Origin of the sequence: Streptomyces sp. NPDC005576 (assembly GCF_042871745.1) — a bacterium.
In the GTDB taxonomy this organism is placed as follows: domain Bacteria; phylum Actinomycetota; class Actinomycetes; order Streptomycetales; family Streptomycetaceae; genus Streptomyces.
On record NZ_JBIAJC010000004.1, the window covers coordinates 13,631 to 69,694 of the forward strand.

A 56,064-nucleotide genomic window follows, 5' to 3' on the forward strand; every position below is an offset into this window, starting at 1 on the left:
CCGGGTTTGTGGTTAACACCCCCCCCCCTCCCTTGGGCCGGGGGGTTTGGGTGTTTATCGCCCCCCGGGGGGGGGCGAGTCCCCCGGGGGGGGGGGGGGGGGGGGCCCCCGGGGCGGCCCCGGGCCCCCCCCCACGCCCGAGGGCGGTGGCACCGGCGGTCCGTGCGGACCGGGGTGCCACCGCCCTCGTGGGGATGCGGGGAGTGGCGGGGATCAGGCGGCCGAGTCGGCCGTCCACTGGGCCCAGCTCATGTTCCAGCCGTTGAGACCGTTGTCCGGGGCGATGGTCTTGTCCGGGGAGTTCTTCACGACGACCACGTCGCCGACGAGCGAGTGGTTGTAGAACCACGCGGCGGGCTGGTCGGCGTCGCCGGCGCCCTTGACGTCCTGGAGACCGACGCAGCCGTGGCTGGTGTTGGCCGAGCCGAAGATGCTGGAGCTGCCCCAGTAGTTGCCGTGCACGAAGGTGCCGGAGCTGGACAGGCGCATGGCGTGCGGGACGTCCTTGATGTCGTACTCACCCTTGCCGTCGTCGTCGGTGAAGCCGACCGTGGCGCCGTCCATGCGGGTCTCCTTGTACTTCTCGGAGATCACCATCTGGCCGTTGTACGTGGGGTTGTCGGGGGAACCGGCGGAGATCGGGATCGTCTTGATCGTCTTCCCGTCCTGGGTGACCGTCATGGTGTGCGCGGCCGCGTCGACGGTGGAGACCTGGTTGCGGCCCACCTTGAAGGTGACCGTCTTCTGCTGCACGCCGAAGACGCCGTCGGCGCCCTCGACACCGTCCAGCGCGAGCTTCAGCGTGACGGTGGAGCCGCCCGTCCAGTAGTCCTGGGGGCGGAGGTCCAGACGCTGCGAGTTGAACCAGTGGCCGACGACTTCCTGGCCGCTGCTCGACGTGACGGTGATGCCGGCCTGGACGGCCGCCTTGTCGGTGATCGCCTTGTTGAAGTTGATCGAGACCGGCATGCCGACGCCGACGGTGGAGCCGTCCTCGGGGGTGAAGTTCCCGATGAAGCTGTTGTCGGGCGAGACGGTCGTGAAGGAGCCGTTCTCGTGCGCCACGCGGCCCTTGGAGTCCTTCGCCGACGCGTTGACCTTGTAGGTGGTCGAGCGCTCCAGCTGCGCGGCGGGCTTCCAGCTCTTCCCGTCCGCGGCGAGCTTGCCCTCCACGGAGTCGCCGTCGGCGGTCGTCATGGCGACGGTGGTCAGCGTCCCCTTGGCGACGGTGACCTTGGCCGCGTTGTTGATGCTGGCGTTGGTGGAGCCGTTCTTCGGCTCGATCGATATCTGGGCCTCGGACACGTCCTGGGCCGCGGCCTCGTCGACCTGGGCCTGGGACTTCTGAGAACTGCCGGCACTCGAGGGGCTCGAATCGTCGCCGCCGCTGCACGCCGAGAGCACCAGCACGCCGCCGAGCAGTGCGGACGCGGCCATGAGGCCCCTGCGCCGCTTGCTGTCCGTGATCACACGCTTCTCCATCGTTGCCAATTCCCCAAAATCCCCGTAACGGCGCCCGCCAGATGCGGATTCCCGTCAATGTTCCAGAACCCCGGTCGGTGGCGATCCGTTCCACATCCGCGGGGGATGTGGGGAACACCACTCATCGACGCGTCCACGGCGGCCTTTGGTTCCCGCCTCCGTGCGACCGGCCCGGCGCGGGTCCGGTCCGGGCCGTCGGGCGGCCCGGACCGGGTGCCCTCACGGGTCGGACCGGTCGCCGCGCACGGCCGTCCGCGCGGTCTTCGCTTCCCGCCTCCGCCTCCTCGGCTCGGCCCGCGGGCTACTTCCTCCCGGCGGCCCCGGCGGCCCCGCTGTCGTCACTGGCCCCGCCTTCCTCGTCGTCGTCGGCGTCGTCGTCGTTATCGGATTCGTACGCGTACGCGTCGTACTCGTCGTCGTCATCGGCGTCGGGATCGTGCTCGACGGCCTCACTGCTCCACGATGCCTGCACGAGCTCGACGCCCGGCACGGCGCCGACCAGGTCGAACGGGTCGATCAGCGAAGCGAGTGCCTCTGCGGCATCTGCCCGGACCAGGGCCTCGGCATGCCTGCGTTCCTGTTCCGTCCCGTGGTCGTCGGGGTCGGGGAGGGCGTCCTCGTACTCGGCGGCGACCGATTCCAGGGCAGTGCCCGTCAACGCTTCCAGGTCGGTGATCTCCACGACCAGCTCCACCTGGAGGCGGATGAACGCGGGCTGCGGCGCGCCCTCCTCCGCCGCCTCCCGGGTGTCCCGTGCCAGGCCCCGTGCCATGTTCTCGGTGTGCTCGTTACTCTCCGTGCTCTCGGTGCTCTCGGTGCTCTCGGTGTGCTCTGCGGCGTTCTCCGATGTGCTCATGGGCCGGAGCGTAGGGCTCCGGCTGTCGCGCGCTCCGGCGACCCGCTGCGGACGGTGCGCCCACGGGGCGGTGCGCGCGGCAGAGGGCCGGACGCGCCGGGGCGGCGCGGTGCTCCTTGATGAAGGTCGTACCATCGGCCCACGGGGGTCAACTCAAGGTCGTCGTCAGGGGATCGAATCTGTGACCATCACTCGTCGCACACTGCTGACCGTCTCCGCCGCGGGCATCGTGCTCGGCGCGCTCTGCTTTGTACCGTCGGCGAAGAACACGCACGACACGTCCTCGCACACCGCGGCGGCGAGAACCGCCGCCACCACCCCGGTGCAGCGTGAGAACGAGTCGTACGGCTCGTCGAGCCGGTCGTTCGCCCAGGGGGGCAACGGCTCCGGCGCGGGCACCACGCCGTACTTGATCGGCGGCACCGTCCTGCTGGGTCTGGGCGCGGGATACGTCGCCCGCTCGGACCGCAGGACCTCCTCGCCCGCCTGACAGCCACCGCCCGGCCCGCCCGCCCCCTCTGCGGAGCCGGCGGGCCGGGTGCGTCAGCCCAGCGGTCCGGTGACCCGCTCGACGGCCCGGACCAGCCCGCCGCTCCGGACGAACGCGTCCGCGGCGGCCAGGTCCGGGGCGAGGAAACGGTCCGGCCCCGGCCCCTCGGCGCCCGCCTCGCGCAGCGCCTCCACTGCGGCGCGGGAGGCGGGCGCGGGGAACAGTCCTCCGGCGGCGCGCAGTTCGACACCGCGTGCCGCCGCGTACAGCTCGACCGCGACGATCCGGGTGAGGTTGTCCACGGCGGTACGGAGCTTCCGCGCGGCCGACCAGCCCATCGAGACGTGGTCCTCCTGCATCGCCGAGGAGGGGATCGAGTCGGCGGACGCGGGCACGGCCAGCCGCTTCATCTCGCTGACCAGGGCGGCCTGGGTGTACTGCGCGATCATGAGACCGGAGTCGACCCCGGCGTCGTCGGCGAGGAACGGCGGCAGCCCGTGCGAGCGGTTCTTGTCCAGCAGCCGGTCGGTACGGCGTTCGCAGATGGAGCCCAGGTCGGCGGCGACGATCGCCAGGAAGTCGAGGACGTACGCGACCGGGGCGCCGTGGAAGTTGCCGTTGGACTCCACCCGGCCGTCCGGCAGCACCACCGGGTTGTCGACGGCTGCGGCGAGCTCCCGGTCGGCGACCGTGGCCGCGTACGCCAGGGTGTCCCGGCCCGCCCCGTTGACCTGGGGCGCGCAGCGTACCGAGTAGGCGTCCTGGACCCGCGGCGCGTCGTCCTGGTGGTGGCCGGTGAGGCCGGACCCCTCCAGCACCCGCAGCATGTTGGCGGCGCTGACGCCCTGCCCGGGGTGCGGGCGGATGGCGTGCAGCTCGGGGGCGAGGACCTTCTCGGTGCCCAGCAGCGCCTCCAGGGAGAGCGCGGCGGTGATGTCGGCGCCGGTGTAGAGGGCGCGCAGGTCGGCGAGGGCCATCACCAGCATGCCGAGCATGCCGTCGGTGCCGTTGAGGAGGGCGAGGCCCTCCTTCTCGCGCAGTTCGACCGGGGTGATGCCGTGCTCGGCGAGCAGTTCGGCGGCGGGGCGCACGGTTCCGTCCGGTCCCTCTGCCTCCCCCTCGCCCATCAGCGCGAGGGCACAGTGCGACAGCGGGGCCAGGTCGCCGGAGCAGCCGAGCGAGCCGAACTCGTGGACGACCGGGGTGATGCCGGCGTTGAGGAGGTCGGCCATGGTCTGCGCGACCTCGGGGCGTACGCCGGTGTGGCCGGAGGCCACCGTCTTGAGCCGGAGGAACATCAGGGCGCGCACCACCTCCCGCTCCACGTGCGGGCCCATGCCTGCGGCGTGCGAGCGGACGATGTTGCGCTGGAGGCGTCCGCGGAGCTCCGGGCTGATGTGGCGGGTGGCGAGGGCGCCGAAACCGGTGGAGACGCCGTAGACGGGTTCGGGCCGGGCGGCGAGCGCGTCGACGGTCCTGCGGGCGGCGGCGAGGGCGTCCAGGGCTTCCGGGGACAGGACCACGCGCGCGCCCTCGCGGGCCACGGCCAGGACGTCCTCGGCGGTGGTGCCGGAGGTTCCCAGCACGACAGTGTGCATATCCATATTCAGAACCCTACGTACTGAAACTGGCCATGTCACCAGGGTCGGGACACCGGTCGAGGTACCGGGCGGGACAGGGGCGCGTCATCCGCGGGTCATCGGTGCCCACGGGCAGGGCCCCTTACCGCCCCGCCCGGGTCCTCAGGGTCGGTTGCCCCGGAGCCTGCGGCGGTCGTGGGCCGGGGTCGGCGGTGAGTCGGCCAGCCGCATCACCTCGCCGTCCCGCCCGGCCACCACCGGGCCCACCGCGCGACCGGCCTTCGCGCGGTACTGCGCGGCGTCCGCGAGCCGGAAGAGGCGCCGCGCCGAGCGCACCGGCCCGATCGGGTCGCCGGTCGAGGCGACCCCGCAGGCCACTCCGTCGCCCAGCTCCAGCGCGGCGGCGCGCTCGCAGAGTTCGGTGGCGACCCGGACCACCTCGTCCGCCCCGGGGCCCACCGAGATCAGGCAGAACTCGTCACCGCCGAGCCGGGCGGCGAGCGCGCCCGGCAGTATGGCCCCGCACAGCGAGAGCACGGAGCCGAAACGTTCCAGCAGGCGGTCGCCGACGGCGTGGCCGAGGGTGTCGTTGACCGATTTGAGCCCGTTCAGGTCGCAGACCACGAGGCTGACCACGGCGTCCTCGGCCCGGTGCAGCTCCACCGCCTCGTCCAGCCGGATGTCCACGGCCCTGCGGTTGGCGAGGCCGGTCAGCGGGTCGGTGAAGGCGAGCTTGCGCACCTCCTCCAGCCGCTCGGTCTGCGCGATGCCCGCCGCGACCACGGCGGCGAGCACCGTCGCGAAGTCGGCGTCGTCCCGGTCGAAGACGGGTGCCCCCGCCGGGCGGGCCACGTACAGCTCGCCCCAGGCCCGGCCGTGCAGCACGATCGGCGCCACCACGCAGCACCCCCGGCCACGCCGCTGGAGCGCGGCGACCCGCTGGTGGCAGAACGGGCGGGCGCCCCGGGCCGGCGCACCGGTGGGCCGCCCCTGCACGGTCTCCACCCAGGCGTCGGGTTCACCGCCGCCCGCCCAGCGCTCGTGCAGGAACTCGGTGATCTCCGGGAACTGGTGGACGGGGTAGGCCTCCTCCTCGGGGAACTCCTCCTCCCCCTCGGCCCGCTCCCCGGCGTTCACCAGGACCCTGAGCCTGCCCCGGTCGCGCTCCCACACGGAGAGCGCGGCGAAGGAGCCGCCCAGCGCGTCGCAGGCGCCCACCGCCGCGGCCCGCCACGACTCCTTCGCGGTGTAGGCCGCCGCCATCGTCTGCGCCAGCGAAACCACCGCCCGCAGTCGCACATCGTCACCACCCATCTCACCAGCTTATGTACGTATCGGCTGGTGTGATCGCGCGGCGAGTCCGAGCAGGGACGACGGCTCGCGGGCTCCCCCGGCTCCCCCGTCACCTCGGGTCACCCCAGGCCGGGCCACCGCGGCTTCCGCTTCTCGTTGAACGCGGCGACGCCCTCCGCCCGGTCGCCGGAGAAGGCCACCGTCCGCCAGGCCGCGTCCTCCACCTCCAGCCCCGTCCGCAGGTCCAGCCCGTGGCCGAGCCGGAGCGCCCGCTTCGCGGCCCGCAGGCCGACCGGGGAGTTGGCCGCGATCCGGCCGGCGAGCGCCAGTGCGGCGTCCCGGTCCGTACCCTCCTCCACCAGCTCGTCCACCAGCCCCAGGGCGTGGGCCTCCACCGCCTCCACCCGGCGCGCGGTGAAGATCAGCTCGGCCGCCCGGGCCGCGCCGACCCGGCGGGGCAGCAGCTGGGTACCGCCGCCGCCCGGGATCACTCCGACCGACACCTCGGGCAGCCCCACCACGGCGGTGCGGTCGGCCACGATCACGTCGCAGGAGAGCGCCAGCTCGAAACCGCCGCCGAGGGCGTAGCCGTGCACGGCGGCCACGGTCGGCATGGGCAGCTCCAGCACCCCGCCGTACGCGGCGCGCGAGACGGGCCGCTGCCGGCCCATGTCGGCGTCGGTGTAGGAGTTCCGCTCCTTGAGGTCCGCGCCCACGCAGAAGGCGCGCGGGTGGCTGGAGGCGAGGACGGTGACCCGTACGTCCGGGTCCGCGCCGAGCGCCTCGCAGGCGGCGGCGATGGACCGGCCCAGTTCGGAGGAGACCGCGTTCATGGCCTTCGGGCGGTCGAGCACCAGCTCCGCGACGTGCGCGGGCTCCGTGTGGTGCCGTACGACGACGAACTCCCCGAACCGCTGCTCGGACGTGACACTCATGGTTCCATCCCTCCGGTGGTGACGTTCCGGGGGAGCTTAAGGGCTGTCCAGCGCTGTGTTGCGGGAAACCCGGAGTCGGCTCAGCGACCGCCCGCGCGCGGGCCGCGCCGGGTGAGCATCCACGGTTCGACCACGCCGAGTCCGCGGACCGGCCGCTGCCACATGGGCTGGAGCTGGAAGCGGTAGGCGGGCGGTGCGGGCTCGTCGGCGGGCTTCCGCCCCTCCTTCTCGGCGAGCCGGGCCCGCTCGGCCGCGGCGGCGGCCTCCTCGGCAGCCCGGGCCTCGGACTCGGGGGAGTCGCCCGTACGGATCAGCTCCTCGGCGAACGCCCCGTCCACCAGGACGGCGTCCTTCGGAGCTATCGACGTGAGCCGGCTGGCCAGGTTCACCGTCGTGCCGAAGACATCGCCCATCCGGGTGGTGACGGTGCCGAAGGCGATGCCCACACGCAGGGCGGGCATGGTGGCGTCGGCGGACATCGCCTCGATGAGCCGGAGCGCGATCTCGGCGGCCGTACCCGCGTCGTCGGCGGCGAAGAGCACTTCGTCACCGAGGGTCTTCACCAGTCGGCCGCCGTGCGCGGCCACCAGGTCGGCGGCGGTCGTCTCGAAGGCCTCGACCAGCTCGCCGAGCTCCTCCTCCTCCAGCCGCCGGGTGAGCCGGGTGAACCCGACCAGGTCCGCGAAGCCCACCGCGAGCCGCCGGTCGACCATCTCCTCGTCGTCCTGCGCCTGTACGACCCGCCCGGTGGAGGCCGCCAGCTGGCGGCGCCACACGTAGACGAGGAACTCCTGGAGCTCCGGCAGCAGCAGTTCGACCAGGGGGTAGGTGACCTCGGTCCGGGTCATCCCGGGCTCCGGGGGCTCGGTGAGGCCCTCCAGGAAGGAGTCGATCTGCCATTCGGCGAGGCGGGCGGTGGTCTGGCCGGTGGAGCGGGCCACCTGGATGGCCATCGGCTCGCTGAGCAGGCCGGCCTCGACCAGGCCGGCGAGGCGGCGCAGCGCCAGCACGTCGGCTTCGGTGAGCGCCTTGGCCTGCCCGATGTCGGCGAAGCCCATGGCCCGCCAGAAGCGCGAGGCGAGGTCCATGGAGACGCCGGCCGTACGGGCCGCCTGGAAGGGGGTGTACTGGCGCTCGGCGCCGAGGATCAGCTGTTCCAGCCGGATCGCCAGCGGATCGTCGGTCGGTTCGGCCGTGTGATCGACCTCGTGATGGGGCGTGGCATGGACCGAGGGGTCCGACGAGGGCCTCGCGCCCGCGCCCGAACCCGTGTCACCGACGGTCACCAGCCGCCTCCTGCCCGTTCCCTGCGCACTGCCCTGCCGATCTGTCGCTGGATCGCCTCAACGATACGGCAGGTGTGCCCTGGCTCACGTCGTCGTCGGCGCGGTCCGGGTGCGTCGGACGTGACGACTCACGCTTTCGCACTCCGGCGCGCACCGCGTTCACCCGTCGGGGCGGCGCGTGTTCACTCTCCGTACGCCGCCCCGCGCACACCTGCCCACTGCTGGAACATTCACACGAACCGACCACAAAGCGACCACGGAGCGACCACGAACCGATCGCGGAAGGACTGCCGACCGCAGGCGGAACCACCCGCCGGCCCCTCCCGCCGTCAGACCAGCCCGCCCGCGGCGCCGCGCAGATGCACGATGTCGCCCGCCGACACCGGCTGCTGGAGCCCGTCGTCGGTGGCGAGGATCAGCCGGCCGTCGCCGTCGACCGCGACGGCCTGTCCGACCACCGAGCGGTCGCCCGGCAGCTCGGCCCGTACGCTCCGGTCGAGCGTGGCGCAGCCGGCCGCGTACGCCGCCTGGAGCCCGCTGCGGGCCGCGTCGCCGCCTGCCGCCCGCCACTCGCCGTACCAGTGCTCCAGCGAGCGCAGGACGCCCCGCAGCAGGGTCTCGCGGTCGAGCGAGACGGCTCCGGCGAGGGCGAGGGACCCGGCGGTGGGGGCGGGGAGTTCGCCGGCGCGGAGCGAGACGTTGATGCCGAGGCCGACGACGACGCCGTCCCCGGCGCGTTCGGCGAGGATGCCGCCGGTCTTGCGCTCGGCGCCGTCCACGCTCACCAGCAGGTCGTTGGGCCACTTCAGCGCCATGTCCACCCCGGCGGCCCGGGCCAGTCCCGTCGCGGCGGCGACCCCGGTGAGCAGCGGCAGCCACCCCCAGCGCTCCACGGGTACCTCGGTGGGCGCGAGGTACACGGAGAGGAAGAGCCCGGAGCGCGGCGGCGCGGTCCACACCCGGTCGAGTCGGCCGCGACCGGCGTTCTGCACCTCGGCGACGAGCACCGCCCCCTCGGCGAGCGGGTTCCCCGAGGCGGCTCCGGCGACTCGGGCCGCGAGGTCCGTGTTGGTGGAGCCTGTCTCCTCCACCACGTCGAGCGAGGTCCACAGCGCGCCCGGACGCAGCAGTCCGCGGCGGAGCGCGGCGGTGTTCAGGGGCGGCCGGTCCAGGTCCGACCAGCGGTTCGACTGCGCATCCGGTGGTGTCATGCAAGCCACCCTAGGTGTGGCAAAGGACGCACTGCCGATCCGTGGGCCCGCCGATACGCTACGAAGCAGTAGCTGTACAGGAACGAGGGCTTCCGTGGGTGCGTGCCGGGCCCGTCTCCGCGGACCGAGCCCCCGTCATGGACCGTGACCAGGCAGGGAGCCGCCACCCGATGTCCGAGCCGCAGAGCGAGATCCACACCACCGCGGGCAAGATCGCGGACCTGCAGCGCCGTATCGACGAAGCCACGCACGCGGGTTCCGAGCGCGCGGTCGAGAAGCAGCACGCGAAGGGCAAACTCACCGCGCGGGAGCGGGTGGACCTGCTCCTCGACGAGGGTTCCTTCGTGGAGTTGGACGAGTTCGCCCGTCACCGCTCCACCAACTTCGGGATCGAGAAGAACCGCCCGTACGGGGACGGGGTGGTGACCGGGTACGGCACGGTCGACGGCCGTCCGGTGTGCGTGTACTCCCAGGACTTCACGATCTTCGGCGGTTCGCTGGGCGAGGTATACGGCGAGAAGATCGTCAAGGTCATGGACTTCGCGCTGAAGACCGGCTGCCCGGTCATCGGCATCAACGACGGCGGAGGCGCCCGCATCCAGGAAGGAGTGGCCGCGCTCGGGCTGTTCGCCGAGATCTTCCGGCGCAATGTGCACGCCTCCGGGGTGGTGCCGCAGATCTCGCTGATCGTCGGCCCCTGTGCGGGCGGCGCGGTCTACTCCCCCGCGATCACCGACTTCACGGTCATGGTCGACCAGACCTCGCACATGTTCATCACGGGGCCCGACGTCATCAAGACGGTCACCGGCGAGGACGTCGGCTTCGAGGAGCTGGGCGGGGCGCGCACCCACAACACCACCTCCGGTGTGGCACACCACCTCGCGGGCGACGAGAAGGACGCCATCGAGTACGTCAAGTCCCTTCTGTCGTACCTTCCTTCGAACAACCTCTCGGAGCCGCCGGCCTTCCCGGAGGAGGCCGACCTGGAGACGACCGACGAGGACCGCGAGCTCGACACGCTGATCCCGGACTCGGCGAACCAGCCGTACGACATGCACACCGCCATCGAGCACGTGCTGGACGACGCCGAATTCCTGGAGACCCAGGCGCTGTTCGCGCCGAACATCATCACGGGCTTCGGCCGCGTGGAGGGCCGTCCGGTCGGGATCGTCGCCAACCAGCCGATGCAGTTCGCCGGTTGCCTGGACATCGACGCCAGCGAGAAGGCCGCGCGTTTCGTCCGCACCTGTGACGCGTTCAACGTGCCGGTGCTGACCTTCGTGGACGTGCCGGGCTTCCTGCCGGGCGTGGACCAGGAGTACGGCGGCATCATCCGCCGGGGCGCCAAGCTGATCTACGCGTACGCGGAGGCGACCGTCCCGCTGATCACGGTCATCACCCGCAAGGCGTTCGGCGGGGCGTACGACGTCATGGGCTCCAAGCACCTGGGCGCCGACGTCAACCTCGCCTGGCCGACCGCCCAGATCGCCGTCATGGGCGCGCAGGGCGCGGTCAACATCCTGCACCGCCGTACGATCGCCGCCGCCGAGGACCCCGAGGCGACCCGCGCGCAGCTGATGGCGGAGTACGAGGACGCACTGCTCAACCCGTACGTCGCGGCCGAGCGCGGTTACGTCGACGCGGTGATCATGCCCTCCGACACCCGCAAGCACGTCGTGAGGGCGCTCCGGCAGCTGCGCACCAAGCGCGAGTCCCTGCCGCCGAAGAAGCACGGCAACATCCCGCTCTAGTGCCGCGCCCGGCAATGTTTGCCCCATGAGGAGCGGTGGTCGGTGCGTGCCAACGCAGCGAGTGCGCGTGCCGACCACCGCGACGGGGCAGAGCTTGCCGGGCACGGTACTGGACAGGGACACGAGCGTGCAGACGTACGAGGACGGATTGGAGCCCGCCATGATCAGGGTCGTACGGGGCAACCCGACCCCAGAGGAACTCGCCGCCGCTCTGGCGGTGGTCCGGGCGCGCGCCGCTTCGGCGGCGGTGGTACCGGACACCGGAACCCCGCCGCCCGCGCAGTGGTCCGACCCGGCGCGGATCGCCCGCGCCGCGCGGGCCCTGCCGGGGCCGACGGCATGGGCCCGCACCTACTGGCCCGTCTGAGCGGCGCGGACACCCGGTCGCCGAGGGTGACCGGACCGGGGCGGACGGGTGGTTGAGTACCCGTACTCAGGCAGAAGGGCGGCGGGCGGAGCAGGATCGGAAGCATGCTGTGGTCCGACCCCGACAACCGCCCGCCGAAGGAACTGCGCGACGCCCAGGAGATGCTGCGGCGCGCGGGGTTCCTCCTGGCGCTGGCCATGGTGATCGCGATGTTCGTCGTCGGGCTGCGCTGAGGCCGCGGTCCGTACGCACCCCGCTCCCGGCCCTGCTCTTCCGCGCCCGGGTCCTACGATGGCTCGCATGACTGCTCAGCGCCGGCTCGTGCTCGCCTCCGCCTCCCCCGCCCGTCTCGGCCTGTTGCGGCAGGCGGGCTTCGCCCCCGACAAGATCGTCAGCGGGGTGGACGAGGACGCACTCTCGGCACCGACCCCCGGAGAGCTGGCGCTCGTCCTGGCGCGGGCGAAGGCCACTGCCGTGGCGGCGCTCCCGGAGGCGGCCGGCGCCCTGGTGGTGGGGTGCGATTCGGTGCTCGACCTGGACGGGGAGGCACTGGGCAAGCCCGCCGACGCCGAGGAGGCCACCGCCCGCTGGCAGGCGATGCGGAGCCGCGCGGGAGTACTGCGGACCGGGCACAGCGTGATCGACACGGCGAGCGGGCGCACGGCGTCCGCGACCGCGTCCACGGTCGTCCGCTTCGGCGATCCCACCGACGCCGAGATCGCCGCCTACGTCGCCACGGGCGAACCGCTCCATGTCGCGGGGGCGTTCACCCTGGACGGCCTCTCGGGCCCGTTCGTCGACTCCATCGAGGGCGACCACTCCAACGTGATCGGGCTGTCGTTGCCGCTGCTGCGCCGACTCCTCGGAGAACTGGGCGTCTCGGTCACGGAGTTGTGGGACTGATCACCGGCGGCGCCGGGGTTCCTCCGGTCTCGGTCGCCCGGCGCCCGGGGCCGTACCCGATCAGGGTGCCGACGAGCAGCGCCAGCGCGACCATCAGGCAGGCGAAGGCGTACCAGCCGACCAGGCCCACCGCCAGGGCGCCCAGCACCCCGTGCGCGACGGCGGTGACGATGAGCGCGATGCGGCCCACCCGGCCCGGGGCGCGGTCGCGCACGGCGGCGGTCAGCGCGATCAGCGCGACGATCACCAGCAGGGCCGCCGAGACGCCGCCCATCACCCAGGCGCCGGCGCTCATGGCGCCGGGCTCCAGGCCCGCCAGGGACATGTTCTGATTCTCCGCCACCGTCGCGAGGACCGTGTTGACGATCGCCACGCCGACGGCCTCCGCGAGGAGAACGAGCGCGGCCAGGACGGCCACCGGTCTGCGCACCACGGCGCCACCCCCTGTTACCCATAGTTACAACCGACACCGCGGACCCTACTAACCGGTAATCATCAGGACAAGAGCTCTCACACGTCCGGCGGGGTTCGGCCGTGCGGCAAGGGAATTCATCACCCGTTCGTGGGGACCCGACAAAGAAAAGCCACCGGTCGTTGCGCCTACGGACAGAGACCTGGACCACACCTCGTGGCTACTGTGCGGTTGAGGATCGCGGCGTACCGTGGTCCGACAAGGGATTTTGCGACTCCGGAAGCCTTGAAATCACGCTCCGTGCGGGCAAGCTCACCCATGGGGACGGGTCGTACGGCCGTGTTGGTAGTCCCTAAACTCAGCTTGTTCCTAGGAGGGAGTCATCGTGCGCAAGGTGCTCATCGCCAACCGTGGCGAAATCGCTGTCCGCGTCGCTCGGGCCTGCCGGGACGCCGGGATCGCCAGCGTCGCCGTCTACGCCGATCCGGACCGGGACGCTCTGCACGTCCGCGCCGCCGACGAGGCGTTCGCGCTGGGCGGTGACACCCCGGCGTCCAGCTATCTGGACATCGCCAAGGTGCTGCGCGCCGCCGCCGACTCGGGCGCCGACGCCATCCACCCGGGGTACGGATTCCTGTCCGAGAACGCGGAGTTCGCCCAGGCGGTGCTGGACGCCGGACTGACCTGGATCGGCCCGCCGCCGCAGGCGATCCGCGACCTCGGTGACAAGGTCGCCGCCCGGCACATCGCGCAGCGCGCCGGTGCCCCGCTCGTCGCCGGCACCCCGGACCCGGTCTCCGGCTCCGACGAGGTCGTGGCGTTCGCGCGGGAGCACGGCCTGCCCATCGCCATCAAGGCCGCCTTCGGCGGCGGCGGGCGTGGCCTGAAGGTCGCCCGCACCCTCGAAGAGGTCCCCGAGCTGTACGACTCGGCCGTCCGCGAGGCGGTCGCGGCGTTCGGCCGGGGCGAGTGCTTCGTCGAGCGCTACCTCGACAAGCCGCGCCACGTCGAGACCCAGTGCCTCGCCGACCAGCACGGCAACGTCGTCGTCGTCTCCACCCGCGACTGCTCGCTCCAGCGCCGCCACCAGAAGCTGGTCGAGGAGGCCCCGGCCCCCTTCCTCTCCGAGGAGCAGAACGCCCAGCTGTACGCCGCGTCGAAGGCGATCCTGAAGGAGGCCGGCTACGTCGGCGCCGGCACGGTCGAGTTCCTCGTCGGCACCGACGGCACGATCTCCTTCCTGGAGGTCAACACCCGCCTCCAGGTGGAGCACCCGGTCACCGAGGAGGTCACCGGCCTCGACCTGGTCCGCGAGATGTTCCGGATCGCCGACGGCGAGGAGCTGGGGTACGGCGACCCGGCCGTGCGCGGTCACTCCTTCGAGTTCCGCATCAACGGCGAGGACCCGGGCCGTGGCTTCCTGCCCGCCCCGGGCACCGTCACCACCTTCGACGCCCCGACCGGCCCCGGTGTCCGGCTCGACGCGGGTGTCGAGTCCGGCAGCGTCATCGGCCCCGCCTGGGACTCGCTCCTGGCCAAGCTGATCGTCACCGGTGCCACCCGTGAGCAGGCGCTCCAGCGCGCCGCCCGCGCGCTCGGCGAGTTCACCGTGGAGGGCATGGCGACGGCCATCCCGTTCCACCGCGCGGTCGTGGTGGACCCGGCGTTCACCTCGAACCCGTTCCGCATCCACACCCGCTGGATCGAGACCGAGTTCGTCAACGAGATCAAGCCCTTCACCTCTCCCGCCGAGGCGGACGAGGACGAGGGCAACCGGGAGATCGTCGTCGTCGAGGTCGGCGGCCGGCGCCTGGAGGTCTCGCTCCCCTCGTCCCTCGGCATGAGCCTCGCCCGTACGGGCCTGGCGGCCGGTGCGAAGCCGAAGCGCCGCGCGGCGAAGAAGGCAGGCTCCGCCGCCTCGGGCGACACCCTCGCCTCCCCCATGCAGGGCACCATCGTCAAGGTGGCCGTGGAAGAGGGCCAGGAGGTGAAGGAGGGCGACCTCATCGTCGTCCTGGAGGCCATGAAGATGGAGCAGCCCCTCAACGCGCACCGCTCCGGCACGATCAAGGGCCTGGCCGCCGAGGTCGGCGGTTCGCTCTCCTCCGGTGCCGCGATCTGCGAGATCAAGGACTGACGGCACCACCGGCGCCCGGACCGCCCCGGCACCTCCCGGAAGCGCCCCGGGAGTCCTTGCGGAAGCGGTCCGGCACCTCCCGGAAGGCTTCCGGAAACCGACAGGCCCCACCCGGCCCGTACGCCCACCGCGTACGCACCGGGCGGGGCCTGTCCGCGTACGGGGTGCGCCATCCCCGCGCGGAAACGGCCATCACGACGGTCGCCGGAGCGTTCGTCGGAACGGTCGCCGAGCGGTCAGGGGCGGTTCCGGGACGGTCCGGGGGCGGGTGCGGCGGAGCGCGGTGGCATCCTGGAGCCGAGGAGACCCGGGAGGACGACCCCACCATGGCCAGCGTGACGCCGCCCCGTACGACCCCGAGCACGGCACCCGCACCGAGCGCGGCCGGTCCGCGTCCGGACCCCGTCCGGCCCGACCCCGACCGGCCGGACGGCGGCCCTTCGGCGCCCGTACCCGGGCGGCCGATGCGGGCGGACGCCCGCCGCAACCGCGACCGGCTGGTCGGTGAGGCCCGTACCCTCTTCGCCGAACAGGGCACCGACGCCTCGCTGGAGGATCTCGCGCGGCGCGCGGAGGTCGGGATCGGCACGCTCTACCGGCACTTCCCCACCCGGCACGCGCTGATGAACGCGGTCTTCCAGGACGCCCTGGCGGACCTGATCGCCCACTCGTACGCTCTGGCGCGGGCCGAACAGCCGTGCCGGGCCCTGGTGGAGTGGCTCGGCGCGATCGTCCGGCACGCGGGCGAGTACCGGGGACTGGCGCAGGCACTGCTGTCGGCCTCGCGGGACGACACCTCGGCCCTGGCGCCCTGCCATGTACCGCTGCGCGAGGCGGGGGCCCGCCTGCTGGCCCGGGCGCAGCGGAGCGGTTCGGTGCGGACGGACGTGTCGATCGGAGATCTGATGCAGCTGACGAACGCCATCGCGCTGGCGGCGGAGCAGAACCCGGAGGACCCGGAACTGCCCGACCGGCTGCTCCTGCTGACGCTGCAAGGGCTCAAGGGCAGGGCGGACACGGCGCCGGGCAGCGCCTGAGGGCTGTCCCACGCAGAGCGGTGGTGCTCCTCAGCGGCGGCGCAGGTCCGCCACCCGGGCGCGGTCGGGCCCTGCGTCGGCCATGACCGCAGCGCTCCGCAACTGCTGCCCGAGGCCGCCGTTCTGCGTACGGCGCTGCCCCGGCAGCGGCATCTCGCGCCGCTGTCTGCCGCCGGGCGGCACACCCTCCGATGCGGACGGGCCACAGGCGCCGGAGTCGGCGTCACCGCCCGCGAGGGTGATCTCCACGCCTTGGTCGGCCAGGGCCTGGATCTCTGCGGCGGCCCGCTCGTCGTGCAACGGGGGTTCGTCCGTGACCAGCCGGGTGACGAGTTCCGTCGGCACCGTCTGGAACATGGTGTCGGCGCCCAGCTTGGTGTGGTCGGCGAGGACGACCACCTCGGCGGCGGCCTGCACCAGTGCCCGGTCGACGCTGGCCGAGAGCATGTTGGACGTGGAGAGCCCGCGCTCGGCGGTCAGCCCGCTCCCGGAGAGGAAGGCCCGGGAGACCCGCAGCCCCTGGAGGGACTGCTCGGCACCGCTGCCGACCAGGGCGTAGTTGCTTCCGCGCAGGGTGCCCCCGGTCATCACGACCTCCACGCGGTTGGCGTGGGCCAGGGCCTGGGCGACCAGCAGGGAGTTGGTCACGACGGTCAGGCCGGGCACCCTCGCGAGCCGGCGGGCCAGCTCCTGCGTGGTCGTGCCGGCGCCGACGACGATGGCTTCGCCCTCACCGACCAGGCCGGCCGCCACGTCGGCGATGGCCGTCTTCTCCGCGGACGAGAGATGGGATTTCTGCGGAAAGCCGGACTCCCGCGTAAAACCGCCCGGCAAGACCGCACCGCCGTGCCGGCGGTCGAGGAGTCCTTCTGCCTCCAGCGCCCGCACGTCCCGCCGTACGGTCACTTCGGAGGTCTGGACGACGCGGGCGAGCTCACGGAGCGATACCGCCCCGTTGGCCCGCACCATTTCGAGGATCAATTGACGACGTTCTGCAGCGAACACAGAACTGACAGTAACGTGACCCACGCGCGTTTTCAGCGTATTGGGCCGAATTGCAGAAGTTGGCAACAGAGTGGGTCACCAAGTGATATAAGCGGAACCGATGTTGTCAGACTCGCCTGCGGAGTCGCCGTCAGTTGCCGCCGAATTGACTGGAACGTGCACACAACTGGTCGAAGAGCGGTCGACGCGATCCGCCGCTCCCGATCAACAGGCCCCGCAGTAGCGGCGGTTGCCGCGGTGCGGGGCCTGACAGGAGCGGACGCCGCCGACGGACGCCGCCTAGATCTCGCCGTCGAGCTTCCGGGTGTGCAGCTGACGCGCCACCTCGGCGATCGAACCCGACAGAGACGGGTACACGGTGAACGCGTTCGCGATCTGTTCCACCGTCAAGTTGTTGTCGACCGCGACCGAAATCGGATGAATCAGTTCGCTGGCGCGCGGCGCGACGACGCAGCCGCCGACCACGATGCCGGTGCCGGGGCGGCAGAAGATCTTGACGAAGCCGTCGCGGATGCCGAGCATCTTGGCGCGCGGGTTGCGCAGCAGCGGGAGTTTGACGACCCGGGCCTCGATCTTGCCGGCGTCCACGTCGGCCTGGGTGTAGCCGACGGTGGCGATCTCCGGGTCGGTGAAGACGTTGGAGGAGACGGTCTTCAGGTTCAGCGGGGCCACCGCGTCGCCGAGGAAGTGGTACATCGCGATCCGGCCCTGCATCGCGGCGACCGAGGCCAGCGCGAAGACGCCCGTGACGTCACCGGCGGCGTAGACGCCGGGGGCGCTGGTACGGGAGACCTTGTCGGTCTTGATGTGGCCGGACTCCTTGAGGTGGACGCCGGCCTCCTCCAGGCCCATGCCCTCGGTGTTCGGGATCGCGCCGACCGCCATCAGGCAGTGCGTGCCGGAGATGACGCGGCCGTCCGCGAGGGTGACCTCGACCCGGTCGCCGACGCGCTTGGCGGCCTCGGCGCGGGAGCGGGCCATGACGTTCATGCCGCGGCGGCGGAACACGTCCTCCAGCACGGCAGCGGCGTCGGGGTCCTCGCCCGGCAGCACCCGGTCGCGGGAGGAGACGAGGGTGACCCGGGAGCCGAGCGCCTGGTAGGCGCCGGCGAACTCGGCGCCGGTGACGCCGGAGCCCACCACGATGAGCTCCTCGGGGAGCTCGTCGAGGTCGTAGACCTGGGTCCAGTTGAGGATGCGCTCGCCGTCGGGCTGGGCGTCCGGGATCTCGCGGGGGTGACCGCCGGTGGCGATCAGCACCGCGTCGGCGGTGAGCCGCTCCTCGCTGCCGTCGGCGGCGGTCACCACGACCTGGCGGGAGCCGTCGGCGGCCTGGAGGCCCTCCAGCCGGCCGCGTCCGCGCACCACCCGCGCGCCGGACCGGGTGACGGAGGCGGTGATGTCGTGGGACTGGGCGAGCGCGAGGCGCTTGACCCGCCGGTTCACCTTGCCGAGGTCGACGCCCACCACGCGGGCGGCCTGCTCCAGGTGCGGGGTGTCGTCGGCGACGATGATGCCCAGCTCCTCGTAGGAGGAGTCGAAGGTCGTCATCACCTCGGCGGTGGCGATCAGGGTCTTGGAGGGGACGCAGTCGGTGAGTACGGAGGCTCCGCCGAGACCGTCGCAGTCCACGACCGTGACCTCCGCCCCGAGCTGGGTACCGACCAGTGCCGCCTCGTAGCCGCCGGGGCCGCCGCCGATGATTACGATCCTGGTCACGAAATGTCCGCCTCGCGTGGTGTCATCCCACGGCCGTCTGCCGTCCCGGCCGGGGGTCCGGGGGATCGCCCCGGGGGAATGCAGTACGCCCCCCATTGTCCCGCACCCGCCAAGCCGCTTCGCCCCGGGGCCCTCCATCCGGGCACCGGAGCCGTCCTCGCAGCTCGCGCGGGGTGGGGCGGGCCCCGGCCCGCCGGCTGCGGCCGTTCCCTCTCCCGGGCTGTTCCTCCCCGGAGTTCGGCACGTCGCTCCGCATCTCCCGTACCCTCGGACTCATGTCGCTCTACGCCGCGTACGCCGGCAACCTCGACGCGCGGCTGATGACGCGCCGCGCACCGCATTCCCCACTGCGCGGTACGGGCTGGCTCAACGGCTGGCGGCTGACCTTCGGCGGGGAGCAGATGGGCTGGGAAGGGGCGCTGGCGACGGTCGTCGAGGCGCCGCGCTCCCAGGTGTTCGTCGCCCTGTACGACGTGGCGCCGATGGACGAGGACTCCCTGGACCGCTGGGAGGGTGTCGGTCTCGACATCTACCGGCGGATGCGGGTGCGCGTGCACACCCTGGACGGCGAGGAGCCGGCCTGGATGTACGTGCTCAACGGCTACGAGGGCGGCCTGCCCTCCGCCCGCTACCTCGGCGAGGTGGCCGACGCCGCGGAGTCCGCCGGGGCCCCCCACGACTACGTCATGGAACTGCGCAAGCGCCCCTGCTGACCCGGTGGACACCTGGGTCCATCAGGGCCTCTCGCGCCCCGCTCGCACCTTTCCGCACCCCGGCTCACACCCTCCTCTTCGTAGGAAATGACGAAAGGTCGGAACAGACTCCGTGCAGGTCCATCTACGCGCGTAGGGATTCAGCGGTTACCCTCGTCCGGTGAACGCATCTCTTATTCCGGACCACATCCAGGACGACCCGCACGCGGTGGCCGCCGAGGCCGCTGCCAGGCTGCGGGAGCTGACCGGCGCCGAGACCCACGACGTGGTCCTCGTGATGGGGTCCGGGTGGGGGTCGGCGGGCGATGCGCTGGGGACCCCGGACGCCGAGTTCCCGGTGACGTACCTGCCCGGCTTCCCGCCCCCGGCGGTGGAGGGGCACGGCGGCACGGTCCGCTCGTACCGCATCGGCGAGAAGCGCGTGCTGGTCTTCCTCGGCCGCACCCACTTCTACGAGGGACGGGGCGTCGCCTCCGTCGCCCACGGCGTCCGTACGGCCGTGGCCGCGGGGTGCCGGACGGTCGTGCTGACCAACGGCTGCGGCGGCCTGCGCGAGGGCATGCGCCCCGGCCAGCCGGTGCTGATCGGCGACCACATCAACCTCACCGCCACCTCCCCGATCATCGGCGCCAACTTCGTCGACCTGACCGACCTGTACTCCCCCCGGCTGCGGGCGCTCTGCCAGGAGATCGACCCCTCCCTCGAGGAGGGCGTGTACGTGCAGTTCCCCGGCCCGCACTACGAGACCCCGGCCGAAATCGGCATGGTCCGCGCGATGGGCGGCGACCTGGTGGGCATGTCCACCGTGCTGGAGGCCATCGCCGCGCGCGAGGCCGGCGCGGAGGTGCTCGGCATCTCGCTGGTGACCAACCTCGCCGCCGGCCTCTCCGGCGAGCCGCTCAACCACGAAGAGGTCCTCCAGGCCGGCCGGGACTCGGCCGCGCGCATGGGCGACCTGCTGGCCCGCGTGCTCGAACGCATCTGACGGGCCGGTCCGGCGGCGGCCGTGTCCTCGCGGGTCGGACCGCCGCGATCCTGACCGCCGCCGCCCGGACCGCGGCCGCACCGCCGGACCGGTCCCGGTGCCACCACTGGCACACCAGCCCCACTCGCACCACCACCCCCACTCGCACCACCCGGCACCCCGCGCACCACCTGGCACCCTCCGTCATCCCCGAAAGGTGGACCCCCGTGCACGACGACGACCTCCTCGAACGGGCCAGGGCCTGGCAGGCCGAGGACCCCGACCCCGAGACTCGGGACGAGTTGGGGCGGCTCATCGACTCCGACGAGCCCGAAGCCCGCGCCGAGCTGGCCGCGCGCTTCGCCGGCACCCTCCAGTTCGGCACCGCCGGTTTGCGCGGGGAGCTGGGCGCCGGTCCGATGCGGATGAACCGGGCCGTCGTGATCCGGGCCGCCGCGGGTCTCGCCGCGTACCTCAAGGGCCAGGGACACGCGGACGGGCTCGTCGTCGTCGGCTACGACGCCCGCTACCGCTCGGCCGACTTCGCCCGGGACACCGCCGCCGTGATGACCGGGGCGGGACTCCGTGCCGCCGTCCTGCCGCGCCCGCTGCCCACCCCCGTGCTGGCGTACGCCATACGGCACCTGGGAGCCGTCGCGGGCGTCGAGGTCACCGCGAGCCACAACCCGCCGCGCGACAACGGCTACAAGGTCTACCTCGGCGACGGCTCGCAGATCGTGCCCCCGGCCGACGCCGAGATCGCCGCCGCCATCGCGGCGGTCGGCCCGCTCGCCGGAGTGAACCGTCCCGAGGACGGCTGGGAGATCCTCGGCGAGGAGGTCCTGGACGCCTATCTGGCGCGTACCGACGCCGTCCTCTCCGCCGGCTCCCCGCGTACCGCCCGGACCGTCTACACGGCGCTGCACGGCGTCGGCACCTCCGTGCTGACCGCCGCGTTCGAGCGGGCCGGGTTCCCCGCGCCGGTGCTCGTCGCCGAGCAGGCCGAGCCCGACCCCGCGTTCCCCACCGTCGCGTTCCCGAACCCGGAGGAGCCGGGCGCGATGGACCTCTCCTTCGCGACCGCGCGCCGCAGCGACCCCGACCTGATCATCGCCAACGACCCGGACGCGGACCGCTGCGCCGTCGCGGTCCCGGACCCGGCCTCCGAGGGCGGCTGGCGGATGCTGCGCGGAGACGAGGTCGGCGCGCTGCTCGCCGCGCACCTCGTGGACCGGGGCGCCGAGGGCGTACTCGCCGCCTCGATCGTCTCCTCCTCCCTGCTCGGCCGGATCGCCGAACGGGCCGGTCTCGGGTACGAGGAGACGCTGACCGGCTTCAAGTGGATCGCCCGCGTGGACGGACTGCGCTACGGCTACGAGGAGGCGCTCGGTTACTGCGTCGACCCCGACGGCGTACGCGACAAGGACGGCATCACCGCCGCGCTGGTCGTCGCCGAGCTGGCCTCGGTGCTCAAGGAGCGCGGCCGGACCCTGCTCGATCTGCTGGACGACCTGGCCCTCGCGCACGGCCTGCACGCGACCGACCAGCTCTCGGTCCGGGTGGAGGACGTCTCGGTCATCGCCGACGCCATGCGGCGGCTCCGCGAGGCCCCGCCGGCCGAGCTGGCCGGGCTGGCCGTCACCTCGGCCGAGGACCTGGCGAAGGGGTCGGCCGCACTCCCGCCCACGGACGGCCTGCGCTACCGGCTGGACGGCGCCCGGGTGATCGTCCGCCCGAGCGGGACCGAGCCGAAGCTGAAGTGCTACCTGGAGGTCGTCGTACCGGTCGCCTCGGCGGACGGGCTGCCGGCCGCGCGGGCCCGGGCGGCGGAGCTGCTGGCCGGGATCAGGCGGGACCTCTCCGCCGCGGCCGGCATCTGATCCGCCGCCCCCTCTGCGACCCTCCGCACGCGGGAAACGCCGGAAAGCAGGAAGCGGGCCGGTACCTCCACGGGGAGGTACCGGCCCGCTCGCGTACGCCGCCGTGCGCCGGGCATCGGTGCGCCCGGCCACGGGTGCGCCCGGGCATCGGTGCGCCGGTGCGTCAGGCCGCGAAGCTCACCACGAGGGCGATCGCGCCCACGACGGCGGGAATCATGATCTCCCAGGCCCAGCGCACGGAGGGGGTCACCGCCGGGGCGCCCGGCACCGGCTTGCCCTGCGCCTCGGCCGCCGCCCTCAGCTCGGAGTCGGCCTCGGCGAGCTGCCGCAGATCCGAGACCGCCTGGTCCGCCCTCGCGAGTCGGACCGGGCCCTTGACGCCGCCGTCCTCGGCGCCGCCGCGCGTGGCGGCCGGCGTCTGGCGCAGCGCCCGCTTCCGGTCGCGCAGCGAAACCGGCAGCGCCCAGACCTGGTACTTCGTGCCGCCCGTGGTGTGCAGCTCGGTCGAGTAGGCGGCGCGGATGCTCGCCACCTCCGACCACGGCAGCACGATCGTGCGGAACGGGTTGCGGATCATGACACGACGCGCTCCGGCCATCACGACGGGCCGCAGGGCGAGGCCGACGACCAGCGGGACCAGGAACACTCCTGCGGCGAGTGCCTGCCACGGTGCGCGGCCCGCCCCGGTGAAGATCGCGTCGACCACCAGCCAGATGATCAGCAGGAGCAGAAGGACGCCGGCCACCAGTGCGGCACCGGACCGGTAGGTCCGGTCGGCGTAGGTGGGTTCGTCGGGGGGCGTGGAGCTCGTCATGGCCCGATTGTGCCTGACGCCGGGTGCGGGACGCGGGGCGGTGGGGTCGCGCCCCCGGCGTGCGGGACCCCCGAGCGGAGCGTGTGACGGGCCGCACCCCCCTGTACAGGCTGCTACGCGCGTAGATATGCTCCTCTGGTGACCATGCCCACCACTGCACCCGCATTCTCCGGCGCGACCGCGTCCGACGGTGCGTTGCGCCGCTTCCTGCACGGGCTGCCCGGCGTCGACGCCGTCGGCCTGGAAGCGCGCGCCGCCTCGCTCGGCACCCGGTCGATCAAGACGACGGCCAAGGCGTACGCCATCGATCTCGCCATCTCGATGATCGACCTGACGACGCTGGAAGGCGCGGACACCCCGGGCAAGGTCCGGGCTCTGTGCGCCAAGGCCCTGCATCCCGACCCGACCGACCGGACGGCCCCGCGCACCGCCGCGGTCTGCGTCTACCCCGACATGGCGGCGACCGCCGTCGCCGCGCTGGCCGGCTCCGAGGTGAAGGTGGCGTCCGTGGCGACCGCCTTCCCGGCCGGCCGTGCGGCGCTCCCCGTCAAGCTCGCGGACGTCCGCGACGCGGTGGCGGCCGGGGCCGACGAGATCGACATGGTGATCGACCGGGGCGCGTTCCTCGCCGGCCACTACCTCAAGGTGTACGAGGAGATCACGGCCGTGAAGGCCGAGTGCGGCAGCGCCCGCCTCAAGGTCATCTTCGAGACCGGCGAGCTCTCCACGTACGACAACATCCGCCGCGCCTCCTGGCTCGGGATGCTGGCCGGTGCCGACTTCATCAAGACGTCCACCGGCAAGGTCGCGACCAACGCCACCCCCGCGAACACCCTGCTGATGCTGGAGGCCGTCCGCGACTTCCGGCAGCAGACCGGCGTCCAGATCGGGGTGAAGCCCGCGGGCGGCATCCGTACGACCAAGGACGCGGTGAAGTTCCTGGTCCTGGTCAACGAGACCGCGGGCGAGGACTGGCTGGACAACCACTGGTTCCGCTTCGGCGCGTCCGGCCTCCTGAACGACCTGCTGATGCAGCGCCAGAAGCTCAGCACCGGCCGTTACTCCGGCCCCGATTACGTGACGGTGGACTGATCCCCATGGCATCTGCATTCGAGTACGCGCCCGCCCCCGAGTCGCGGTCGGTCGTCGACATCGCCCCGTCGTACGGGCTGTTCATCGACGGCGAGTTCACCGAGGCCGCCGACGGCAAGGTCTTCAAGACCGTCTCGCCGAGCAGCGAGGAGGTCCTCTCCGAGGTCGCCCGCGCGGGCGAGGCGGACGTCGACCGCGCCGTCCAGGCGGCCCGGCGGGCGTTCGTGAAGTGGTCGGCGCTGCCGGGCTCCGAGCGCGCCAAGTACCTCTTCCGGATCGCCCGGATCATCCAGGAGCGCAGCCGTGAGCTGGCGGTCCTGGAGACGCTGGACAACGGCAAGCCGATCCGCGAGACGCGCGACGCGGACCTCCCGCTGGTCGCGGCGCACTTCTTCTACTACGCCGGCTGGGCCGACAAGCTCGGCCACGCCGGTTTCGGCCCGGACCCCCGCCCGCTGGGCGTGGCCGGTCAGGTCATCCCGTGGAACTTCCCGCTGCTGATGCTGGCGTGGAAGATCGCCCCGGCGCTCGCGGCCGGCAACACGGTGGTCCTCAAGCCCGCCGAGACGACCCCGCTCTCGGCCCTGTTCTTCGCGGACATCTGCCGTCAGGCCGGTCTGCCGAAGGGCGTCGTCAACATCCTGACCGGGTACGGCGACGCGGGCGCGGCCCTCGTCGCGCACCCGGACGTGAACAAGGTCGCCTTCACCGGTTCGACCGCCGTGGGCAAGGCCATCGCCCGGCAGGTCGCGGGTACGGACAAGAAGGTCACCCTTGAGCTGGGCGGCAAGGGCGCCAACATCGTCTTCGACGACGCCCCGGTCGACCAGGCGGTCGAGGGGATCGTCACCGGCATCTTCTTCAACCAGGGCCAGGTCTGCTGCGCGGGCTCCCGCCTCCTGGTGCAGGAGTCGGTGCACGACGAGGTGCTGGACGCGCTGAAGCGGCGGCTGACCACGCTGCGCCTCGGCGACCCGCTGGACAAGAACACCGACATCGGCGCGATCAACTCCGCGGAGCAGCTCTCCCGGATCACCTCGCTGGTGGAGACGGGCGAGGCGGAGGGCGCCGAGCGCTGGAGCGCTCCGTGCGAACTGCCGTCGTCGGGTTACTGGTTCGCGCCGACGCTCTTCACCGGTGTCACCCAGGCCCACACGGTCGCCCGGGACGAGATCTTCGGCCCGGTGCTCTCGGTGCTGACCTTCCGTACCCCGGACGAGGCCGTCGCAAAGGCGAACAACACCCAGTACGGCCTGTCGGCGGGCATCTGGACGGAGAAGGGCTCCCGCATCCTCGCGGTGGCGAACAAGCTCCGGGCGGGCGTCGTCTGGGCCAACACGTTCAACAAGTTCGACCCCACCTCGCCGTTCGGCGGGTACAAGGAGTCGGGCTACGGCCGCGAGGGCGGCCGTCACGGTCTGGAGGCGTACCTCGATGTCTGAGCACGAATCGGCCAACGGCTCCGCCGGGCGGCGCCTCGGCGTCTTCAAGACCTACAAGCTGTACGTCGGGGGCAAGTTCCCCCGCTCCGAGAGCGGCCGGGTGTACGAGGTGACCGACTCCAAGGGCACATGGCTGGCGAACGCACCGCAGTCGTCCCGCAAGGACGCGCGGGACGCGGTCGTCGCCGCCCGCAAGGCCTTCGGCGGCTGGTCCGGCGCGACCGCGTACAACCGCGGCCAGGTCCTCTACCGCGTCGCCGAGATGCTGGAGGGCCGCCGGGAACAGTTCGTCCGGGAAGTGGCGAGCGCCGAGGGGCTGTCGAAGTCCAAGGCCGCCGCCGTGGTGGACGCGGCGGTGGACCGCTGGGTCTGGTACGCGGGCTGGACGGACAAGATCGGCCAGGTCTTGGGCGGGGTGAACCCGGTCGCGGGACCGTATCTCAACCTGTCGACGCCGGAGCCGACCGGCGTGGTGGCGGTGCTGGCTCCGCAGCGCTCGTCGTTCCTCGGCCTGGTGTCGGTGATCGCGCCGGTGATCGCGGCGGGGAACACGGCCGTGGTGGTCGCCTCCGCCGATGCCCCGCTGCCGGCGCTCTCGCTGGGTGAGGTGCTGGCCACCTCGGACCTGCCGGGCGGGGTGGTGAACGTGCTCTCCGGTGCCACCGCCGAGCTGGCGGCACCGCTCGCGGCGCACCAGGACGTCAACGCCATCGACCTCACCGGCGCGGACGCGGCGCTGGCGAAGGAGCTGGAGATCGCGGCGGCGGACAACCTGAAGCGCGTACTGCGTCCACAGGCTGTGGACGGCGGCCCGGGGACGGGCGGCACCGACGCCACCGACTGGACCGCCGATCCGGGTACGTACCGGCTGACGGCGTTCCTGGAGACCAAGACGGTCTGGCACCCCACGGGGGCACTGGGCGTCTCCGGGTCGTCCTACTGACGGCAGGGACTCCCCTGACATGGGCGGCGGCGGGGGCCGGTCCTCACGGAAACGCGAGGACCGGCCCCCGTCGGCACCTCATGGGGGCCTCATCGGGGCGTCATGTCGCGATCAGTGCGCGCCGGTGACGAGCCCCGTGACCGGCCCCACCAGGGGCAGGTCGCGGAGCGCGCCGCCGTCCGTCAGGTGATGGGTGACCAGGGCGGTGGAGACCGGCTTGAAGTCGGCGATCTGGGTGCCGACCGCGTTGTCCAGCGGGTCGGTCCCCGTCTTGGCCAGCGGGTCGAGCTGGAGCGCGGTGACGGGGGCGAGGCTGTTCGACAGCGCGCCGGTCAACGCGGGCAGGGCGGCGTCGGTCACCACCGACACGGCCGCCTCCGCACTGTCGCCGGCCTCGGTCACCGCCGGGGGTGCGGCCGCCTGCGCGGACGCGGCGCCCGCGCCGAGGGCGGCACCCATCGCGGTGACGGTCAGCCCGGCGCGCAGCAGGACGTGCCGCGAGGGCCTGGTTCGTGCATGACGTGCCATTTTTCCCACCTGATCGACTTCGTTTCGGTAGTCGTACGTGCGCGCAGAGTAGTGGAGATGTGATGCTCGATACCAACAGGACTCCCGAGGGGTCCCCTGCGCGGGTCATGCCTCACACTTTTGTTCTGTGAGTTCCCCACCGATCCCGACGCGCGTCGTCCTCCTCGCAGGCCCCTCCGGCTCCGGGAAGTCCTTCCTCGCCGCACGTACCGGTCTCCCGGTACTGCGGCTGGACGACTTCTACAAGGAGGCCAACGACCCGACCCTGCCCCTGGTCACCGGCAGCACGGACATCGACTGGGACTCCACCGCGTCCTGGGACATGGAGGCGGCGGTCGCCGCCGTCGCGGAACTCTGCCGGACCGGCCGCACGCGGGTGCCGGTGTACGACATCTCCAGCAGCTCCCGTACGGGCGCCGAGGTGCTGCACATCGACCGCTCGCCGCTCTTCGTGGCCGAGGGCATCTTCGCCGCCGACATCGTCGGGCGCTGCCAGGAGCTGGGGTTGCTCGCGGACGCGATCTGCCTGCGCGGGCGCCCCTCGACCACCTTCCGCCGGCGGCTGCTGCGGGATCTGCGCGAGGGCCGCAAGTCGGTGCCGTTCCTGCTGCGGCGCGGCTGGCGGCTGATGCGGGCGGAGCGCCGGATCGTGTCCCGTCAGGCGGAGCTCGGTGCCCACCCGTGCGGCAAGGAGGAGGCGCTCGGCCGCATGGCCGCCGCCGCCGCGGGCCGCTGCCGCCATACCCCGGCGGGAAGCGGCGCGGCGTAGGGCGTCCTCCGGGACGGGCGCCGGTGTCGCGGCATCCTTCCGGGAACGACGAACGGGGTCGTACGGGCCCCCCAGCCCGTACGACCCCGCCGTTCCCCCGTCGCTCGCCGTTTCCCCCCGGAGCGGCGAGCTCCGTCGTTCCCCCGTGTTTCCCCCCTAGCCTCAGGCCACCAGCTCGCCGAAGGACTCCTTCTCGTCACGTCCGAAGCTGAGGACCTCGTCCTCGCGCAGCCGGCGGAGCGACCGCCAGATGCTGGACTTCACCGTGCCGACACTGATGTCGAGGATGGCCGCGATCTCCGGGTCGGTGCGCCCCTCGTAGTAGCGCAGGACCAGCATGGTGCGCTGGAGTTCGGGCAGCCGGGCGAGCGCCTGCCAGAGCACCGAGCGCAGTTCCGTGCCGCGCATCGCGTCCGAGTCACCGACCGTCTCCGGCAGTTCCTCGGTCGGGTACTCGTTGAGCTTGCGGCGGCGCCAGGCGCTGATGTGCAGGTTGGTCATGGTGCGGCGCAGGTAGCCGCCGACGGCCGCCTTGTCGCTGATCCTGTCCCACGCCCGGTAGGTCGAGAAGAGGGCGCTCTGCAGCAGGTCCTCGGCCTCGAACCGGTCGCCGGTCAGGTGGTAGGCGGTCGCGTACAGGGAGGCGCGGCGCTCCTTGACGTAGGCCGTGAACGCCGCTTCGGCGTCCTCGGCCTTCGCCGGAGGCGTCCGCTCCCCCGTGATGCCCTCCCCGTACGCGCTTCCCCCGTGTCCCCCGTACGTTCCCCCGTACGTGCCCGGTTCGTCTCCCGTGACATCGGCGACCGCCGTCGTGGACGGATGCTGACGCCCCGTGCCGCGAACGCACCCCCGGGCGTTCACCGCACCGGACTTCTCCGGACCCCGTCCGATGTCGTGGAGACGCGTGACAACCGCGCTTGAGCTGGTGCGTTGCAGTTGCAGTGCGTTCATCGTGCGCCTCCCCGTCGGTGGAGTCCGTTCGAACCGTGTGCCCCTGAGTCTGGCCGGGCAGTTTCATGGCACTGTCCGCCGACTGTCACAGAGCTGTCACAGGCCTCGTGGGGTCGTAACCGTCACAGTCTGCTCACACAGGAAGTGGGTCCCGACGGTCGAACTGGGGGACCACCATGGGACAGAATGGCATCCGTGCCTTTCCTGTTGCTGATCGAGGACGACGACGCCATCCGCACGGCCCTCGAACTCTCGCTGTCACGCCAGGGCCACCGAGTGGCCACCGCGGCGACGGGAGAGGACGGCCTGAACCTTCTCCGGGAGCAACGACCCGACCTGGTCGTGCTCGACGTGATGCTGCCGGGCATCGACGGCTTCGAGGTCTGCCGGCGCATCCGCCGCACCGACCAGCTGCCGATCATCCTGCTGACGGCGCGCAGCGACGACATCGACGTCGTGGTGGGTCTGGAGTCGGGTGCCGACGACTACGTGGTGAAACCCGTGCAGGGCCGGGTGCTGGACGCCCGCATCCGCGCGGTACTCCGGCGCGGGGAACGGGAGTCGACGGACTCGGCGACCTTCGGGAACGTGGTCATCGACCGTTCCGCGATGACGGTCACCAAGGACGGCGCGGACCTCCAGCTGACCCCGACCGAGCTGCGGTTGCTGCTGGAGCTGAGTCGCAGGCCCGGACAGGCCCTGTCCCGGCAGCAGTTGCTGCGGCTGGTCTGGGAGCACGACTACCTCGGTGACTCGCGGCTCGTGGACGCGTGCGTGCAGCGGCTGCGCGCGAAGGTGGAGGACGTGCCGTCCTCGCCGACGCTGATCCGTACGGTGCGGGGCGTGGGATACCGGCTGGACTCGCCTCAGTGAGTGGACGTGCCGGGCGCGGGGTCCGTGCGGGACTCCGCTGGAGCAGTCTGCGGCTGCGGCTGGTCGTGGTGTTCGGTCTGGTGGCCCTGACGGCGGCGGTGTCCGCGTCGGGGATCGCGTACTGGCTGAACCGCGAGGCGGTGCTGACCCGCACTCAGGACGCGGCGCTCGGCGACTTCCGGCGGCAGATGCAGAACCGGGCGGCCTCGCTGCCGTTGCAGCCGGCCAAGGACGATCTCCAGTCCGCCGCCGTGCAGATGGCGGACAGCGGACCGGGTTACGCGGTGCTGCTGGAGGACGAACGGGACGGCGGGAAGCCGATCGTCGGCTACTCGGACCTGGACTCCTTCACCAAGGTGGACGTGCCTCGCTCGCTGGAGCGGCAGGTCTCCGCCCAACAGCGGCTGACCTCGGGCAACTCGTACGAGTACCACCTGTTCTGGCAGCGCACGAGCATCGGCGGCACCCCCTACCTGGTGGCGGGGACGCGGATCATCGGCGGTGGCCCGACCGGCTACATGCTGAAGTCGCTCGACCAGGAGCGCCAGGACCTCAACTCCCTCGCCTGGTCACTGGGGATCGCCACCACGCTGGCGCTGATCGGCGCGGCGCTGCTCGCGCAGGCGGCGGCGACGACCGTGCTGCGGCCGGTCCAGCGGCTCGGTGAGGCGGCGCGCAAGCTGGGCGAGGGGAAGCTCGACACGCGGCTGGTGGTCTCCGGTACGGACGAACTCGCCGAGCTCTCCCGCACGTTCAACCGGGCGGCCGGTTCGCTGGAGAAGAAGGTCGCGGACATGAGCGCGCGGGAGGAGTCCAGCCGCCGGTTCGTCGCCGACATGTCGCACGAACTGCGCACCCCGCTCACGGCGATCACCGCCGTGGCCGAGGTGCTGGAGGACGAGGCCGACAGCCTCGACCCGATGATCGCGCCCGCCGTGCATCTGGTGGTGAGCGAGACCCGGCGGCTGAACGACCTGGTGGAGAACCTCATGGAGGTCACCCGCTTCGACGCGGGCACGGCCCGGCTGGTCCTGGACACGGTGGACGTCGCCGACCAGGTCACCGCCTGCATCGACGCCCGTGCCTGGCTGGACGCGGTGGAACTGGACGCGGAGCGCGGCATGATGGTGCGGCTCGACCCGCGTCGGCTCGACGTGATCCTGGCGAATCTGATCGGCAACGCGCTCAAGCACGGTGGTTCACCGGTGCGGGTGCGCGTGCGCACCGAGGGTGAGGAACTGGTCATCGAGGTACGCGATCACGGACCGGGGATTCCCGGGGACGTGCTGCCGCACGTCTTCGACCGGTTCTACAAGGCGAGCGCGTCCCGTCCGCGCTCCGAGGGCAGCGGACTCGGTCTGTCGATCGCCATGGAGAACGCGCTCATCCACGGTGGCACCATCTCCGCGGCCAACTCCCCCGACGGGGACGGCGCGGTGTTCGTGCTGCGGCTCCCGCGGGCCGCCGAGGACGAGAGCGCTCCGGACGACTCCGTCGACCACGCCGCCCCCATCAACCCCACCGGCACCACCGGCACCACCGGCACCGACGCGGACGGCGGGGAGTCGTGAGGCGGCGCACCGGCCACGGGATGCGGGCGGCGGGGGTGCGGTCGGCAGGCGTGCGTCGTCGGCTCGCCGCGCTGCTCCTCACCGTGGTGGCCACCGCGCTGGCCGCCGGGTGCGGCATCCGGTCGACCTCGGTGCCGGTCGACGCGGGGGCCGCTCCCTCCCGGGTCCCGTGCCGCACCGCCGGAACGGCGCCCGGGGCACAGACGGGCGAAGACCGGGTGCGGGTGTACCTGGTCTGCGCGTCGGAGCTGGTGGCGGCCGACCGGACGATCGCGGACACCGCGCGGGGCGGTGGCCGTCTGGGGGTGGCGCGGGCGCTGCTGGCGCAGATCCGGCAGACGCCGCTCGCCGGTGAGCGGCGGGCCGGTTTCAGCACCGCCGTCCCCTCGGACCTGACCGTCGGGGAGGGCACCGGGGGTGACCCGGCGGGCGCCCTGAGGCTGAGCGCCCAGCCGGAGGACCTGTCCGCGGAAGCGCTGGCCCAGGTCGTGTGCACCCTCGCCGAGGAGCGGACCCTCGTCACCGACGGCGGGGTGCTGCTCGGCGGGCCGAGCGACGACTACGCCCCACGGGGATACCTCTGCACGGAGGAGACGAAGGCCCGGCCGCAGAACGTCCCGACCCTGGGCACGCCGTCGCCCCGGTGAGTACGCCGCCGGGTCCGGCCCGACGCCTGGAACCGGCGGCGTGGCCCCCGGAGGCACAGGCCCAAGGGCCTCGGACCGGTGCCGTGGGACCGGCGGGAACGCTGGGCGGCGCGGGACGCATGGGGCGTGACGGGGGCGCGCGTTCCGTGTTCTGCGCCACTTCCCGCCGTTTGCCCGGAACCGTTCCCTCGTCCAGGGACGTCTAGGGAGGCGTGCGTCCAGTGCCGCGTCAGCCAAGGTTTGCCCGTCGAGGAGCGGCGTCGGGTGCGTGCTCTCGGCGTGCCGGCCAAAAGCCCCTGTACGGGATGTACCGGGGCTTTTGGCCGGTGCGGCGGGAGTGCGTGCCGGGCGTCGCGACGGGGCGAACCCTGGCTGACGCGGCGATGGGTCCCGGCGGTAAGGCCGTCACCCTGCTGCGCGTGGTGGGATTCACGCTTCTCCTCGCGCATCTCGTCCTCGTCGGGTGGCTGACCCTTCGCCCCCTGGACGTCCCCTGGATCACCGCCGCGAACTTCACACCGCTGGACGGCATCAAGGCGGACCTCGCGCTCGGCCCGGCGGCGGCCGTACGGCGCATCGGCTCCGGGCTGCTGCTGCTGGCACCGCTCGGATTCCTGCTGCCGATGGCCGACGCACGGCTCACCGTCTCCCCCTGGGCGTCGCTGGTCCGTACGACCGCCGCGGGCGCGCTGATATCCCTCGCCATCGAACTGGGACAGACCGGGGTGCCCGGGCAGGTGGTCGACATCGACTCGCTGCTGCTGAACACGGCCGGGGTGCTGCTGGCGCATCTGCTGGTGGTGCCGTGCGTCCGGGCCAGGCTGCGCCGGCGGCGCCGGCCCGGAGCCCTCGCGCCGATCGGCTTCGAGCCGGCCGACGGAACCCCTCAGGGCGCGACCCCGACGATTTCCAGGGTCGGCGTCGCACCGTAGAGGGACGCCTCCTGCCCCGCGGTGGAGCGACCATGGATACATCGGGAGCGCCGCGGCGGCTGCTCCCCCGACGGTTCACCAAGGAGCCCACCATGGCCGGATTGGTTCGCCCCCGCGACGGACGCATGATCGGTGGAGTGTGCGCGGCGCTGGCACAGCGCTTCGGTACCTCCGCGACGACCATGCGCGTCATCTTCGTGGTCTCGTGTCTGCTGCCCGGTCCGCAGTTCCTCGCCTACCTGGCGCTGTGGATCCTGCTGCCCGGAGAGAAGTCCTCGTCGGGCACCACGTCCGCGACGGCCTGGTGACGCGGGTCCGACGGGGGTACGGCGGCAGCGGCACGGTACACGCACGTGGGGCACCCGGCCTGACAGGCCGGGTGCCCCACGTGCGTACGGCGTCGTGCGGGCCGGTCAGCCGCCGATCGGCAGGCCGTTCGCGGTCAGGCCCTTGGTCGGCAGTCCGCCGAGCAGCTGGGTGACGGGCTTGGCGGCGTCGGTGGCCTTGCCGCCGAGGAGGCTGCCGGTGGTCTCCTTGACCGGGAGGGTCTGGGCGGTGTGGCCGAGGTCCGTCAGCGCGTCGGTGGAGATCGGCAGGGCGCCGGCCGCGTCGAGCGGCAGTGCCGGGGCGGCGGACGCGCTGCCGGCGGCGGCAGCGGCGAAAGCGGCACCGAGAGCGGCGACACCGAGGATGCGGGCGGAGGAGAGCTTCATGACATTCATCCTTGGGGAAAGGGGATGCGAGCGGCTCTGCAAACTAGTCACCCGGCTCCCCGCTCCGCAAATGGCGCGACACGCGGAGAAGGGCCGGGAAATGTTTTTTCCGGCCCTTCCGGAACATGCGCGTTCAGCTCTGTTCGAACGAGGAGATGCTGGTCGTGGCGGTCTGACTGAACAGCCATGCGGACTTCAGTTCGGCGTATCCCGGCTTGACCACGTCGTTGATCATCGCGAGACGTTCATCGAAAGGAATGAATGCTGATTTCATCGCATTGACGGTGAACCACTGCATGTCGTCGAGCGTGTATCCGAATGTTTCGGTCAACCGCTCGAATTCCTGGCTCATGCTGGTCCCGCTCATCAGGCGGTTGTCGGTATTCACCGTGGCGCGGAAGTGCAGGGTGCGCAGCAGGCCGATCGGGTGCTCCGCGTAGGAGGGGGCCGCACCGGTCTGGAGGTTCGAGGTGGGGCAGAGCTCCAGCGGGATGCGCTTGTCGCGGACGTAACTGGCGAGGCGGCCGAGCTTGACCGTGCCGTCCTCGGCGACCTCGATGTCGTCGATGATCCGGACCCCGTGGCCGAGCCGGTCGGCGCCGCACCACTGGAGGGCCTGCCAGATCGACGGGAGGCCGAACGCCTCGCCGGCGTGGATGGTGAAGTGGTTGTTCTCCCGCTTGAGGTACTCGAAGGCGTCCAGGTGGCGGGTGGGAGGGAAACCGGCCTCGGCACCCGCGATGTCGAAGCCCACGACCCCGGTGTCCCGGTAGCGGTTGGCGAGTTCGGCGATCTCCAGCGAGCGGGCGGCGTGCCGCATCGCGGTGAGCAGCGCGCCGACCCGGATGCGCCGGCCGGCCTCGCGCGCCAGCCGCTCCCCTTCGCGGAAGCCGTCGTTGACCGCCTCCACGACCTCTTCGAGGGTGAGCCCGCCGGTCAGGTGCTGCTCGGGGGCGTACCGCACCTCGGCGTAGACGACGCCGTCCTCGGCGAGGTCCTGGGCGCACTCGGAGGCGACCCGGAAGAGCGCCTCGCGGGTCTGCATGACGGCGCAGGTGTGGGCGAAGGTCTCCAGGTAGCGCTCGAGCGAACCGGAGTCGGCGGCCTCGCGGAACCACAGGCCCAGCTTGGCGGGGTCGGTTTCCGGGAGGTCCCCGTACCCCTGCGCCCGAGCGAGTTCGACGATGGTGCCGGGGCGGAGCCCCCCGTCGAGATGGTCGTGGAGGAGCACCTTCGGGGCGCGGCGGATCTGGTCGGCGTCGGGGACGTCGCGGAGCTGGCTCGTCATCTGCGCACTCTAACGCCTACGCGCGTAGATCGCCGAGTGAAGATACGTAACAGTGACCGTGCGGACAGGTGGAGTACACCCGCGCTTCTGACACTGTTCTGTCATGGCAACGCGCGCGCTTCCCACGCCCACCGCCCGGCTCGGACGGCCCGTCCGGGCCGCGGGCCCCTCCTCCGAGGTCGGCGGTGTCGTCCTGCTGCTCCCGGACGGAGCCGTCGAATCCCACCGCCGACCGTCCCCCTTCACCTACGCCGGCCAACTCCCGTTCGCCCGCGCCCTGGCGAGAGCCGGCCGCGAGGACGGGCTGACGGTGCACGTCCTGCACTACCGCCACCGCGGCTGGAACGCCGGGAACGCCGACCCGGCGGCGGACGCCGTGTGGGCGGCGGACGAGGTGGTACGCCGCTACGGCGACGTGCCGGTCTGCCTCGTCGGCCACGGCATGGGCGGCCGGGCCGCCCTGCGGGCGGCCGGGCACCCCGCAGTCTCCGCCGCGATGGCGATGGCCCCCTGGCTGCCGGAGCAGGCCGGAACCCCGGCGGATACCGGTCCGGAGACCGCCGCCGAGCCGGTGAAGCAGCTCGCCGGGCGCCGGGTGCTCATCGTGCACGGCACCAACGACGCCCACACCGACCCCGAACTCTCCTTCCGGCTGGCCTCCCGTGCCAAGAAGGCCAACCGGGACATCTGCCGCTTCGAGGTCCACTCGGACGGGCACGCGCTCCGCCAGCACCGGGCCGAAGTGGTGGCGCTGGCCTCCGACTTCGTCCAGGGCTCACTCTTCGGCCGCTCCTACGCCCGGCCGGTCGCCGACGCGCTGGCCGCGCCGCCACCGCTGGGGCTGCGGATGCCGCTGGCCGCCGGCTTCGGCCGGTCGCTCCGGCACTGAGCCGTCTCCCAGCAGGCGGGGCGCCGCGCCGGTCAGAGCTTCCCGTGCGCCGCGAGACGGGTGAGGCTGCGGTCGTGCAGGCGACTGAGGAGCAACAGGGAGCAGACGGCACCGATCAGCGCGCAGAACATGTCCCACTGGGTGTCCCACACGTCGCCCTGGGTGGCCAGGAACGAGTCGGCGGCCTGTCCTCCGATCACGGCCGCCAGCCACTCGAACATCTCGAAGACGGCACTGAAGGCGAGGCAGGCGCAGACGACCAGCGGGGGGAGCCAGCGGCTGCCGCGCAGGGGCGAGGTGCGGAGGAGGAGTTCCCGGACCAGGATCGCGGGCACGAATCCCTGCATGAGGTGGCCGAGGCGGTCGTACGGGTTGCGTTCCAGGCCGAGCCAGTCGCGCACCCAGTCACCGGCCGGAACCTCGGCGTAGGTGTAGTGCCCGCCCACCATGAGAACGAGGGCGTGGACGGCCAGCAGTCCGCAGAGCAGGCCGCTCAGGGGGAACCGCCGGCGCAGCAGGAACAGGACCGGCAGCCCCAGCATCACCCACACCGTCTCCAGTACCCAGGTGCCGGGCTCCTTGGCGCCCCAGGCGGACACCGCGAGCGCCGCCGCGACGGCGGGCGCGAGAACGGCGGGCAGCAGGCGGCCGGTGCGACCGGTGGCCGACGGGACATCCGAGGAGAGGTCGTCGGACGGGTGGGTGGGGGTGGCGGACATCGCGCGCTCCTCGTGTCGGGGTGGTGCCGCCATCCTCCGGCACCCCGCGGAGCCCCACCTGAGTGCGCCTACTCAACGGCCGTGCTTTTCCTACCTGGTTGGGAGGCGGAGAGCAGCGCCGTCGGGTCGTGCCCGGTACGCCGGAGTCAGTCCGGGAGCAGATGGCCGCGCCGGGAGACCAGGAACTGCTTGAAGGCGGCGACCGGCGGGGTGTCCGGGTGGCCGTCCAGCCAGGCGACGCCGATCTCCCGGACCGCGCGCGGCGCGGTGACCGTCAGCTCGACGACGCCGGGGCGGGCGACGGCGGGCGGCGGCAGCAGGGCGACGCCGAGCCCGGCGGCGACCAGCCCGCGCAGGGTCTCCGCCTCCTCGCCCTCGAACGCGACCCTCGGCACGAACCCGGCCTCCGCGCAGAGGTCGTCGGTGATCCGGCGCAGGCCGTACCCCGGTTCCAGCGTCACGAAGGTCTCGTCGGCGGCCTCCGCGAGCCGGACCCGGCGGCGGCCCGCCAGCCGGTGGTCGTCCGGTACGACCAGTCGCAGCCGCTGCTCGTCCAGTCGGCGGGCCACCAGGTCGGGCGCGTCAGGAACCGGCGAGGTGAGGCAGAGGTCCAGGCTTCCCGCGCGCAGCCGCTCCAGCATCGCCTCGCCGTAGTTCTGCACCAGTTGGAAGCGGACGCCCGGGTGGTCGACCCGGAAGGCGCGGATGAGGGCGGGTACGGTCTCCGAGCCCATGGTGTGGAGGAAGCCGAACGCGACCTTGCCGGAGGCCGGGTCGGCGTCGGCCCGGACGGAGTCGGCCGCCTTCTCCACTTCGGCGAGGGCGCGTTCCGCGGAGCCGAGGAAGGTGCGCCCGGCAGGGGTGAGGGAGACGGTCCGGCCCCTGCGCGCGAACAGGGCCACCCCGAGGTCCTGTTCGAGGCGGACCATCGCCCGGGACAGGGTGGACTGGGGCACCCCGAGCTCGTGCGCGGCGCGGGTGACGTGCTCGTGGCGGGCGACCGCCTCGAAGTACACGAGGCGGGGCGCGAGGACCGCGCGGATGTCTTCTTCGTAACTGCTCGGTGACAGTCGGGGCTGTGAGCTGCGGTCATGCGCCATGGGAACGATTATCGCGGTTCTGTGCATTGGACGCATCAAACCCACCGGCCTACGGTCGCGGTATGCCTCCTGCCAGTACCGGGGCATCCACCGTCACGGTGGGTGCCTCCGCACAGCCCGTCCCCCTCACCTCCGCCGCGGCCGTCGTCTCCGGCTCGTCCGTCACGGCCACCGCGCCCGTCACGGCCACGGCCCCCGCCGACGCGCGGCTCGAGCCCGGCCACCCCGGGTACCGCCGCATGAGCTTCGGGCTCTTCGCCGCCGGCGTCGCCACGTTCGCCCTCCTCTACTCCACCCAGGCCCTGCTGCCCTCGGTCTCCGCCTCCTTCGACGCGACCGCCGGACAGGCGAGCTGGACGGTCTCCGCCGCGACGGGGGCGCTGGCGCTCGCCGTGCTGCCGCTGAGCGCGCTCTCCGAGCGCTTCGGCCGCCGGCAGATGATGACCGCCTCGCTGACCATCGCCGTCACGATCGGCATGCTGGTGCCGTTCGCCCCCTCGCTCGGCACGCTGATCGCCCTGCGCGCGATCCAGGGCGCGGCACTGGCCGGGCTGCCCGCCTCCGCGATGGCCTTCCTCGCGGAGGAGGTCCGGCCCAAGGCGCTGGTCGCCGCGATCGGCCTGTTCGTGGCGGGCAACAGCATCGGCGGCATGAGCGGCCGCATCCTGACCGGCTGGGTCGCCCAGGCCTGGGGCTGGCGGGTCTCGCTCGGCGCGGTCGGCCTGCTGGCGGTGGGGTGCGCGGTCGCCTTCCACCTGCTGATGCCCCGGGCACGGCACTTCGTCCCGGGCTCGCTGAACCCGAAGGCGCTGGCGAGGACGGTGGGCGGGCACCTGGCCGATCCGCTGCTGCGTCGGCTGTTCCTCATCGGCGGGCTCTTCATGACGGTGTTCGGCGCCGTCTACACGGCGATCGGCTACCGCTTGGTGGCGGCACCGTTCAACCTCCCGCAGGGAGTGGTCGGTTCGATCTTCCTCGTCTACCTGGTCGGTACGGTCTCCTCGGCGGCGGCGGGACGCCTGGTCGGCCGGCTCGGCCGCCGGGGCGCGCTCTACCTCGCCGTCTCCACCACGGCCGCCGGGCTTCTGCTCTCGCTCGCCGACCGGTTGGCCGCGGTGCTGCTGGGCCTGGTCCTGATCACCGCCGGCTTCTTCGCGGGCCACGCGGTCGCCTCCTCCTCCGTGAGCCGTACGGCCACCACCGGGCGCGCCCAGGCGTCGGCGCTCTACCAGTCCGCGTACTACCTCGGCTCCAGCGTGGGCGGCACGCTCGGCGCAGTCGCCTTCCACGCGGGCGGCTGGACCGGCACCGCCGGGCTCGGACTCCTCGCGGTGGCCGGCGTCGTCTCCGTGACGCTCTACGGGTCGCGGTGCGCGCGGATCGAACGGAAGGCGCACCCGCAGCACGCCGGGATGGCCGTCGCGCGCTGAACCGGGGCCCCGGGAAGAGCCGTTGCCGTAACGAACCGTCCACCCGGGCAACCCCGGCTCCCCTTCGCTCGTCTTGCAGGTGACCAACGTGTTGGTGACGAAGGGGAGTCGGCGCACATGGACGGAACACAGGCATCCAGAACCACGGCAACCACAGCAACCACGAGAACCCCGGCCGTACCGGTCGCACCACGGCGGACCCGGCTGCGGCGCGTGGGGGCGCTCTCGGTCGCCGGGCTGGTGGCCGCCCCCGCGCTGGTGCTCACGACGGGAACGGCCGCCGAGGCCGCCTCCTGCACCACGTCGAAGGGGCCGTACCAGAAGCAGGTCGAGAAGTTCCTCGGGCGGCCGGTCGACGGCAAGCAGTCCACGACCGACTGCAAGGCGATCCAGAAGTTCCAGAAGACGCACGGGATCACGCCCACCATCGGCTACGCCGGCCCCCTCACCTGGCGCACGATGAACACCATGCTGGCCCAGAAGGCGGCGGGGAAGAACCCGAACAAGGCGCGGAAGTGCCCCACCAACAAGGGGCGCATCGCCTGCGTGGATCTCACGCGCCAGCTCAGCTGGATCCAGGACGGAGCGAAGCTCGTCTACGGGCCGGTACCCGTGCGGACCGGCCGTGACGGTGCCGAGACGCGTACCGGCGCCAAGAAGATCTACTGGCGGCATTCCCACCACTGGTCGACGATCTACCACGTGTGGATGCCGTACTCGCAGTTCTTCGACGGCGGTCAGGCCTTCCACTCGGTCACCAAGTCCATGTGGAACCCGCCCGGGTCGGGCGGTTGCGTCAACATGCGGCCCGTCGACGCGAAGGCATACTGGAACCTGCTGAGGAACGGCGACGACGTCCAGGTGTACGGGCGCAAGCCCGGGACCTGAGCGGTTGTGCGCTTCCGGCCCGCTTGTCGGTGCGCTGCGGTAGCTTCCTGACGACGGAGCGGTGTCACAGCGCGACAGGGGTAGAGCGATGAGTGATCTCGACGTGGCGGAGAGCACGGCCGGGGACGCGGAGGCCAGGGGCGAGGCGGCGGCCGGCAGTGTCGAAAGCCGCCTGGAGGGACACCGGGTCGAGCTGACCGGGTACTGCTACCGGATGCTCGGCTCGGCGTTCGAGGCCGAGGACGCGGTCCAGGACACCATGGTGCGCGCCTGGCGCAACTTCGAGAAGTTCGAGGGGCGTTCGTCGCTGCGCTCGTGGCTGTACCGGATCGCGACCAACGTCTGTCTGGACATGCTGACGGCGGGCAACAAGCGGGCCCGCCCCGTCGATCTGTCGGGGCCCACCCCGCTCGCGCAGGCCGCTCTCAACCCGCTGCCGGAGAACACCTGGCTGGAGCCGATGCCGGACGGCCGCGTCCTCCCCTCCCCCGCCGACCCGGCGGAGGCGGCCGTGGCGCGCGAATCGGTGCGCCTGGCGTTCGTGGCGGCTCTCCAGCACCTGCCGCCCAAGCAGCGGGTGGTGCTGATCCTGCGTGAGGTCCTCGCGTGGAAGGCGTCCGAGGTCGCCGAGCTCCTCGACACCTCCGTCGCCTCGGTGAACAGCGCCCTCCAACGGGCCCGCGCCACCCTGAGCGAGGCGGGGGAACGCGGTCCGGACACCGCCGACCCGCTCGACGAGGAGCAGCGCAGACTGCTGGAGCGGTACGTCGCCGCCTTCGAGGGGTACGACATGAAGGCGCTCACCGCGCTCCTCCACGAGGACGCCGTGATGACCATGCCGCCGTTCGACCTCTGGCTCCAGGGGCACGACGACATCACCGGCTTCATGCTCTCCTTCGGCGCGAGCTGTGCGGGCTCCCGGCTGGTGGCCACCGCCGCCAACGGCACCCCTGCCTTCGCCCACTACAAGCCGGACCCGGACGGGGCGGGCTTCGTGCCGTGGGCGGTGCAGATCATCGACATCCAGGACGGTGCCATCACGGCGATGCACTGCTTCCTCGACACCCAGCGCTGGTTCCCGCTCTTCGGGCTGCCGGACCGCCTGGACGCCGACGGGAAGTAGGCCGCGCGCCTCGGGGCCCCACAGGCCCTCAGCGTCCGTCGGCGAGTCCCGGCAGGTCCATCAGGTCGGCCAGCCCCACCAGGTCCAGCAGGGTGCGCAGTTCGGGCGGTACGTTGCGCAGGCGCAGCGCACCGCCGTCCGCCCGGCGGGCGGTGAGGGAGAGCCGGGCCACCGCCTCCACGGCGGTGAGGTCGGGGCGGACCACTCCCGCCAGGTCGCACACGGCCGGGGCGGCGGGGCGGCCGGGGGCGGCCAGGAGGCGTTCCAGCTCGGCGCAGAGCTCCGGCACCCGGGCGCGGGTGATCCGGCCGACGACGACGAGGGTGACCGGGGGCACGGTCTTCGGGGGCGTGGTCTTGGGGGGCGTGGCTTCCACACCGTTGAGACCGCGCCCGGCCCCGTAACTCATCGGTGTACGGCAAACCCCGCCCCCACCTGCGAGGACGGCGGCCGGCACGGAGCGTTCCGCCCCCGCCGACCGCCGTACCGCCTTACGCGATGCGCTCGCGCACCACCGGCGGGGCGGTGAAGTCCGTGCCGGCCGGAGCGATCTCCCAGGCGCCGGGCAGCGCGTCGAGGGCGTAGGAGAACTTCTCCGGGGTGTCGGTGTGCAGGGTCAGCAGCGGCTGGCCCGCGGTGACCGTCTCACCGGGCTTGGCGTGCAGCTCGACGCCGGCTCCCGCCTGCACCGCGTCCTCCTTGCGGGCGCGGCCCGCGCCGAGGCGCCAGGCGGCGACGCCGATGTCGTACGCGTCGAGCCGGGTCAGCACACCGGAGGCCGGGGCGGTGACGACGTGGCGCTCGCGGGCGACCGGGAGGGCCGCGTCCGGGTCGCCGCCCTGGGCGGAGATCATGCGGCGCCAGACGTCCATCGCGGAGCCGTCGGCGAGCGCCTTCCCGGGGTCGGCGTCCTTGAGGCCCGCCGCGTCCAGCATCTCGCGGGCGAGGGCCAGGGTCAGCTCGACGACGTCCCGGGGGCCGCCGCCGGCGAGTACCTCGACGGACTCCCGTACCTCCAGGGCGTTGCCCGCCGTGAGGCCGAGGGGGGTGGACATGTCGGTGAGGAGGGCGACCGTGCGCACCCCGCTGTCGGTGCCGAGGGCGACCATGGTGGAGGCCAGTTCGCGGGCGTCCTCGATGGTCTTCATGAAGGCGCCGCTGCCGACCTTGACGTCGAGGACGAGTGCCCCGGTGCCCTCGGCGATCTTCTTCGACATGATCGAGCTGGCGATCAGCGGGATCGCCTCGACGGTGCCGGTGACGTCGCGGAGCGCGTAGAGCTTCTTGTCGGCGGGGGCGAGGCCGTCGCCGGCCGCGCAGATGACGGCTCCCGTGGTGTCGAGGACGCTGAGCATCTCCTCGGTGGAGAGGTGGGCACGCCAGCCGGGGATGGACTCCAGCTTGTCCAGGGTGCCGCCGGTGTGGCCGAGGCCCCGGCCGCTGAGCTGCGGGACGGCCGCGCCGCAGGCGGCGACCAGCGGGGCGAGCGGCAACGTGATCTTGTCGCCGACGCCGCCGGTGGAGTGCTTGTCGGTAGTGGGGCGGGAGAGCGCCGCGAAGTTCATCCGCTCACCGGAGGCGATCATCGCGGCGGTCCAGCGGGCGATCTCCGTACGGTTCATGCCGTTCAGCAGGATCGCCATGGCCAGGGCGGACATCTGCTCGTCCGCGACCTCGCCGCGGGTGTACGCGTCGATGACCCAGTCGATCTGTTCGGGGGTCAGTTCGCCGCGGTCCCGCTTGGTGCGGATGACGGAGATGGCGTCCATGGGATTCCTTCCGGCAGGGGAGCTCGATCATGAGGGTGCGGGTCGCGCCGGGCAAGAGGGCGGACGCGCCCGACTCTACGCGCATAGAGGAGGGGCAAGGGGGTGGCCCTCCCGACGCGCGGGAGGGCCACCGGAGGTGCGGTACTACCCGAGGTGCTGGGGCCCGAATGCCTGGGGCAGCATCTCGTCGAGGGTGCGCAGCCCGTCCGGGGTCTCCAGGACGAGGTCCGGCCCCCCGAACTCGTACAGCAGCTGACGGCAGCGGCCGCACGGCACCAGGACCTCGCCCGCCCCGTCCACGCAGGTGAAGTGGGTGAGCCGGCCACCGCCGGTGGCCGCGAGCTCGGAGATCAGCCCGCACTCGGCGCAGAGGCCGATTCCGTACGAGGCGTTCTCGACGTTGCAGCCGGCGACGGTGCGGCCGTCGTCGACCAGGGCGGCGGCGCCGACCGGGTAACCGGAGTACGGGGCGTACGCCCGGGACATCGCGTCCCGGGCCACCTTCCGCAGCCCTTCCCAGTCGGGCGCCTGGGGGGTCGTCACGACCCCTGGCCCTTGAAGTACGGCACACCGTCCGCCTTGGGCATCCGCAGCCGCTGCGCGGAGAGCGCGAGGACCAGCAGCGTCGCCACGTACGGGGCGGCGTCCACGAACTGGCTGGGCACCTCGTCGGTGAGCGCGTACCAGACGAAGAGCAGCGCCGCGAAGACCGCCGAGACGGCCGCGCCGACCCAACGGCGCCGGACGAGCTGCCAGATCACGGCGGCGACCAGCAGGATCGCCAGGAAGAGCAGCACCGCGTGGACGTTCTCGGCACCACCGCGCAGCTTCAGGCTGTCGGTGAAGCCGAAGAGGCCGGCGCCGAGCGCCATGCCGCCGGGCATCCAGTTGCCGAAGATCATCGCGGCGAGACCGATGTAACCGCGCCCGCCGGTCTGGCCCTCCTGGTAGATGCCCGTGGAGACGATCGCGAGGAAGGCGCCCGCGAGGCCGGCGAGACCGCCGGAGATGGCGACGGCGATGTACTTGTACGTGTAGACGTTGACGCCGAGCGACTCGGCCGCCACCGGGTTCTCACCGCAGGAGCGGAGCCGCAGGCCGAAGGCGGTGCGCCAGAGCAGCCACCAGGTGGCGGGGATCAGCGCGATCGCCACCACGGTCAGCAGCGAGAGGTGGGTGACCACACCGCCGATGATGCCCGCGAGATCGGAGACGAAGAACCAGTGGTGGGCCTGGAGGTCGGCCATCCAGTCCGAGAGCCCGGGAACCGTGATGTCGGTGATCTCGCCGATGCGGGGCGACTGCTTGGAGGAGCCGCCCTCCGCCTCGGCGAAGGTGTAGTTCGACAGGTAGCGGGTCACGCCCACGGCGAGGATGTTGATCGCCACACCGGAGACGATGTGGTTGACCTTGAACGTCACGGTCATCACGGCGTGCAGCAGGCCGCCGAGGGCGCCGCCCACGATGCCCATCAGGACACCGGTCCACGGGCCCCACTGGTAACCGGCCCAGGCGCCGAACCAGGTGCCGAGGATCATCATGCCTTCGAGGCCGATGTTGACGACACCGGCGCGTTCGGCCCACAGGCCGCCGAGTCCGGCGAGGCCGATCGGGACGGCGAGCTGGAGCGCGCCGGACACCTGGCCGATGGAGGTCAGGTCGTTCGCTCCGCTGATGACGCGGGTCAGCGAAAACAGCGCCAGACCGGCCGCGGCGATCAGAAGGACGACCGGCAGGCTCAGCCTGCGCCGGCCGCCGCCCTTCCCGGGCGCGGTGGTGGCGGTGGACGTCGTCGGGACGGTGCTCATGCCGCTGCTCCCTCACGGTTCTCGCGGGCCTGGGCGGCGAGTTCCTCGCCGACCTTCTGCTGCTGTCGGCGGAGCCCGTACTGGCGGACAAGTTCGTAGGAGACGACGACGGAGATCACGATCAGTCCCTGCATGATCATGGCGATTTCCTGCGGGTACCCGTACTGGTCCAGGGAGGCCGAGGTCTTCTCCAGGAACGACATCAGCAGGGCCGCGAAGAACATGCCGACCGGGTTGTTGCGGCCGAGCAGGGCGACGGTGATCCCCATGAAGCCGACCCCGGCGGGGAAGCTGAGGTTGTACGTGTGGCTCTGGCCGAGCAGGATCGGCATGCCGACCAGACCGGCGACCGCGCCGGAGATCAGCATCGCCGTCAGGACCATCCGCTTGGCGTCCACACCGCTGGCCCGGGCGGCGCTCTCGCTGGCGCCGGTGGCGCGCAGGTCGAAGCCGAAGCGGGTGCGGCCCAGGGTGAACCAGTAGACGACGCCGAGGGCGAAGGCGACGAAGGTGAAGCCGTAGATCGTGCCGCCGTCTCCGGCGTCCAGACCGGGGAACCAGCCGGAGGAGGCGATCTCGCCGGTGTTGAGGTCGTTGGAACCCGTCGGCTGGACACCGAAGTTGTCCGTCAGGATCAGCCAGGCGATCAGGCTGGTCGCGATGGCGTTGAGCATGATCGTCGAGACGACCTCGCTGACGCCCCGGAGGGTCTTGAGCAGGCCGGCGATGCCGGACCAGAACGCGCCGACCGCCATCGCGGTGACCAGGATCAGCAGGATGTGCAGCGGGCCCGGCAGGCTCACGGAGGCGCCGACCACGGCGGCGATCATCGCGGCGAGCCGGTACTGACCGTCGACGCCGATGTTGAACAGGTTCATCCTGAACCCGACCGCGACGGCGAGCGCGGCGAGGTAGTAGGTGCCGGTCTGGTTGACGATCAGCACCTGTACGTCGACGTACTGGGCGTTCTCGAACATCAGCCGGAACGGCTCGAAGGGGCTGTTGCCGGAGAGCAGCAGCACCACCGCGGTGAGCAGGAACGCCACCACCAGGGCGAGCGCCGGACCGGCGACGCCCAGGAGCAGCCGGTCCCTGTCGAACTTCTTCATCGGCTCTCACCGTTCTCGTCGTGCGCGATGGTGTCGTCGTGCGCGATGTGGCCGGAGGCCGCGCCGGTCATGGCGGTGCCCAGCTCCTCCGGTGTGATGCTCGCCGGGTCGGCGTCCGCGACCAGCCGGCCCCGGTACATGACGCGCAACGTGTCGGACAGGCCGATCAGCTCGTCCAGGTCGGCCGAGATGAGCAGCACCGCGAGGCCCTCGCGGCGCGCTTCGCGGATCTGGTCCCAGATCTGCGCCTGCGCGCCGACGTCCACACCCCGGGTGGGGTGGGCGGCGATCAGCAGCTTCGGCCGGTGGCTCATCTCGCGGCCGACGATCAGCTTCTGCTGGTTGCCGCCGGAGAGGGAGGCCGCGGTGACGTCGATCCCGGGGGTGCGGACGTCGTACTCGCGCACGATCCGCTCGGTGTCGGCGCGGGCCGCCTTCAGGTCGAGGAACACGCCCCGGCTGTTGGGCCGCTCGGTGACGTGACCGAGAATGCGGTTCTCCCAGAGCGGGGACTCCAGCAGCAGGCCGTGGCGGTGCCGGTCCTCGGGGATGACACCGAGGCCGCCCTCGCGGCGCTTGCGGGTGGAGGCGTGCGAGATGTCGGCGCCGTCCAGGGTGATGGTGCCGCCGTCCGGGTCGCGCAGACCGGTGAGCGCCTCGATCAGCTCGCTCTGGCCGTTGCCCTCGACCCCGGCGATGCCCAGGACCTCGCCCTTGTGGATGGTGAAGCCGATGCCGTCGAGGACCTCACGGATCACGCCGTCGGAGTCGGTCGCGGTGAGCCGCAGCGCGTCGACGGTGAGCATGGGTACGTCGGTGACGGTCGACTCGCGGGTCTCCGGCGAGGGCAGCTCGCTGCCCACCATCAGCTCGGCGAGCTGCTTGGTGGTCGCGGTGCGCGGGTCGGCGGTGCCGACGGTGGTGCCCCGGCGGATGACGGTGATCTCGTCGGCCACGGAGAGCACTTCACCGAGCTTGTGCGAGATGAAGATGACGGTCAGGCCCTCGGCCTTGAGCTCGCGGAGGTTGTCGAAGAGCGCGTCGACCTCCTGCGGGACGAGCACCGCGGTGGGCTCGTCGAGGATGAGGGTGCGGGCGCCGCGGTAGAGGACCTTGAGGATCTCCACCCGCTGGCGGTCGGCGACGCCGAGTTCCTCGACGAGGACGTCGGGGCGGACGCTGAGACCGTAGGCGTCCGAGATCTCCTGGATCTTCTTCCGGGCTCCGCCGCCGATGCCGTGCAGCTTCTCCGCGCCGAGGACGACGTTCTCCAGGACGGAGAGGTTGTCGGCGAGCATGAAGTGCTGGTGGACCATGCCCACCCCGCGCGCGATGGCGTCGGCGGGGCCGGCGAAGGTGACGGTCTCACCGTCGATCGCGATGGTGCCCTCGTCCGGCTTCTGCATGCCGTAGAGGATCTTCATCAGGGTCGACTTGCCGGCGCCGTTCTCGCCGATGAGCGCGTGCACGGTGCCCTTGGCGACGGTGATGTCGATGTCGTGGTTGGCGACGACGCCGGGGAAACGCTTGGTGATGCCGCGGATTTCTACGGCAGGAGGGCTGGACGCGTTGATGACGCACTCTCCTTGGCGGGAAAGGAGCGGAGCACGGCTGCCGGGGATGGGGGCCGTACGGAGCAGGGGCCTGGGCGAAGCTACCGCGCCCGAGGGTGCTCCAGGGTCTGTGTCGAGTTCTGGGCCGGATCAGCGAGCGGCGTCATGCGGCTTCGTGTCCAAGGCGGAGGAGGGAGCGAGGGCGGAGTCCTCGCGACCGACGACAACGCCGGAGACGGAGCCGCAAGGCGGCGCGAGCCCGGCCCGGAACTCGATACAGGCCCTGCACGCGTAGCGTTGCCGAATAGAAAGATCCGGACGGCGGAGGGCGATCCGGGGGCCGGGGAGGTGGGCGTGGGCCGTTCTCCCCGGTCCCGGAATCATAAGGTTCCGCGTCCGGGTACGTCTCACCACATCCGCGACGGGCAGCGACGTCCGCCGCCCGTCGCGGGTGGGGTCGTTACGGGGCGGTCTTGACCGTGATCGTGCCGGCGATGATGGCGGCCTTCGCCTTGTCGATCGCGGTGGCGACGTCCGTCATCGCGGTGAAGGCCGGGTTGGAGGTCGCGAGGCCCACACCGTCCGCGTCCAGGCCGGCGCGGATCTCACCGGTCTCCGGCTTGCCGTCCTTGACCGACTTGATCAGGTTGAAGACCGAGCCGGCGACGTCCTTGGTGACCGACGTCAGGATGTGGTCCTTGTAGTCGGCGAGGCCCGCCTGGTTGTACTGGTCGGAGTCGACGCCGATGGCCCACTTGTTGGCCTTGGCGGTGACCTCGATCGCACCGGAGCCCGCGAGACCGGCGGCGGAGTAGATCACGTCGGCGCCGGCGTCGAGCTGGCCCTGCGCGGCGGCCTTGCCGAGGTCGGGCTTGGAGAAGCCCGTGAAGTCCGGCGGCTGGGTCAGGTACTGGACCTTGACGTTGACGCCCGCCTTGGTGTCCTTGACGCCCTGGACGTAACCGGCCTCGAACTTCTTGATCAGCGGGGTCTCGACACCACCGATGAAGCCGACCGTGTTGGTCTTGGTGACCTTCGCGGCGGCGACGCCGGCGAGGTAGGAGCCCTGCTCCTCGCTGAAGACCAGGTTCGCGGTGTTCTTGGTGGGCTTCGAGCTGTCGTCGATGATCCCGAACGTGGTGTTCGGGAACTTCGCGGCGACCTCGGCGACGGCGTTGGCGTAGACGAAGCCGACACCGATGACCGGGTTGTTGCCGCCGCGCGCGAGCTCGGTCAGGCGCTGGATCTTGTCCGCGTCGCTCTCGCCCTCGGAGGGCTCGGCCTCGACGCCCTTGAAGCCGAGCTCCTTCGTGGCCTTCTCCAGGCCCGCGTAGGCGGCGTCGTTGAACGACTGGTCGCCGCGGCCACCGATGTCGTAGGCGAGGGCGGCCTTACCGCTCTTGGACGAGCTGCTGCTGCTGTCGCTGCTGCTGCTGCCCTCGGAGGACGTCTTACCGCCACAAGCCGTGACAGACAGCGCGAAAGCCGCGGACGTAATGCCCACGGTGGCGATCCTGGTGATCCGGCGCACTGGGAGGCTCCTTAAAAACCTGACCGAAAGCGCCACTTCGGCGCTGGGTTCGCCGCGATCGTAACGCGCGTAGATGTCAGTTAAAGACACGTTCACCAGTCGTTATCGGATCGTCGTGAAGAGGATCGGTCACATCGTGCCACCTGACACTCCGGCATATTTCGGACGGATGGCCTCCACCCCGTACGCGGACGGGCCTCCGCCGGGTTCCGCCGCCCCCTGACGTCCGCCAGGGCGGACATCAGGGGGCAACACGCTCGAAAAGGGGAGGCGACAGAGGTGTGACCCGGACCTCGTGTCCGCGGCCCTCATGCCCTCGGGCGGCACCCCACGAGCACTACCTCGCGCCGTTGAGCAGGGCGGCGGCGGTGAACAGCTCGACACCGACGGTGATGGCTTCCTCGTCCACGTCGAAGTCGCCGCGGTGCAGGTCGAGCCCCCGGGTGTCGCCGTGCGCCCGGACACCGAGGCGGGCCATGGCGCCCGGCACGTGCTCCAGGTACCAGGAGAAGTCCTCGCCGCCGAGGCTCTGCTCGGTGTCCTCGATCGCGTACGGTCCGCGGCGCTCGGTCATCGCGGCGTCGAGGAGCCCGATGGAGGCCGCGTCGTTGACGACGGGCGGCACGCCCCGGACGTAGTTGATGACCGTCTTGGCGCCGTGCGTGGTCGCGACCTCGTCGACGGCCGCGTGCACCAGGTCGGGGGCGTCCCGCCAGGCGTTCAGGTCGAGGCAACGGACCGTGCCGGACATCTCCGCGTGCTGCGGGATCACGTTGCAGGTGTGGCCGGTGTGCAGCCGGCCCCAGGTCACGGCGAGGCCGGAGCGCGCATCCACCCGGCGGGCGAGCAGTGCGGGCACGTCGACGGCGACGCGGGCGGCGGCGGTGACCAGATCCGTGGTGAGGTGCGGGCGCGCGGTGTGACCGCCCGGGCCGTCAAGGGTGACTTCCAGCCGGTCGCAGGCGGAGGTGATGGCCCCGACCCGCAGCCCGATCTTGCCCACGTCCACCTTGGGGTCGCAGTGCACGCCGACGATCCGGCCGACGCCCTCCAGGACCCCGGACTCGATGGCGTCGGGGGCACCGCCGGGCAGCACCTCCTCGGCGGGCTGGAAGATCAGCCGGACGGCGTGCGGGAGCTCGCCCCTGCGGTCGAGCTCGGCAAGGACCAGCCCCGCGCCGAGCACCGTGGTGGTGTGCACGTCGTGGCCGCAGGCGTGCGCGCGGTCGGGGACGGTGGAGCGGTAGGGAACGCCCGCCTTGACGTCCGGGATGGGCAGCGCGTCGATGTCCGCGCGCAACGCCAGCATCGGCGTCTCGCCGTCCCACTGCCCCACGTCGCACATGAGGCCCGTACCGGTGGAGAGCACCCGGGGGGTGAGCCCGGCCTGCTCCAGCCGGGCCTTGATGGCGGCGGTGGTGCGGAACTCCTGGTTGCCGAGTTCGGGGTGCATGTGGAGATCGCGGCGGAAGGCGATCAGCTCGGCCCGGAGCTCTTCGGAGAGGGTGCCGGGCAGTGAGGCCGCCCGGGCCGGTGAGCCACCGGCCGGTTCACCGTCGGCGTGGACGAGGGACGCGCGGGACTTCAACTGGTTCACCCATCGAAGGGTATGCCTACGGACCCTCCGATCGGACATGGATCAACAAAACTTCAGCACCTCGGATGAAGATGAAACGGTGCGGAAACGTGTGGGGCACAGGCGTGTTGGGTAGACTGCGCCGTTTTTCCCGCCTCCGCCGGACGGGTGGGACGGTCCGGCCCGGACGGCGTACGGAGAAGCGGGCGCGCGCCCGTACGGGAAACGGCGTACGCGGCCCGGGCCGCGTACGCCGTGGAAGTGGATCTCCCTGACCCGAACCCCGACCGGAGCCCCGGCCGCACCCCCGGCCGGGGCACGCGGTTCAGGGCTGTCCAGGGCTGTTCAGCGCAGTTCAGGCTGCCGCTCAGGGCCCCGCGGGCGGCGCCAGGGGGGCGAAGGCCAGCCGGTGCACGTCCCGGGCGGTCTCGGTGACACCCGCGAGGAACCCCTGCGCACGGGCGGACGCCGTGGCCCGCAGCCACTCGGGGTCGATGTCGCAGACCGCGACCTTGACGCCGGTTCCCGCCAGCGCGAGGGGCAGCGTGTGCACCACGGTGGAGGGGAAGCTCAGCACCGTACGGCCGATGGGGCCGCGCCGGGCGATGAGCTCCAGCGGCAGGTCCGGACGGACGATCTCCAGACCGGTGGCGGATTCCAGGGCGTGGAGCTTGGCGGTCGCCTCACGGCGGTGCGCGAAGTAGCGGGTGGCGCCGTGCGTACGGGCGAGGGCCGCCACCGCCTCCTGGTACGGCACCGCGTCGACCACGCCCGTCTCCACCAGGGAGGTGCCGACGATGTCGGCGCCCTTGGTGAGACGGGGCGGGCCGAAGCGGGCGCGGGTCCAGGAGAAGGTGTTGGCGGTGACCTCGACCCCCTCGGGGGCGTCCACCGGCATCGCGGTGAACACCTCGACGCGGTGCCGCGCCGACGGGGTGAACCGGCGGCGCGCGGAGGCGGTGACCGGCGCGAGCAGCAGCTCGCGCGGTCCCTTGTTCCCCTTGCGGTGCCAGCGCACCAGCCGCTCGCCGCGGGCGAGCTGCGCCACGAACTCCATCGTGGCGGTGCCGTCGTCGACCACGGTGAGGTGCCCCGTCCGCACGATGCTCAGCAGGAGCTGGACGTAGCGCGAGAACGGGTCGCCGATCACGACGTGGTCGGCCTTGCGCACCAGCGCCACCAAGGCGCGCAGCGTCTTGACCGGAGTGCCCTGTTCGCCGCGCGCCTCCTGCCAGCGCACGGTGATGCCCTCGTCGCGGGCCAGGTCGGCCATCCTGCGCAGCTGACCGCGTGACATCGGGTCGACCGGGGGGAGGACGACGACCGTGGTGGCGGCCGGCGCCTCCTCCCCCTTTGCGTGGGTCCACTCCAGGACGTTCAGGAGCTGGACCGGACTCTCGACGAAGGCGAGGTTCACCGGAGGTCGTCTCAGACCGCGGCCGGCACGGCGGCCGTCGCGCTCTCGGTCTCGGCGACGATGCCCGCGACGCGGCGCAGCTTCTTCATCGGGCCGAGCTCCGACTCGTAGACCTTCTTGACGCCGTCACCGAGGGATGCCTCGATGGTGCGGATGTCGCGGACGAGGCGGGTCAGGCCCTGCGGCTCGACGGACGCGGCCTGGTCGGAGCCCCACATGGCGCGGTCCAGGGTGATGTGGCGCTCGACGAACGTGGCGCCCAGCGCGACGGCGGCCAGCGTGGTCTGGAGACCGGTCTCGTGGCCGCTGTAGCCGATCGGGACGTTCGGGTACTCGGCCTGCAGGGTGTTGATGACGCGGAGGTTGAGCTCCTCGGCCTGCGCCGGGTACGTCGACGTGGCGTGGCACATGAGGATGTTGTCGCTGCCGAGGACCTCGACCGCGTGGCGGATCTGCTTCGGGGTCGACATGCCGGTGGAGAGGATGACGGTGCGGCCGGTGGCGCGCAGGGCGCGGAGCAGCTCGTCGTCGGTGAGGGAGGCGGAGGCGACCTTGTGGGCCGGGACGTCGAACTTCTCCAGGAAGGCGACGGCCTCGGTGTCCCACGGGGAGGCGAACCAGTCGATGCCGCGCTTGGCGCAGTGCTCGGCGATGGTGCGGTACTCGTCCTCGCCGAACTCGACGCGGTGGCGGTAGTCGATGTACGTCATCCGGCCCCAGGGGGTGTCGCGCTCGATGTCCCACTGGTCGCGCGGGGTGCAGATCTCCGGGGTGCGCTTCTGGAACTTGACGGCGTCGCAGCCGGCGTCGGCGGCGACGTCGATCAGGGCGAGGGCGTTGTCCAGCTCACCGTTGTGGTTGATGCCGATCTCGCCGGTGATGTACACGGGCCGGCCGGGACCGGCGGTGCGGGTGCCGAAGCTGCGCAGACGGGAGTCGCTCATGATGAGGGTGTTCCTTACTTGGTGGTGATCGTGGGGGTGTTGACAGCGGGGGTGGTGCTCGGGGAGCTGGTGCTCGGGGAGGTCCGGGCCAAAGGTGCGCCGGCCCGGGTGTGGGTCAGTTCGGGGCCCAGGAGCCAGCCCGCGATCTCGCGGACGGCTCCCTGGCCGCCGGGGGTCCGGGTGACCGCGCGCGCCGCGGTGCGCACCGAGTCGTGGGCGCTCGCGACCGCGACGGGCCAGCCGGCCAGCGCGAAGCAGGCCAGGTCGTTGACGTCGTTGCCCGCGTAGAGGACCCGGTCGGGGCTGATGCCCCGCTCGTCGCACCACTGCTTGAGCGCCAGGTCCTTGCGGTCGATGCCGTGCAGCACGGGGACCTGGAGCTTGCGGGCGCGGGCCGCGACCACCGGGTTCTGCTCGGTCGACAGGATGAGGACGTCCAGGCCGGCGCGGCGCATGGCCGCGATGCCGAGGCCGTCGCCGCGGTGGACGGAGACCGTCTCGTGGCCGTCCTGGTCGATCATGACCCGGTCGTCGGTCTGGGTGCCGTCGAAGTCGAGCACGACGGCGTCCACGTCCGCGAGGGTCGGCAGCGGTGACGGGTCCAGCAGCGGGGCGAGCGCGCGGGCGCGGGCCAGTTCGTGCGGGTCGTCGATCTCCAGCACCCGGGCCGGGTCCGTGCGGACCAGGGCGGTGTGGCCGAAGAAGCGGTGGCGGTGGGTGCGGAAGCCGGCCACGTCCATGGCGTACGCGGCTCCGGTCTCCAGCAGGTCCTGCGGACGGTCCTGGCGGCGGGGGCGGACGGCCTTGTCGTGGTTGACGCCGTAGGCGGTCTCTTCGAACGCTTCCCCGTCGCGCCAGACGAAGCCGTGGAACGGGGCGACGGTGACGGCCGTGTCGGCGCCTTCACGGGCGACCGCGCGGGCCACCCCGTCGACGTCCTCGCGGGAGAGGAACGGGCTGGTGCACTGGACGAGCAGCACCACGTCGGCGGCGGCGCCGCGCATCGCCTCGTACGCGTCGAGCGCGTGGAGCACGGCCGCCTCGCTCGTCGCGGTGTCCCCCGCGATCTCTGCGGGGCGCTGCACGACGTGCACCCGGCCGGTCGCCCCGGCCGACTCGCCGGCGGCCCGGGCTGCTTCGGCGATGGCGGCGTCGTCGGTGGTGACGACGACGTCCGTGACCTCGGAGGAGCCGAGGCAGGCGCGGACCGCGCGGGACACCAGGGGGACGCCGCCGACCTGCGCGAGGTTCTTGGCGGGGACGCCCTTGGATCCGCCCCGGGCGGGGATCACCGCGAGGACGGTGGGTGACGGCATGGATGCTCCTGAAGTGGTGGTCACAGTTCGCCCATCCGCCGGATCACGGGGGCGACGCGCTGGACGCCCTGCCGGTAGGCGCCGCGCGCCGCGTTGCGGACGGTCTCGCGCACCGCGCCCCTGATGCGGCCGTTGGCGACGGGGGCCGCCGCACCGGGCAGCGGGTGGCCGTCGGGGCCGAGGTGGTGGCGGGCGAGGATGCCGGGGAGGTATCCCGGTGCGGTGGCGGGGGTGTAGTAGGGGGCGAGCGGCGGCAGTTCGCCGGCCGCGAGCAGCGCGCCGACCCGGTCGCGCGCACCGTCGTAGGCGGTGGCGTACGTGCCGTCGGCGGCGACGCCCTGGCCCGCCAGCCACTCGGGGTCGGGGACGGGGTACAGGCCGTCGTCCAGCTGGTCCCAGGAGGTGATGAGACCGGAGCCGACGAAGTGGTGGTTGCCGAGCGTCTCGCGGACGCCGAGGTCGCTGAGGATCGCGGTCGGGATCGACCGGTGCAGTGATTCCAGCGCGGCGGTGGAGGAGACGGTGACGAGCAGGTCGGTGCGGTCGAGCACCTCGCCCATGTGCCCGTACACCAGCTGGAAGTTGGCGGGCAGTCCGCCGGGCAGCCGCTCCGCGAGCCGCTGGTAGGGCAGCTCCTCGATGTGCGTGGTGTGCTCGCCCGGCTTGGAGCGGAGCTTGAGCACCACCTCACGGTCGGGGTGCTTGCGGGCGTGCTCGACGAGCCGGCGCAGCAGGTACGTACGGTCCGCGCGGGACGCCGGTACGGAGGGCTGCGCGGCGAACACGACGGTGTCGCGGCCCTCCCGCGGCCGGTGCGGCTCCCCGCCGAGGAACGGCAGGGCCGCCTCGGTGACGGCGCTCGCGTCCGCGCCGACCCCTTCGTACACGGCGCGGAAACGCTCCGCGTCGTGGGCCGAGTTGGCGAGGACGACGTCCGCGCCGTGGCGGAGCAGCAGCCCGTCGGCGAGCTTCTCGTAGACGACCCCGACGTAGCCGGTGACGACGACCGGCCTGCGGGGCAGGTCGAGGGCGGCGAGGCCGTGCACCATCGCCTGGACGCCACCGCCGACGAGGGCGAGCACGACGACGTCGTACTCCTCCTCGCGCACGGTGTGCAGGAACTCGACGGCGGTGACCTCACGGACCCGTCCGGTGTCCACGCCGACGTCGCCGACCTCGGCGAGCTGGCGTGCGGTGGGCGTGGCCCGTCCGCGCAGCAGAAGTCCGCTGATCTCGACCGGGCGCTCCGTGACGGAGGCTTCACCCGCGGCGGTCAGTCGGCGCGCGGTGAGCGCACCCCATTTCCACCGGGTGTCGGAATCTGCGAGGACGGCCACCCGGAGCGCCGCGGAATGCGCGGGGGCTTCGGCGGGTTCGGCCGGGTCATTGGTACGAAGGGGCACGTCCTAGAAGGTAGGAAGCCATTTCATTGGAAGGCCCAACGGCCGGGCAACAGATGGTTAACAACAAGTCGACGCTTGGGGAGTGGGCTCCGAAAAGGTGCGAACTCCACTTCCCTGCGGGATCGTTCATGATTCCGCTGCATGGAGTTCACCCGGAGTACCCCCGACGGACAGGGCATGCGAAAGGCGCCCGTCTAGCGTGGTCCGCGTGGTCAAACTCTCCGTCATCGTGCCGTTCTTCAATGTCCGGGCCTACGCCTCCGACACACTCAGAAGTCTGCGGGCCAATGCCCGCGAGGATTTCGAGTTCGTCCTCGTCGACGACTGCTCGACGGACGGAACCGCGGATCTCCTGAGCCGTGCCGAACGGGAGATCGAGGGGGTGGTCGTTATTCGGCATGAACAGAACGCCGGTCTGGCCACGGCTCGCAACACCGGTCTGAACGCGGCCCGCGGTGAGTACATCGCTTTCCTCGACGGCGACGACTGGGTCGCTCCCGGCCACTACGCCGGCCTCCTCGCGCGGACCGAGGCGCTCGGCTGCCAGTTCGTGCGCACGGACCACGTCCAGGCCACCGGCACGGCCCGCACGGTGCGCCGCGTCCCGCACGGGCCGCGCGCTGAGGTGGGCGACCCCCGCGGCGCGATCCTGCCCGCGACCCGGACGACGTCGGTGGACTACGCGTTCGCCTGGGCCGGGCTCTACCGCCGGGATCTCCTGGACAAGGGGTTGCTGCACTTCACGGACGGTCTGCGCACCGCCGAGGACCGGCCGTGGATCTGGCGGCTGCACCGGGAGGCGGACTCCTTCGCCGTCGTCGGGACGCTGGGCCACTTCTACCGCCGGGGGGTCGCCTCCTCCCTCACCCAGATCGGTGACGAACGCCAACTGGACTTCGTCCGCG

At 72.1% G+C, this 56,064-nt stretch carries 53 protein-coding genes (1 of these 53 running past the window's edge); 24 read left to right on the plus strand and 29 right to left on the minus strand.

Going from position 1 to position 56,064, the window contains the following annotated elements:
* Positions 1-213: 213 nt before the first annotated feature.
* Together ACFYPN_RS08180 and ACFYPN_RS08185 are read right to left on the minus strand one after the other, a co-directional pair.
* A complete protein-coding gene (locus tag ACFYPN_RS08180) occupies positions 214-1,482 on the minus strand; it encodes an Ig-like domain-containing protein (RefSeq protein WP_358765517.1) in 1,269 nt (422 codons plus the stop codon).
* A 301-nt stretch (positions 1,483-1,783) separates the two neighbouring features.
* Positions 1,784-2,338, minus strand: a complete 555-nt coding sequence (locus tag ACFYPN_RS08185) for a hypothetical protein (RefSeq protein ID WP_389297336.1) — start codon at positions 2,336-2,338, stop codon at positions 1,784-1,786.
* Positions 2,339-2,519: 181 nt separating this feature from the next.
* Between ACFYPN_RS08185 and ACFYPN_RS08190 the strand changes: the two genes are divergently transcribed.
* Positions 2,520-2,828, plus strand: a complete 309-nt coding sequence (locus tag ACFYPN_RS08190; protein ID WP_358765519.1) for a hypothetical protein — start codon at positions 2,520-2,522, stop codon at positions 2,826-2,828.
* Between the two features lie 53 nt (positions 2,829-2,881).
* Here the strand turns inward: ACFYPN_RS08190 and hutH are convergent, their stop codons facing one another.
* The 5 genes from hutH to ACFYPN_RS08215 form a co-directional block, all read right to left on the minus strand.
* Positions 2,882-4,426: a histidine ammonia-lyase gene (gene hutH / locus ACFYPN_RS08195; RefSeq protein ID WP_389297601.1), complete on the minus strand. Its 1,545-nt coding sequence runs from the start codon at positions 4,424-4,426 to the stop codon at positions 2,882-2,884.
* Between the two features lie 144 nt (positions 4,427-4,570).
* Positions 4,571-5,722, minus strand: a complete 1,152-nt coding sequence (locus ACFYPN_RS08200; protein ID WP_358765521.1) for a GGDEF domain-containing protein — start codon at positions 5,720-5,722, stop codon at positions 4,571-4,573.
* Between the two features lie 98 nt (positions 5,723-5,820).
* Positions 5,821-6,636 carry an enoyl-CoA hydratase/isomerase family protein gene (locus tag ACFYPN_RS08205; protein ID WP_389297339.1) on the minus strand — a complete coding sequence of 272 codons (816 nt, stop codon included), beginning with the start codon at positions 6,634-6,636 and terminating at the stop codon, positions 5,821-5,823.
* An 80-nt stretch (positions 6,637-6,716) separates the two neighbouring features.
* Complete coding sequence (locus ACFYPN_RS08210) at positions 6,717-7,922, minus strand: adenylate/guanylate cyclase domain-containing protein (protein ID WP_358765523.1); 1,206 nt, start codon at positions 7,920-7,922, stop codon at positions 6,717-6,719.
* 329 nt (positions 7,923-8,251) lie between these two features.
* Positions 8,252-9,133 (minus strand): biotin--[acetyl-CoA-carboxylase] ligase, encoded by an 882-nt coding sequence (locus ACFYPN_RS08215; protein ID WP_389297341.1) that lies wholly within the window; start codon positions 9,131-9,133, stop codon positions 8,252-8,254.
* Between the two features lie 170 nt (positions 9,134-9,303).
* Here ACFYPN_RS08215 and ACFYPN_RS08220 point away from each other — a divergent pair, with 170 nt between their 5' ends.
* From ACFYPN_RS08220 to ACFYPN_RS08235, 4 genes are all read left to right on the plus strand, one after another.
* A complete protein-coding gene (locus ACFYPN_RS08220; protein WP_389297343.1) occupies positions 9,304-10,884 on the plus strand; it encodes an acyl-CoA carboxylase subunit beta in 1,581 nt (526 codons plus the stop codon).
* Positions 10,885-11,044: 160 nt separating this feature from the next.
* Complete coding sequence (locus ACFYPN_RS08225; protein ID WP_358765540.1) at positions 11,045-11,251, plus strand: acyl-CoA carboxylase epsilon subunit; 207 nt, start codon at positions 11,045-11,047, stop codon at positions 11,249-11,251.
* Between the two features lie 104 nt (positions 11,252-11,355).
* Positions 11,356-11,484, plus strand: coding sequence for a morphogenic membrane protein MmpB (gene mmpB / locus ACFYPN_RS08230; protein ID WP_358765527.1), 129 nt, complete (start codon positions 11,356-11,358; stop codon positions 11,482-11,484).
* A 58-nt stretch (positions 11,485-11,542) separates the two neighbouring features.
* Positions 11,543-12,154, plus strand: coding sequence for a nucleoside triphosphate pyrophosphatase (locus ACFYPN_RS08235; protein WP_358765528.1), 612 nt, complete (start codon positions 11,543-11,545; stop codon positions 12,152-12,154).
* Here ACFYPN_RS08235 and ACFYPN_RS08240 read toward each other — a convergent pair.
* Complete coding sequence (locus tag ACFYPN_RS08240; protein WP_389297603.1) at positions 12,135-12,584, minus strand: hypothetical protein; 450 nt, start codon at positions 12,582-12,584, stop codon at positions 12,135-12,137. The genes ACFYPN_RS08235 and ACFYPN_RS08240 overlap by 20 nt on opposite strands.
* A gap of 367 nt (positions 12,585-12,951) precedes the next feature.
* Between ACFYPN_RS08240 and ACFYPN_RS08245 the strand changes: the two genes are divergently transcribed.
* Positions 12,952-14,703 (plus strand): biotin carboxylase N-terminal domain-containing protein, encoded by a 1,752-nt coding sequence (locus ACFYPN_RS08245; RefSeq protein ID WP_358765530.1) that lies wholly within the window; start codon positions 12,952-12,954, stop codon positions 14,701-14,703.
* A gap of 464 nt (positions 14,704-15,167) precedes the next feature.
* Positions 15,168-15,740: a TetR/AcrR family transcriptional regulator gene (locus ACFYPN_RS08250; protein WP_389297605.1), complete on the plus strand. Its 573-nt coding sequence runs from the start codon at positions 15,168-15,170 to the stop codon at positions 15,738-15,740.
* A gap of 30 nt (positions 15,741-15,770) precedes the next feature.
* Here ACFYPN_RS08250 and ACFYPN_RS08255 read toward each other — a convergent pair whose 3' ends face one another.
* Positions 15,771-16,745: a DeoR/GlpR family DNA-binding transcription regulator gene (locus ACFYPN_RS08255; RefSeq protein ID WP_358765532.1), complete on the minus strand. Its 975-nt coding sequence runs from the start codon at positions 16,743-16,745 to the stop codon at positions 15,771-15,773.
* A gap of 279 nt (positions 16,746-17,024) precedes the next feature.
* On the minus strand, positions 17,025-18,464 hold the full coding sequence (locus ACFYPN_RS08260; RefSeq protein WP_358765534.1) for an NAD(P)H-quinone dehydrogenase: 1,440 nt from the start codon (positions 18,462-18,464) through the stop codon (positions 17,025-17,027).
* Positions 18,465-18,739: 275 nt separating this feature from the next.
* On the opposite strand from ACFYPN_RS08260, the gene ACFYPN_RS08265 reads away from it, so the two are divergent.
* From ACFYPN_RS08265 to ACFYPN_RS08275, 3 genes are all read left to right on the plus strand, one after another.
* The gene (locus tag ACFYPN_RS08265) at positions 18,740-19,177 is read left to right on the plus strand and encodes a gamma-glutamylcyclotransferase (protein ID WP_275492381.1); all 438 of its coding nucleotides are present in this window, start codon (positions 18,740-18,742) and stop codon (positions 19,175-19,177) included.
* 160 nt (positions 19,178-19,337) lie between these two features.
* Complete coding sequence (locus ACFYPN_RS08270) at positions 19,338-20,162, plus strand: purine-nucleoside phosphorylase (RefSeq protein ID WP_389297346.1); 825 nt, start codon at positions 19,338-19,340, stop codon at positions 20,160-20,162.
* Positions 20,163-20,368: 206 nt separating this feature from the next.
* On the plus strand, positions 20,369-22,021 hold the full coding sequence (locus ACFYPN_RS08275; protein ID WP_389297348.1) for a phospho-sugar mutase: 1,653 nt from the start codon (positions 20,369-20,371) through the stop codon (positions 22,019-22,021).
* Positions 22,022-22,184: 163 nt separating this feature from the next.
* Here the strand turns inward: ACFYPN_RS08275 and ACFYPN_RS08280 are convergent, their stop codons facing one another.
* On the minus strand, positions 22,185-22,835 hold the full coding sequence (locus ACFYPN_RS08280) for a PH domain-containing protein (protein WP_389297350.1): 651 nt from the start codon (positions 22,833-22,835) through the stop codon (positions 22,185-22,187).
* 144 nt (positions 22,836-22,979) lie between these two features.
* On the opposite strand from ACFYPN_RS08280, the gene deoC reads away from it, so the two are divergent.
* From deoC to ACFYPN_RS08295, 3 genes are read left to right on the plus strand one after another with little or no spacing between them, the layout of a single operon-like run.
* The gene (deoC, locus tag ACFYPN_RS08285; RefSeq protein WP_358758930.1) at positions 22,980-23,927 is read left to right on the plus strand and encodes a deoxyribose-phosphate aldolase; all 948 of its coding nucleotides are present in this window, start codon (positions 22,980-22,982) and stop codon (positions 23,925-23,927) included.
* Between the two features lie 5 nt (positions 23,928-23,932).
* Positions 23,933-25,369, plus strand: coding sequence for an aldehyde dehydrogenase family protein (locus tag ACFYPN_RS08290; RefSeq protein WP_358758771.1), 1,437 nt, complete (start codon positions 23,933-23,935; stop codon positions 25,367-25,369).
* The gene (locus ACFYPN_RS08295; RefSeq protein ID WP_389297352.1) at positions 25,362-26,312 is read left to right on the plus strand and encodes an aldehyde dehydrogenase family protein; all 951 of its coding nucleotides are present in this window, start codon (positions 25,362-25,364) and stop codon (positions 26,310-26,312) included. Before ACFYPN_RS08290 ends, ACFYPN_RS08295 begins: the two co-directional genes overlap by 8 nt.
* Before the next feature lie 111 nt (positions 26,313-26,423).
* Here ACFYPN_RS08295 and ACFYPN_RS08300 read toward each other — a convergent pair whose 3' ends face one another.
* Positions 26,424-26,840 (minus strand): hypothetical protein, encoded by a 417-nt coding sequence (locus ACFYPN_RS08300; protein WP_358758775.1) that lies wholly within the window; start codon positions 26,838-26,840, stop codon positions 26,424-26,426.
* A gap of 127 nt (positions 26,841-26,967) precedes the next feature.
* On the opposite strand from ACFYPN_RS08300, the gene ACFYPN_RS08305 reads away from it, so the two are divergent.
* A complete protein-coding gene (locus ACFYPN_RS08305) occupies positions 26,968-27,609 on the plus strand; it encodes a uridine kinase (protein ID WP_389297354.1) in 642 nt (213 codons plus the stop codon).
* A gap of 162 nt (positions 27,610-27,771) precedes the next feature.
* On the opposite strand, the gene ACFYPN_RS08310 is transcribed toward ACFYPN_RS08305, so the two are convergent.
* Positions 27,772-28,560 (minus strand): SigE family RNA polymerase sigma factor, encoded by a 789-nt coding sequence (locus ACFYPN_RS08310; RefSeq protein WP_389297356.1) that lies wholly within the window; start codon positions 28,558-28,560, stop codon positions 27,772-27,774.
* 195 nt (positions 28,561-28,755) lie between these two features.
* Here ACFYPN_RS08310 and afsQ1 point away from each other — a divergent pair, with 195 nt between their 5' ends.
* The 5 genes from afsQ1 to ACFYPN_RS08335 all read left to right on the plus strand — a co-directional run bounded on the left by afsQ1 (position 28,756) and on the right by ACFYPN_RS08335 (position 32,891).
* Complete coding sequence (gene afsQ1 / locus ACFYPN_RS08315) at positions 28,756-29,433, plus strand: two-component system response regulator AfsQ1 (protein WP_266708396.1); 678 nt, start codon at positions 28,756-28,758, stop codon at positions 29,431-29,433.
* Positions 29,430-31,004 (plus strand): ATP-binding protein, encoded by a 1,575-nt coding sequence (locus tag ACFYPN_RS08320; protein WP_389297358.1) that lies wholly within the window; start codon positions 29,430-29,432, stop codon positions 31,002-31,004. The genes afsQ1 and ACFYPN_RS08320 overlap by 4 nt, the downstream gene beginning before the upstream one ends.
* Before the next feature lie 20 nt (positions 31,005-31,024).
* A complete protein-coding gene (locus ACFYPN_RS08325) occupies positions 31,025-31,651 on the plus strand; it encodes a hypothetical protein (RefSeq protein WP_358758932.1) in 627 nt (208 codons plus the stop codon).
* A 383-nt stretch (positions 31,652-32,034) separates the two neighbouring features.
* Positions 32,035-32,583, plus strand: a complete 549-nt coding sequence (locus ACFYPN_RS08330) for a VanZ family protein (protein ID WP_358758934.1) — start codon at positions 32,035-32,037, stop codon at positions 32,581-32,583.
* Positions 32,584-32,675: 92 nt separating this feature from the next.
* A complete protein-coding gene (locus tag ACFYPN_RS08335) occupies positions 32,676-32,891 on the plus strand; it encodes a PspC domain-containing protein (RefSeq protein ID WP_358758783.1) in 216 nt (71 codons plus the stop codon).
* Between the two features lie 105 nt (positions 32,892-32,996).
* Here the strand turns inward: ACFYPN_RS08335 and ACFYPN_RS08340 are convergent, their stop codons facing one another.
* Both ACFYPN_RS08340 and ACFYPN_RS08345 read right to left on the minus strand, forming a co-directional pair.
* Positions 32,997-33,296, minus strand: a complete 300-nt coding sequence (locus ACFYPN_RS08340; protein ID WP_358758785.1) for a hypothetical protein — start codon at positions 33,294-33,296, stop codon at positions 32,997-32,999.
* Between the two features lie 133 nt (positions 33,297-33,429).
* Complete coding sequence (locus ACFYPN_RS08345) at positions 33,430-34,584, minus strand: adenosine deaminase (protein WP_358758787.1); 1,155 nt, start codon at positions 34,582-34,584, stop codon at positions 33,430-33,432.
* A gap of 103 nt (positions 34,585-34,687) precedes the next feature.
* Here ACFYPN_RS08345 and ACFYPN_RS08350 point away from each other — a divergent pair, with 103 nt between their 5' ends.
* Entirely contained in the window at positions 34,688-35,473 is a 786-nt protein-coding gene (locus ACFYPN_RS08350) for an alpha/beta hydrolase (RefSeq protein WP_389297361.1), read from the plus strand.
* A gap of 32 nt (positions 35,474-35,505) precedes the next feature.
* Here ACFYPN_RS08350 and ACFYPN_RS08355 read toward each other — a convergent pair whose 3' ends face one another.
* Together ACFYPN_RS08355 and ACFYPN_RS08360 are read right to left on the minus strand one after the other, a co-directional pair.
* On the minus strand, positions 35,506-36,192 hold the full coding sequence (locus ACFYPN_RS08355) for a DUF2238 domain-containing protein (RefSeq protein ID WP_389297363.1): 687 nt from the start codon (positions 36,190-36,192) through the stop codon (positions 35,506-35,508).
* Between the two features lie 146 nt (positions 36,193-36,338).
* On the minus strand, positions 36,339-37,292 hold the full coding sequence (locus tag ACFYPN_RS08360) for a LysR family transcriptional regulator (protein WP_389297365.1): 954 nt from the start codon (positions 37,290-37,292) through the stop codon (positions 36,339-36,341).
* Between the two features lie 62 nt (positions 37,293-37,354).
* Between ACFYPN_RS08360 and ACFYPN_RS08365 the strand changes: the two genes are divergently transcribed.
* The 3 genes from ACFYPN_RS08365 to ACFYPN_RS08375 all read left to right on the plus strand — a co-directional run bounded on the left by ACFYPN_RS08365 (position 37,355) and on the right by ACFYPN_RS08375 (position 40,733).
* Positions 37,355-38,722: an MFS transporter gene (locus ACFYPN_RS08365; protein WP_389297367.1), complete on the plus strand. Its 1,368-nt coding sequence runs from the start codon at positions 37,355-37,357 to the stop codon at positions 38,720-38,722.
* Between the two features lie 117 nt (positions 38,723-38,839).
* Entirely contained in the window at positions 38,840-39,610 is a 771-nt protein-coding gene (locus tag ACFYPN_RS08370) for a L,D-transpeptidase family protein (protein WP_389297369.1), read from the plus strand.
* An 88-nt stretch (positions 39,611-39,698) separates the two neighbouring features.
* Positions 39,699-40,733, plus strand: a complete 1,035-nt coding sequence (locus tag ACFYPN_RS08375) for a sigma-70 family RNA polymerase sigma factor (protein ID WP_389297371.1) — start codon at positions 39,699-39,701, stop codon at positions 40,731-40,733.
* Between the two features lie 28 nt (positions 40,734-40,761).
* Here the strand turns inward: ACFYPN_RS08375 and ACFYPN_RS08380 are convergent, their stop codons facing one another.
* The 12 genes from ACFYPN_RS08380 to ACFYPN_RS08435 form a co-directional block, all read right to left on the minus strand.
* Complete coding sequence (locus ACFYPN_RS08380; protein ID WP_389297373.1) at positions 40,762-41,142, minus strand: lipid asymmetry maintenance protein MlaB; 381 nt, start codon at positions 41,140-41,142, stop codon at positions 40,762-40,764.
* A gap of 82 nt (positions 41,143-41,224) precedes the next feature.
* Entirely contained in the window at positions 41,225-42,502 is a 1,278-nt protein-coding gene (locus tag ACFYPN_RS08385; protein WP_389297374.1) for a thymidine phosphorylase, read from the minus strand.
* A gap of 144 nt (positions 42,503-42,646) precedes the next feature.
* On the minus strand, positions 42,647-43,045 hold the full coding sequence (locus ACFYPN_RS08390) for a cytidine deaminase (protein WP_358758802.1): 399 nt from the start codon (positions 43,043-43,045) through the stop codon (positions 42,647-42,649).
* A complete protein-coding gene (locus tag ACFYPN_RS08395; RefSeq protein WP_358758804.1) occupies positions 43,042-44,310 on the minus strand; it encodes an ABC transporter permease in 1,269 nt (422 codons plus the stop codon). Before ACFYPN_RS08395 ends, ACFYPN_RS08390 begins: the two co-directional genes overlap by 4 nt.
* A complete protein-coding gene (locus tag ACFYPN_RS08400) occupies positions 44,307-45,419 on the minus strand; it encodes an ABC transporter permease (protein ID WP_389297376.1) in 1,113 nt (370 codons plus the stop codon). Before ACFYPN_RS08400 ends, ACFYPN_RS08395 begins: the two co-directional genes overlap by 4 nt.
* Positions 45,416-46,993, minus strand: a complete 1,578-nt coding sequence (locus ACFYPN_RS08405; protein ID WP_358758937.1) for an ABC transporter ATP-binding protein — start codon at positions 46,991-46,993, stop codon at positions 45,416-45,418. The genes ACFYPN_RS08400 and ACFYPN_RS08405 overlap by 4 nt, the downstream gene beginning before the upstream one ends.
* A 439-nt stretch (positions 46,994-47,432) precedes the next feature.
* Positions 47,433-48,503 carry a BMP family ABC transporter substrate-binding protein gene (locus ACFYPN_RS08410; RefSeq protein ID WP_358758808.1) on the minus strand — a complete coding sequence of 357 codons (1,071 nt, stop codon included), beginning with the start codon at positions 48,501-48,503 and terminating at the stop codon, positions 47,433-47,435.
* Positions 48,504-48,840: 337 nt separating this feature from the next.
* Complete coding sequence (locus ACFYPN_RS08415; protein WP_389297607.1) at positions 48,841-50,091, minus strand: amidohydrolase; 1,251 nt, start codon at positions 50,089-50,091, stop codon at positions 48,841-48,843.
* A 355-nt stretch (positions 50,092-50,446) separates the two neighbouring features.
* Positions 50,447-51,496, minus strand: coding sequence for a hypothetical protein (locus ACFYPN_RS08420; protein WP_358758810.1), 1,050 nt, complete (start codon positions 51,494-51,496; stop codon positions 50,447-50,449).
* Between the two features lie 11 nt (positions 51,497-51,507).
* A complete protein-coding gene (locus tag ACFYPN_RS08425; protein ID WP_358758811.1) occupies positions 51,508-52,440 on the minus strand; it encodes an N-acetylneuraminate synthase family protein in 933 nt (310 codons plus the stop codon).
* A 14-nt stretch (positions 52,441-52,454) separates the two neighbouring features.
* Positions 52,455-53,756 (minus strand): acylneuraminate cytidylyltransferase, encoded by a 1,302-nt coding sequence (locus ACFYPN_RS08430; protein ID WP_358758813.1) that lies wholly within the window; start codon positions 53,754-53,756, stop codon positions 52,455-52,457.
* Positions 53,757-53,776: 20 nt separating this feature from the next.
* Positions 53,777-55,159, minus strand: a complete 1,383-nt coding sequence (locus ACFYPN_RS08435) for a DUF6716 putative glycosyltransferase (protein ID WP_358758815.1) — start codon at positions 55,157-55,159, stop codon at positions 53,777-53,779.
* Positions 55,160-55,367: 208 nt separating this feature from the next.
* Between ACFYPN_RS08435 and ACFYPN_RS08440 the strand changes: the two genes are divergently transcribed.
* On the plus strand, positions 55,368-56,064 hold the 5' portion of the coding sequence (locus ACFYPN_RS08440) for a glycosyltransferase family 2 protein (RefSeq protein WP_358758817.1). 287 nt of this gene lie beyond the right edge of the window; the window shows 697 of its 984 coding nt (coding positions 1-697); it begins with the start codon at positions 55,368-55,370; its stop codon lies beyond the right edge, outside the window.

What these genes read in the sequence shown, in the direction of transcription:
- ACFYPN_RS08265 (WP_275492381.1), top strand. Translation starts at nt 18,740, where the DNA reads ATGTCGCTCTACGCCGCGTACGCCGGCAACCTCGACGCGCGGCTGATG.
- ACFYPN_RS08280 (WP_389297350.1), bottom strand. Translation starts at nt 22,835, where the DNA reads ATGACGAGCTCCACGCCCCCCGACGAACCCACCTACGCCGACCGGACC.
- ACFYPN_RS08185 (WP_389297336.1), bottom strand. Translation starts at nt 2,338, where the DNA reads ATGAGCACATCGGAGAACGCCGCAGAGCACACCGAGAGCACCGAGAGC.
- ACFYPN_RS08350 (WP_389297361.1), top strand. Translation starts at nt 34,688, where the DNA reads ATGGCAACGCGCGCGCTTCCCACGCCCACCGCCCGGCTCGGACGGCCC.
- ACFYPN_RS08340 (WP_358758785.1), bottom strand. Translation starts at nt 33,296, where the DNA reads ATGAAGCTCTCCTCCGCCCGCATCCTCGGTGTCGCCGCTCTCGGTGCC.
- ACFYPN_RS08205 (WP_389297339.1), bottom strand. Translation starts at nt 6,636, where the DNA reads ATGAGTGTCACGTCCGAGCAGCGGTTCGGGGAGTTCGTCGTCGTACGG.
- ACFYPN_RS08250 (WP_389297605.1), top strand. Translation starts at nt 15,168, where the DNA reads ATGCGGGCGGACGCCCGCCGCAACCGCGACCGGCTGGTCGGTGAGGCC.
- ACFYPN_RS08180 (WP_358765517.1), bottom strand. Translation starts at nt 1,482, where the DNA reads ATGGAGAAGCGTGTGATCACGGACAGCAAGCGGCGCAGGGGCCTCATG.
- ACFYPN_RS08425 (WP_358758811.1), bottom strand. Translation starts at nt 52,440, where the DNA reads ATGAGCGACTCCCGTCTGCGCAGCTTCGGCACCCGCACCGCCGGTCCC.
- ACFYPN_RS08430 (WP_358758813.1), bottom strand. Translation starts at nt 53,756, where the DNA reads ATGCCGTCACCCACCGTCCTCGCGGTGATCCCCGCCCGGGGCGGATCC.
- ACFYPN_RS08380 (WP_389297373.1), bottom strand. Translation starts at nt 41,142, where the DNA reads ATGAGTTACGGGGCCGGGCGCGGTCTCAACGGTGTGGAAGCCACGCCC.
- ACFYPN_RS08395 (WP_358758804.1), bottom strand. Translation starts at nt 44,310, where the DNA reads ATGAGCACCGTCCCGACGACGTCCACCGCCACCACCGCGCCCGGGAAG.
- deoC (WP_358758930.1), top strand. Translation starts at nt 22,980, where the DNA reads ATGCCCACCACTGCACCCGCATTCTCCGGCGCGACCGCGTCCGACGGT.
- ACFYPN_RS08330 (WP_358758934.1), top strand. Translation starts at nt 32,035, where the DNA reads ATGGGTCCCGGCGGTAAGGCCGTCACCCTGCTGCGCGTGGTGGGATTC.
- ACFYPN_RS08360 (WP_389297365.1), bottom strand. Translation starts at nt 37,292, where the DNA reads ATGGCGCATGACCGCAGCTCACAGCCCCGACTGTCACCGAGCAGTTAC.
- ACFYPN_RS08375 (WP_389297371.1), top strand. Translation starts at nt 39,699, where the DNA reads ATGAGTGATCTCGACGTGGCGGAGAGCACGGCCGGGGACGCGGAGGCC.
- ACFYPN_RS08220 (WP_389297343.1), top strand. Translation starts at nt 9,304, where the DNA reads ATGTCCGAGCCGCAGAGCGAGATCCACACCACCGCGGGCAAGATCGCG.
- hutH (WP_389297601.1), bottom strand. Translation starts at nt 4,426, where the DNA reads ATGCACACTGTCGTGCTGGGAACCTCCGGCACCACCGCCGAGGACGTC.
- ACFYPN_RS08215 (WP_389297341.1), bottom strand. Translation starts at nt 9,133, where the DNA reads ATGACACCACCGGATGCGCAGTCGAACCGCTGGTCGGACCTGGACCGG.
- ACFYPN_RS08365 (WP_389297367.1), top strand. Translation starts at nt 37,355, where the DNA reads ATGCCTCCTGCCAGTACCGGGGCATCCACCGTCACGGTGGGTGCCTCC.
- ACFYPN_RS08295 (WP_389297352.1), top strand. Translation starts at nt 25,362, where the DNA reads ATGTCTGAGCACGAATCGGCCAACGGCTCCGCCGGGCGGCGCCTCGGC.
- ACFYPN_RS08235 (WP_358765528.1), top strand. Translation starts at nt 11,543, where the DNA reads ATGGCTCGCATGACTGCTCAGCGCCGGCTCGTGCTCGCCTCCGCCTCC.
- ACFYPN_RS08290 (WP_358758771.1), top strand. Translation starts at nt 23,933, where the DNA reads ATGGCATCTGCATTCGAGTACGCGCCCGCCCCCGAGTCGCGGTCGGTC.
- ACFYPN_RS08200 (WP_358765521.1), bottom strand. Translation starts at nt 5,722, where the DNA reads ATGGGTGGTGACGATGTGCGACTGCGGGCGGTGGTTTCGCTGGCGCAG.
- ACFYPN_RS08335 (WP_358758783.1), top strand. Translation starts at nt 32,676, where the DNA reads ATGGCCGGATTGGTTCGCCCCCGCGACGGACGCATGATCGGTGGAGTG.
- ACFYPN_RS08355 (WP_389297363.1), bottom strand. Translation starts at nt 36,192, where the DNA reads ATGTCCGCCACCCCCACCCACCCGTCCGACGACCTCTCCTCGGATGTC.
- ACFYPN_RS08400 (WP_389297376.1), bottom strand. Translation starts at nt 45,419, where the DNA reads ATGAAGAAGTTCGACAGGGACCGGCTGCTCCTGGGCGTCGCCGGTCCG.
- mmpB (WP_358765527.1), top strand. Translation starts at nt 11,356, where the DNA reads ATGCTGTGGTCCGACCCCGACAACCGCCCGCCGAAGGAACTGCGCGAC.
- ACFYPN_RS08325 (WP_358758932.1), top strand. Translation starts at nt 31,025, where the DNA reads ATGCGGGCGGCGGGGGTGCGGTCGGCAGGCGTGCGTCGTCGGCTCGCC.
- ACFYPN_RS08300 (WP_358758775.1), bottom strand. Translation starts at nt 26,840, where the DNA reads ATGGCACGTCATGCACGAACCAGGCCCTCGCGGCACGTCCTGCTGCGC.
- ACFYPN_RS08385 (WP_389297374.1), bottom strand. Translation starts at nt 42,502, where the DNA reads ATGGACGCCATCTCCGTCATCCGCACCAAGCGGGACCGCGGCGAACTG.
- ACFYPN_RS08225 (WP_358765540.1), top strand. Translation starts at nt 11,045, where the DNA reads ATGATCAGGGTCGTACGGGGCAACCCGACCCCAGAGGAACTCGCCGCC.
- ACFYPN_RS08345 (WP_358758787.1), bottom strand. Translation starts at nt 34,584, where the DNA reads ATGACGAGCCAGCTCCGCGACGTCCCCGACGCCGACCAGATCCGCCGC.
- ACFYPN_RS08370 (WP_389297369.1), top strand. Translation starts at nt 38,840, where the DNA reads ATGGACGGAACACAGGCATCCAGAACCACGGCAACCACAGCAACCACG.
- ACFYPN_RS08310 (WP_389297356.1), bottom strand. Translation starts at nt 28,560, where the DNA reads ATGAACGCACTGCAACTGCAACGCACCAGCTCAAGCGCGGTTGTCACG.